50 protein-coding genes are annotated in these 56,725 nt (G+C 53.1%); 11 read left to right on the top strand and 39 right to left on the bottom strand.

The genetic code is table 11. The features are described 5' to 3' along the window. The coding region (locus B5E84_RS20865) for a hypothetical protein (RefSeq protein WP_204248593.1) at nt 1–264 on the top strand (264 nt) is incomplete at its 5' end. Nucleotides 265–570: 306 nt separating this feature from the next. Here the strand turns inward: B5E84_RS20865 and B5E84_RS14135 are convergent. The 6 genes from B5E84_RS14135 to B5E84_RS14160 all read right to left on the bottom strand — a co-directional run bounded on the left by B5E84_RS14135 (nt 571) and on the right by B5E84_RS14160 (nt 6,302). Then, a complete protein-coding gene (locus B5E84_RS14135; RefSeq protein WP_087223866.1) occupies nt 571–1,551 on the bottom strand; it encodes a leucine-rich repeat protein in 981 nt (326 codons plus the stop codon). Between the two features lie 640 nt (nt 1,552–2,191). Beyond that, entirely contained in the window at nt 2,192–3,004 is an 813-nt protein-coding gene (locus B5E84_RS14140; RefSeq protein WP_087223868.1) for a metallophosphoesterase family protein, read from the bottom strand. Nucleotides 3,005–3,028: 24 nt separating this feature from the next. Continuing rightward, entirely contained in the window at nt 3,029–3,826 is a 798-nt protein-coding gene (gene phnE, locus B5E84_RS14145) for a phosphonate ABC transporter, permease protein PhnE (RefSeq protein ID WP_242963388.1), read from the bottom strand. Then, nucleotides 3,823–4,602, bottom strand: coding sequence for a phosphonate ABC transporter, permease protein PhnE (gene phnE, locus B5E84_RS14150; RefSeq protein ID WP_087223870.1), 780 nt, complete (start codon nt 4,600–4,602; stop codon nt 3,823–3,825). The genes phnE (B5E84_RS14145) and phnE (B5E84_RS14150) overlap by 4 nt, the downstream gene beginning before the upstream one ends. After that, nucleotides 4,592–5,365, bottom strand: coding sequence for a phosphonate ABC transporter ATP-binding protein (gene phnC / locus B5E84_RS14155; protein WP_087223872.1), 774 nt, complete (start codon nt 5,363–5,365; stop codon nt 4,592–4,594). The genes phnE (B5E84_RS14150) and phnC overlap by 11 nt, the downstream gene beginning before the upstream one ends. A 13-nt stretch (nt 5,366–5,378) precedes the next feature. After that, a complete protein-coding gene (locus B5E84_RS14160; protein WP_087223875.1) occupies nt 5,379–6,302 on the bottom strand; it encodes a phosphate/phosphite/phosphonate ABC transporter substrate-binding protein in 924 nt (307 codons plus the stop codon). Between the two features lie 254 nt (nt 6,303–6,556). Between B5E84_RS14160 and B5E84_RS14170 the strand changes: the two genes are divergently transcribed. Beyond that, nucleotides 6,557–7,246, top strand: coding sequence for a cyclic nucleotide-binding domain-containing protein (locus B5E84_RS14170; protein WP_087223879.1), 690 nt, complete (start codon nt 6,557–6,559; stop codon nt 7,244–7,246). Here B5E84_RS14170 and B5E84_RS14175 read toward each other — a convergent pair. The 5 genes from B5E84_RS14175 to udp form a co-directional block, all read right to left on the bottom strand. Next, a complete protein-coding gene (locus tag B5E84_RS14175; protein WP_087223881.1) occupies nt 7,241–7,810 on the bottom strand; it encodes a nitroreductase family protein in 570 nt (189 codons plus the stop codon). The two genes, B5E84_RS14170 and B5E84_RS14175, sit on opposite strands and share 6 nt — an antisense overlap. 27 nt (nt 7,811–7,837) lie before the next feature. Further along, a complete protein-coding gene (locus B5E84_RS14180) occupies nt 7,838–8,266 on the bottom strand; it encodes a DUF3783 domain-containing protein (protein WP_087223883.1) in 429 nt (142 codons plus the stop codon). Nucleotides 8,267–8,492: 226 nt separating this feature from the next. Continuing rightward, on the bottom strand, nt 8,493–9,143 hold the full coding sequence (gene deoC, locus B5E84_RS14185; RefSeq protein ID WP_087223885.1) for a deoxyribose-phosphate aldolase: 651 nt from the start codon (nt 9,141–9,143) through the stop codon (nt 8,493–8,495). 13 nt (nt 9,144–9,156) lie between these two features. Then, the gene (locus B5E84_RS14190) at nt 9,157–10,347 is read right to left on the bottom strand and encodes a phosphopentomutase (RefSeq protein ID WP_087223887.1); all 1,191 of its coding nucleotides are present in this window, start codon (nt 10,345–10,347) and stop codon (nt 9,157–9,159) included. Between the two features lie 6 nt (nt 10,348–10,353). Then, a complete protein-coding gene (udp, locus tag B5E84_RS14195; protein WP_087223889.1) occupies nt 10,354–11,139 on the bottom strand; it encodes a uridine phosphorylase in 786 nt (261 codons plus the stop codon). Between the two features lie 215 nt (nt 11,140–11,354). On the opposite strand from udp, the gene B5E84_RS14200 reads away from it, so the two are divergent. Further along, nucleotides 11,355–12,098 (top strand): GntR family transcriptional regulator, encoded by a 744-nt coding sequence (locus B5E84_RS14200; protein WP_242963389.1) that lies wholly within the window; start codon nt 11,355–11,357, stop codon nt 12,096–12,098. A 159-nt stretch (nt 12,099–12,257) separates the two neighbouring features. Here the strand turns inward: B5E84_RS14200 and B5E84_RS14205 are convergent, their stop codons facing one another. Together B5E84_RS14205 and B5E84_RS14210 are read right to left on the bottom strand one after the other, a co-directional pair. Further along, nucleotides 12,258–13,454 carry a dicarboxylate/amino acid:cation symporter gene (locus tag B5E84_RS14205; RefSeq protein WP_087223891.1) on the bottom strand — a complete coding sequence of 399 codons (1,197 nt, stop codon included), beginning with the start codon at nt 13,452–13,454 and terminating at the stop codon, nt 12,258–12,260. Between the two features lie 4 nt (nt 13,455–13,458). Further along, nucleotides 13,459–14,736 (bottom strand): L-cysteine desulfidase family protein, encoded by a 1,278-nt coding sequence (locus tag B5E84_RS14210; protein ID WP_087223893.1) that lies wholly within the window; start codon nt 14,734–14,736, stop codon nt 13,459–13,461. Between the two features lie 217 nt (nt 14,737–14,953). Between B5E84_RS14210 and B5E84_RS14215 the strand changes: the two genes are divergently transcribed. Next, complete coding sequence (locus B5E84_RS14215) at nt 14,954–15,886, top strand: LysR family transcriptional regulator (RefSeq protein ID WP_087223895.1); 933 nt, start codon at nt 14,954–14,956, stop codon at nt 15,884–15,886. Nucleotides 15,887–16,001: 115 nt separating this feature from the next. After that, on the top strand, nt 16,002–17,990 hold the full coding sequence (locus tag B5E84_RS14220) for an FUSC family protein (protein WP_087223897.1): 1,989 nt from the start codon (nt 16,002–16,004) through the stop codon (nt 17,988–17,990). Between the two features lie 679 nt (nt 17,991–18,669). Here B5E84_RS14220 and B5E84_RS14225 read toward each other — a convergent pair. The 11 genes from B5E84_RS14225 to B5E84_RS14275 all read right to left on the bottom strand — a co-directional run bounded on the left by B5E84_RS14225 (nt 18,670) and on the right by B5E84_RS14275 (nt 31,700). Beyond that, nucleotides 18,670–18,909: a helix-turn-helix domain-containing protein gene (locus B5E84_RS14225; protein WP_087223899.1), complete on the bottom strand. Its 240-nt coding sequence runs from the start codon at nt 18,907–18,909 to the stop codon at nt 18,670–18,672. A gap of 87 nt (nt 18,910–18,996) precedes the next feature. Next, nucleotides 18,997–19,941 (bottom strand): glycosyltransferase family 2 protein, encoded by a 945-nt coding sequence (locus B5E84_RS14230; protein WP_087223957.1) that lies wholly within the window; start codon nt 19,939–19,941, stop codon nt 18,997–18,999. A gap of 11 nt (nt 19,942–19,952) precedes the next feature. Beyond that, a complete protein-coding gene (locus B5E84_RS14235) occupies nt 19,953–20,792 on the bottom strand; it encodes a LicD family protein (RefSeq protein WP_087223901.1) in 840 nt (279 codons plus the stop codon). Between the two features lie 37 nt (nt 20,793–20,829). Then, nucleotides 20,830–22,170: a lipopolysaccharide biosynthesis protein RfbH gene (rfbH, locus tag B5E84_RS14240; protein ID WP_204248595.1), complete on the bottom strand. Its 1,341-nt coding sequence runs from the start codon at nt 22,168–22,170 to the stop codon at nt 20,830–20,832. 193 nt (nt 22,171–22,363) lie between these two features. After that, complete coding sequence (gene rfbG, locus B5E84_RS14245; protein WP_087223903.1) at nt 22,364–23,422, bottom strand: CDP-glucose 4,6-dehydratase; 1,059 nt, start codon at nt 23,420–23,422, stop codon at nt 22,364–22,366. A 12-nt stretch (nt 23,423–23,434) separates the two neighbouring features. Then, nucleotides 23,435–24,211: a glucose-1-phosphate cytidylyltransferase gene (gene rfbF, locus B5E84_RS14250; RefSeq protein ID WP_087223905.1), complete on the bottom strand. Its 777-nt coding sequence runs from the start codon at nt 24,209–24,211 to the stop codon at nt 23,435–23,437. A gap of 37 nt (nt 24,212–24,248) precedes the next feature. Continuing rightward, a complete protein-coding gene (locus tag B5E84_RS14255; protein WP_087223907.1) occupies nt 24,249–25,622 on the bottom strand; it encodes a hypothetical protein in 1,374 nt (457 codons plus the stop codon). Then, on the bottom strand, nt 25,615–26,397 hold the full coding sequence (locus tag B5E84_RS14260; protein ID WP_087223909.1) for a glycosyltransferase family A protein: 783 nt from the start codon (nt 26,395–26,397) through the stop codon (nt 25,615–25,617). Before B5E84_RS14260 ends, B5E84_RS14255 begins: the two co-directional genes overlap by 8 nt. A gap of 87 nt (nt 26,398–26,484) precedes the next feature. After that, entirely contained in the window at nt 26,485–29,595 is a 3,111-nt protein-coding gene (locus B5E84_RS14265) for a glycosyltransferase (protein ID WP_087223911.1), read from the bottom strand. Next, nucleotides 29,588–30,370: a class I SAM-dependent methyltransferase gene (locus tag B5E84_RS14270; RefSeq protein WP_087223913.1), complete on the bottom strand. Its 783-nt coding sequence runs from the start codon at nt 30,368–30,370 to the stop codon at nt 29,588–29,590. The genes B5E84_RS14265 and B5E84_RS14270 overlap by 8 nt, the downstream gene beginning before the upstream one ends. Next, nucleotides 30,354–31,700 carry an ABC transporter ATP-binding protein gene (locus B5E84_RS14275; protein WP_087223915.1) on the bottom strand — a complete coding sequence of 449 codons (1,347 nt, stop codon included), beginning with the start codon at nt 31,698–31,700 and terminating at the stop codon, nt 30,354–30,356. Before B5E84_RS14275 ends, B5E84_RS14270 begins: the two co-directional genes overlap by 17 nt. 384 nt (nt 31,701–32,084) lie before the next feature. On the opposite strand from B5E84_RS14275, the gene B5E84_RS14280 reads away from it, so the two are divergent. The 4 genes from B5E84_RS14280 (at nt 32,085) to B5E84_RS14295 (ending at nt 37,532) form a co-directional block, all read left to right on the top strand. Next, the gene (locus B5E84_RS14280) at nt 32,085–32,549 is read left to right on the top strand and encodes a methylglyoxal synthase (RefSeq protein WP_087223917.1); all 465 of its coding nucleotides are present in this window, start codon (nt 32,085–32,087) and stop codon (nt 32,547–32,549) included. 250 nt (nt 32,550–32,799) lie between these two features. Then, nucleotides 32,800–34,770 (top strand): sigma-54 interaction domain-containing protein, encoded by a 1,971-nt coding sequence (locus tag B5E84_RS14285; protein ID WP_087223919.1) that lies wholly within the window; start codon nt 32,800–32,802, stop codon nt 34,768–34,770. Between the two features lie 192 nt (nt 34,771–34,962). Continuing rightward, on the top strand, nt 34,963–36,318 hold the full coding sequence (locus tag B5E84_RS14290) for an APC family permease (protein ID WP_087223921.1): 1,356 nt from the start codon (nt 34,963–34,965) through the stop codon (nt 36,316–36,318). 11 nt (nt 36,319–36,329) lie between these two features. Continuing rightward, on the top strand, nt 36,330–37,532 hold the full coding sequence (locus B5E84_RS14295; protein ID WP_087223923.1) for a MalY/PatB family protein: 1,203 nt from the start codon (nt 36,330–36,332) through the stop codon (nt 37,530–37,532). Nucleotides 37,533–38,045: 513 nt separating this feature from the next. Here the strand turns inward: B5E84_RS14295 and B5E84_RS14300 are convergent. The 13 genes from B5E84_RS14300 to B5E84_RS14360 form a co-directional block, all read right to left on the bottom strand. After that, a complete protein-coding gene (locus B5E84_RS14300) occupies nt 38,046–38,939 on the bottom strand; it encodes a hypothetical protein (protein WP_087223925.1) in 894 nt (297 codons plus the stop codon). Continuing rightward, nucleotides 38,920–39,426 (bottom strand): Panacea domain-containing protein, encoded by a 507-nt coding sequence (locus tag B5E84_RS14305; protein WP_087223927.1) that lies wholly within the window; start codon nt 39,424–39,426, stop codon nt 38,920–38,922. The genes B5E84_RS14300 and B5E84_RS14305 overlap by 20 nt, the downstream gene beginning before the upstream one ends. Before the next feature lie 333 nt (nt 39,427–39,759). Next, complete coding sequence (locus B5E84_RS14310) at nt 39,760–40,317, bottom strand: cyclase family protein (RefSeq protein WP_087223929.1); 558 nt, start codon at nt 40,315–40,317, stop codon at nt 39,760–39,762. Between the two features lie 25 nt (nt 40,318–40,342). Beyond that, complete coding sequence (locus B5E84_RS14315) at nt 40,343–40,945, bottom strand: M48 family metallopeptidase (RefSeq protein ID WP_087223931.1); 603 nt, start codon at nt 40,943–40,945, stop codon at nt 40,343–40,345. Nucleotides 40,946–40,960: 15 nt separating this feature from the next. Next, the gene (locus B5E84_RS14320) at nt 40,961–41,770 is read right to left on the bottom strand and encodes an ABC transporter permease (RefSeq protein WP_087223933.1); all 810 of its coding nucleotides are present in this window, start codon (nt 41,768–41,770) and stop codon (nt 40,961–40,963) included. Between the two features lie 23 nt (nt 41,771–41,793). Beyond that, nucleotides 41,794–42,348, bottom strand: a complete 555-nt coding sequence (gene rfbC, locus B5E84_RS14325; RefSeq protein WP_087223935.1) for a dTDP-4-dehydrorhamnose 3,5-epimerase — start codon at nt 42,346–42,348, stop codon at nt 41,794–41,796. Between the two features lie 87 nt (nt 42,349–42,435). After that, nucleotides 42,436–44,094 carry a DUF2142 domain-containing protein gene (locus B5E84_RS14330; RefSeq protein WP_242963390.1) on the bottom strand — a complete coding sequence of 553 codons (1,659 nt, stop codon included), beginning with the start codon at nt 44,092–44,094 and terminating at the stop codon, nt 42,436–42,438. Beyond that, the gene (locus tag B5E84_RS14335; RefSeq protein ID WP_087223936.1) at nt 44,075–44,446 is read right to left on the bottom strand and encodes a DUF2304 domain-containing protein; all 372 of its coding nucleotides are present in this window, start codon (nt 44,444–44,446) and stop codon (nt 44,075–44,077) included. Before B5E84_RS14335 ends, B5E84_RS14330 begins: the two co-directional genes overlap by 20 nt. Further along, entirely contained in the window at nt 44,443–45,375 is a 933-nt protein-coding gene (locus tag B5E84_RS14340; RefSeq protein WP_087223938.1) for a glycosyltransferase, read from the bottom strand. Before B5E84_RS14340 ends, B5E84_RS14335 begins: the two co-directional genes overlap by 4 nt. After that, complete coding sequence (locus B5E84_RS14345; protein ID WP_087223940.1) at nt 45,372–46,682, bottom strand: lipopolysaccharide biosynthesis protein; 1,311 nt, start codon at nt 46,680–46,682, stop codon at nt 45,372–45,374. Before B5E84_RS14345 ends, B5E84_RS14340 begins: the two co-directional genes overlap by 4 nt. Before the next feature lie 4 nt (nt 46,683–46,686). Then, nucleotides 46,687–47,376: a glycosyltransferase family 2 protein gene (locus tag B5E84_RS14350; protein ID WP_087223942.1), complete on the bottom strand. Its 690-nt coding sequence runs from the start codon at nt 47,374–47,376 to the stop codon at nt 46,687–46,689. Nucleotides 47,377–47,398: 22 nt separating this feature from the next. After that, a complete protein-coding gene (locus B5E84_RS14355) occupies nt 47,399–48,358 on the bottom strand; it encodes a glycosyltransferase (protein ID WP_087223944.1) in 960 nt (319 codons plus the stop codon). After that, entirely contained in the window at nt 48,351–49,367 is a 1,017-nt protein-coding gene (locus tag B5E84_RS14360; protein ID WP_087223946.1) for a glycosyltransferase family 8 protein, read from the bottom strand. Before B5E84_RS14360 ends, B5E84_RS14355 begins: the two co-directional genes overlap by 8 nt. 144 nt (nt 49,368–49,511) lie before the next feature. Here B5E84_RS14360 and B5E84_RS14365 point away from each other — a divergent pair, with 144 nt between their 5' ends. After that, a complete protein-coding gene (locus B5E84_RS14365) occupies nt 49,512–51,032 on the top strand; it encodes a L,D-transpeptidase family protein (RefSeq protein ID WP_087223948.1) in 1,521 nt (506 codons plus the stop codon). A 171-nt stretch (nt 51,033–51,203) separates the two neighbouring features. On the opposite strand, the gene B5E84_RS14370 is transcribed toward B5E84_RS14365, so the two are convergent. Together B5E84_RS14370 and B5E84_RS14375 are read right to left on the bottom strand one after the other, a co-directional pair. After that, nucleotides 51,204–53,381 (bottom strand): hypothetical protein, encoded by a 2,178-nt coding sequence (locus tag B5E84_RS14370; protein ID WP_242963391.1) that lies wholly within the window; start codon nt 53,379–53,381, stop codon nt 51,204–51,206. Next, entirely contained in the window at nt 53,378–55,609 is a 2,232-nt protein-coding gene (locus B5E84_RS14375) for an efflux RND transporter permease subunit (RefSeq protein WP_087223964.1), read from the bottom strand. The genes B5E84_RS14370 and B5E84_RS14375 overlap by 4 nt, the downstream gene beginning before the upstream one ends. Nucleotides 55,610–55,824: 215 nt before the next feature. On the opposite strand from B5E84_RS14375, the gene B5E84_RS14380 reads away from it, so the two are divergent. Continuing rightward, nucleotides 55,825–56,406, top strand: coding sequence for a TetR/AcrR family transcriptional regulator (locus B5E84_RS14380; protein ID WP_087223951.1), 582 nt, complete (start codon nt 55,825–55,827; stop codon nt 56,404–56,406). Nucleotides 56,407–56,725 lie beyond the last annotated feature (319 nt).

Raw genomic sequence — 56,725 nt, forward strand, 5'->3', positions numbered from 1 at the left:
GTGGGGGCCAGCGGGTGGGGTGAAGTTGGCCCGGCTGAGGGGTGGTTTGGTTGTGAGCCCGGCGGCCGGGCGGAAAACTCGGTAAAATGGCGGTGCTTCCGGCTGCGAACCGGCGGCCGGGCGGAAAACTTGGTAAAATGGCGATGGTTCCGGCTGCGAACCGGCGGCCGGGCGGAAAACTCAGTAAAATGGCGGTGGTTCCGGCTGCGAACCGGCAAAGAGCCGGCAGCCAGAGGGCAGCTTGTTGATCCGGCGGCGGACTAGGCATCCGGTGGAAGGTTCAGCAACCCAGCAGGCGGAGTGATGGCCTGGCAGCCATTCCGGCAGCTGGGTGATTTGAAGGGTAATTGGCGCGTTCTGGGGAACCGGAGCCTGTCAGCTCTGCGGTTTCGTGATTAAAGCACTCTGCAAAACGCGTGCCTTACCATTCTGTTCCTTTGGCACCCGAATGCTTAGCCGATAAAACATATCTGCATATGTTTTTTTCCATGTTTTGTTTCCATATTTTCTCTCAACAGCAGAATTTTCTGTTCTGGCAATTTATTTTCATTAACCGTTTCCAACCGTCTTTTACAGTTCAAATGTCCGCCGTTTTGGCCGAAACTTCCGGTGGCGGTAATCCATCAGCACGGACAGCCCTTCTGCCGCCTGGGCCTTTCCTGCTGCCTCGATGGCGGCCGCCAGGTCGTTTTCGTCAAAATCCACGGTATCCAGCAGCCATTTTAATCCCGCCGTATCCTGCTCTTTAAAAAACCAGGACGCCGCTCCCGTCTTATGGGCTGATAAATACTCCAGATACCGCTCCCTGGCCTCCGCCGTCAGGCTGACCGGCCCACGAAGACGGCCAACCGCCGCCTCTACTGCCAGTTCTTCCCGATCCAGAATCACCAGATTTTCAAACTGGGCGTCATAATCCTTAAACTGCAAATCTCTCCCATCAAAACAGTACCGGTAAAAATGACCGCTGCCGTACACCTTCACCGACACAATCCTGGCAGGCGTATTTTCAACCGCATCCTCATAAAACTCCGGAAATACCAACCGGGTACTGCCCTCCTTCGTCCGGTAGGTCACGTGCACCTCCTGGCGCAGCTCCGACAAAATATCCTTGAGCCCCGGCCGCGGGACGTCCGGTTCCATGGTAATATCCAGATGCGTAAGATGCTTACAGCCAGTAAACGCTCCAGCCCCAATATCGTTGAAGGTGCTGTGACAGACGAGGCGCTCCCACTGATGGCAGTTGTAAAACGCATATTTCCCCGCCTTTCTCACAGAACTGGGCAGAGCCAGGGTTTTTAGACGGTTTCCTTCGATGAGCGGTGGCTCCTTCCCACTCTCGTGGGCCACGGTCCACTCCCCCGCCGGCGCCGTCCGTTTCCCCTCGGAAAACACATACGGCCCCAGTTCCGTCACCGGCAGCCCTTCGATTGTTTCCGGAATCAACGCAGTGTCCCCATAACCCCGGCAGGCATTGACCCGGATCTCCCGGCCATTATTTATTCTCTCATACAGACACTCCGCAGTGTCCTGGCAATGTTCTCCTGTCGTCATAGAATCCCTCTTTCTTATACGATTTTTAGTTTATCATGGTTAGGCGGGGGTGTAAAGGAGACCGGTGGGATTTTTCGGGTGGAGAGATGGGTAGAAAAAAAGACTGCCGACGGAATTCATCTGCAATCTTTTTCTCCAAAAACCAACCTATTTTTTCAATCCACAGGCGTTTGCCTGACAAAATAATCCGCATTTTTCTCATTTTTTCTTTAATAGATTAGTATTTGGCATTGAAACAAATGAGAACATATGCTATATTTAAATTAGAAAAACAACTCTCTGCAAGAATAGTCTCATTTTATAAGAGGAGGTAATATAAATGAAATTGTTTGACTTTAAAGATATTATGGCGTTTGGATCATTTATGATTCAATTTCTAATGCTTATAAATTCAATTCATTAGCAAAATATAAATTATGGAAACCCATTTTCAATACACTGTAGAAGGTATGAAAAGGCATCGTTCCCGTACTCTTATTTTGCAATAGTCAATACGTATTCATCTTGCAAGAGATTGTTATCATATTACCTAATTTAGCATAGCAAAAACAAAACTTCAATAATTTCGCCACTATTTCAATTTAGCATTTCAATAAACGCAGACAGGCGGCCTCCATTCCCGCCGCCTGTCCCCGATTTCCTATTTCCAAAAAAATTCCCCCAACAACCGCCCAGTATCAAAGGTTTCGATCCGGCGTTCTAGCACCCGTCCCTGATCCAGCACAATCAAACTGTAACCGAACTTCTCCCGGAAACGAACTGCACCGTTGTCCAGGTTTTCCCCGTAAAAAGACATTCCATCCACAGTGAAACAAGGCTTATCCGCCAATAGCCCTTCAAAATTGTGGTGGGTGTGTCCACACAGGATGCAGGAAATCTGGGATTTCCGAATCAGCTCCAGAAATTCCCCGCTGCATTTCACAGGTAAAACCGGCCCCTGGTATGGAATCATGTGATGATGAGTCATCAGCACCGTCTGGCGTTCACCGGCAGCAGCCAACGTAGCGCGCAGCCACTCTATCTGTCCTGCCACAAAATCGCCGTTGGGATTTCCCTGAACAGAATTGTCCAGAGATATAAAACACGTATCTCCAAATGTTTGTGTCCAGTTATAAGGCTGTGTACCTTCTTCTCCCAACCATCCAGCGCGGAAACTCTGTTTACTGTCATGATTTCCTAGCGTAACAGCAACTGGCACCCCTGCGGCTTTTTCATAAATAAAGGTTCGAAGCGCGCGGTAATCCTCCTCATCTCCATCCTCACAGAGGTCACCGGAAATCGCAATGAGATCCGGCCGTTTTCCCTGGTTTCTACACTCCGCAAAAGCCCTCTCCAGGCAAATGCCCAGGGAGATCAGCGGATTTCTCATGGCATACAAAACGCCCCCGTATCCCTCGCCGCACTCCTTATAGGTGTTTCGGAAATGAATATCTGATATATGTAAAATTATGATCGCTCATCCACCTGCCTCTCCAGCTTATCGCAGCTTTTTCCGGATGACGCCCGCCAGGGTATCAATCGCAAACACGGCAATCACAACGCCGATGAGGATAATGCTGACCCGATCCCATTTTCTCGCCTGAATGGCAAAGATCAGCGGAGCTCCAATTCCTCCGGCTCCCACCAAGCCCAATGTAGACGCGCTGCGCACCGCGATCTCAAAATGGTTCAGGGACAGGGAGCTGTAAATGGGCATCAGCTGCGGAACTCTGGCAAAAAACATATTCTGCCAAAATCCAGCCCCCACTGCTGTCATCGCCTCCACCGGACCTTCATCCATGGCCTCCATTTCCTCCGTATAAAGCTTTCCCAGCATACCAATCTGGTGCACTCCAATAGCCAGCACTCCCGCAAATGGCCCCGGCCCCACCATTCGTACAAAAATGATAGCGTACACCAGCTCCGGAAATGCCCGCAGCACGTTAAGGATAAATTTCCCAATTTTTGCCACCCATGGGCAGGTACGCCACAGATTAGAAGAACTTATGAGCGTGAACGGAAGGGCCAGCACCGTAGCAATCGCCGTCCCCAAAAACGCAATTCCCACCGTAAGAAGCAAAAGGCTTACCAAATCTTCACCACTGCCGTCATAGAAAAATCCCCAATCCGGCCTTGTCAGCCCCTTAAATACTTCCCCGGCCATAGAGGCTGAAAAATACTCCAGCCCTGAATAATCAATCCCGGCTGCGGAAACCAGAATCACCGCTGCCGTCACAATCGCAGCAGCCCAGGTTTTCCATTTTCTATTATTCATTGCTCTCTCTGCGCCCATCATGACAGCCTCCTTCTGGCCGCCTCGCTGACTCCGTCAACGATGGCCACCACCACAAGTATCATCAAAATGATCACCGAAACCCGGCTGTACTGGAGCAGCGCCAGGGAGGAATTTAAGATCACGCCGATTCCCCCGGCTCCCACATATCCCAATACTGTGGACGCCCGCACGTTCACCTCCAAGGCATACAACGTATAGCCCGCTACCTGACTCATGATCTGAGGCGCCACCGACCAGAAGGCAATCTGCACCTTATTGGCACCTACCGACTCCGCTGCCTCAATGGGCCCTTCATCCACAGTCTCAATCGCCTCATAAATCAACTGGGACACCATTCCGAAGGTAAATACGGCGATGGTCAGCACACCCGTAAGCTCTCCGATTCCCATAATCGCCACCATAAGGGCAGCCAATAAAAGATTGGGGATCGTCCGCACAATATCCAGGAAAAACCGCACCACCGTCGTTAATACCTGATTTCCAGTCACCGTAGTCGTCGCCAGAAAGGCCACCGGCACCGCAAATGCCACTCCGATAGCTGTTCCCACCACCGACATCTGCAGGGTGGAAATCATCGGCCCGATGATATTGGGAATATAAGCAAAATCCGGCTGAAGAAAACGGGCCATAAAAATGGACATCTGCTCCGCATTACCAAATACTTCTGTAAAATCGGCCCCCGTCACTCCGGCGCTGGCCACCAGGCAGATCGCAATAATGACGGCAATAAACAGATGCTTATACCAGTTAAAATGAACGGTATCCTTAAGCCTCATCCTGCGCCCCTTCCTTCTCCTCCAGAATATTTCTACCGTAAATCTCCGTCAATTCCTTTCCACCCAGCTTCTCCGGAGTTCCGTCAAATACCACGCAGCCACTTTTAAATCCTATGATACGGCTGGAAAACTGCTTTGCCAGCTGTACAGAATGAATGTTTACAATGACCGTCTTTCCCATGGTCTGGTTGATCTGTTTCAGATCCTGCATGATTTTCTGGGTTGTGATCGGATCTAAGGACGCTACCGGCTCATCTGCCAGAATGATGTCCGCCTGCTGCACCAACGTCCTGGCAATGGACACCCGCTGCTGCTGTCCTCCGGAAAGCTCATCGCTCCTGGAATGGAGCTTATCCAACAGGCCTACCCGCTCCAGGGCGTCGTTTGCCAGCTCATAATCCTCTTTGGAAAAAATGCCCAGAATACTTTTCCAGGTAGAATAGTAGCCTAGACGTCCAGACAGCACATTTTTCTGCACTGTGCTCCGTTTCACCAGGTTGAAGTTCTGAGAAATCATCCCGATGCGCCGGCGAATCGCCCGCAGTTCTTTTTTACCGGCTTTTGTAACCGAACGGCCATTTACGCAGACCTCGCCCTCTGTAATGTCATTGAGCCGGTTGATAGAGCGCAAAAACGTACTCTTTCCAGCTCCGCTCAGCCCAATGATGGACACAAACTCTCCATTCCCGATAGTCAGGTTCACATCTTGAAGACCCCTGACTCCATTGCTGTAAATCTTGGAAACGTGCTCAAAGGTTATCATGGTCCTTCCCCTCTTATTCCGCAGCCTTAGCCGTGTAATCCTTTACTGTATCGTATACGGACTCGTCCACTTCCTCATATCCCAGATGGCTCCAAAGACTCATGGCATCAGAACCCGCCTCGTCGTTCTTCATATTTAAGAACACATCCTTCACCTGCGTCACCAGCTCCTCATCCATGTCCGGCTGCACGGCAATAGCGTCATTGGGAATATCTCCTTCCGTAAGGTACAGAACATTCAACGTCTCAAACAGATCTTCCTCCGGGAACACGCCCTGAAATACATTTCTCGCTCCTTCAAATACGAAACAGGCGTCCTGCTGTCCGTTGAGCACAGCCGTCATCTCGCTGGGAATATCGTTCACCGTGGTAAGAGTACAATCCTTTGTAGGATCAATTCCCAGATTCTTCATCTCCGCAACCGGGTAAATATAACCGCTGGCAGAATTGGGGCTTAAGGTGGCAATCCGCTTTCCCTTCAGATCCTCCAGTGTCTCCAGGCCGCTATCTGCCCTCACCAGCACCTCACCCTTAAAGGTTCCGCTAAGCTCTCCTTCCTTGGGAAGTCCTGTCTCCTGGTCATAAGCTCCAAGCTGAGAAGTCAGAATCGCTTTCGCGGCTCCCTGATCTCTGGCCTGCACATAAGCTGCTGGAGGCATAATACCAATATCCACCTGTCCGGAGGCCATCGCCTCCACAATAGTAGAATAGTCTGTGGCCAAAGTTACATTCACGGGACGGCCCAGTTTCTCTGTCAGATACTCCGCAAACGGTTTCGCCTTTGCCTCCATGGATCCATCATTATTAGTGGGAACAAACTGTACGTTCAGCTCCTGTACCTCATTCTCCGGCTCACTCTTTCCGCCGCACCCGGCCAACGCCAGCAGGCTCATTCCCAAAACAACTGTACCAACCAAAACCTTGTTTCTCAATCTCATTTTCTTATCTCCTTTGCAACCAGAGGTCTCTCTTTTCTGCTTGAGTATAACAAGGCAAACCGCTGCGATAAATGACATATGTCACATGAAATTCACTTTTTACCTTTATTTCTTCAAAATTTTACAAGAAATTATTTATAAGCAGGATTTTTATAAGCCTATTTTCTTATCAATTATCTATATAACTAATGGATTGATATTGCAGCTAGAAACGCTGTATTTTATAATAGGAAACAAGAAAGGAACCAGAACATATGAAACGTGAAACCACCCTATCCAAACTCTCCGCCTGCATTCGGGACAACCATCTGCAGCGGTATATGGAATCGGATTTGCTCTCCATCTCCGAATTGGTTTATTTTGATAAAAATGAATATCTGATCCAGGCAGGTTTTCCCTCAGACCACCTGTATTTTTTAGTAAGCGGAGAAGTCATCATTTCCTCCTACACTGCTACAGACAAAAGCACCTGCGTCAGCTACTGCCGAAAACCTACTATGATCGGTGAAGCAGCCTCGCTGTGGCAGATGATCCCCAGCCGCAGTGTCCGGGCGATCACCTCCTGCGTCTGCATAGCCATCAACCTGAATCTTCACCGCCAGAAACTACTCCACGACCGCCTGTTCCTTCAGAACGTCTGTCAGGTCCTGGCCTACAAATTGAATGATGAAAACGGCCTCTGCGGCAATCTCTCCGAGGCCCTGGAAATACGGCTTTCCCGCTTTATCCTCTCCAACTCCCCCGGAGACACCTTCGCCTTCCAGCTCACCAACTGCGCTGACATTCTCAATACCAGTTACCGCCATCTGCTGCGCATGATGAAGGGTTTCTGTATGATGGGCGCCCTGGAGAAAGGGAAAAACGGTTATCAAATACTTAACCGTAACCTGCTGCAGCAGATCTCCGAGGGCGCAGTGGCTGTCAACGGGATTTTGGAATCATAGAAGGATCTCCTCCAGCCCTCTCTTAGGCACATAGTGGATTCCATCCTTATCCCGATAATACTTTATATCTCCGTCTTCCTTTACCGGCACCAGCATCACCGTCTCCTTCGGGCGGCCCAATGCCAGCACATTTGCCAGAGCGTATTTCTCTGTATCTATTCCCAGCCCCGCCATCACCTTAGCCCGGTCCACACTGCCCAGAATACAGCCGCCATACCCGGCCTCCGCGGCGGAGAGCATAATCGTCTGGGCGCAGATGCCTACATCAATCGGCCGGTTCTTTCCCAGAGACAAATCGTCAAAGATTAAAACGTAGGCGCTCGGATACTCTCCCGGTTCCGGACCATCCCAATCCGGCAGCGCACCGGCCCATTTCAAACACGGAAAGATTAATTCCCGCTCCTCCTCTGACGTACAAATCTTGAATTTCAGCGACTGGCCATTCGCTGTAGACGGCGTATAACGGACATTATCCACCCAATCCCGGAGCATTTCCTCCGGAATATCGTCCTCCTCGTAAAATCTCCGGATTGACCGGCTTGCCTTCAGCAAATCCTTAAACATATGGTTTTCCTCCCGCTCTCCTGTGTCTCAACCTTCCTCTTTGGCTTTTTTCACCTGTTCCAGAATCTGGGCGCGTTCTTCCTTAATCTCCTCGTACAGCCGGTAAAATGGCCACTGGGCATTCGTTGGCGTCACTACCGCTTTCAATTCCACTTTCGCCAAACCCGCTTTCCGGATCGCAAGGAGCAGTTCGTCAATGCGGCGGCTGGTAAAATTCTTCATCACCAGGATTTCCTCCTGCGGAGCAGAAATTTCCTCTCCGGAAATCCTTTCTTCAGACGTATTCCTCGGCTCAAATCCTTCCATCCCCGCCAAATATCCAACTGTCTCCCCAAACTGCTCCGGGGAAATATTTTTGATGCGTACTCCCAGCCTCACAAATACGCTTTTCAGCTTTGCCGTCCGCTCAGTCGCGTTTGGCGTATAAAACAGCACCATTTCTGCAGAACGATTCATATTTCCTCCTTATATAGATTTTCGATTTCCATATCATTTTTGTTATGATATTTTTCAAATATCAATTTTGTTATGAAACTAGATTTATGATACCATGCCACTCCACTGCTGAAAAGCCCCGAAAATCCGAGTCCCGTTTTCGCCAAGCAAACCGTTGAGATACTTGGCCGGAGGCACTCATCCCCTGCCTCCGGTCATCCGCTTTGATGTCTTTCAGGCTATTTCTTTAAACATTCTCCAACAGCCGGATCAGACGGCTGGTTCCCAGCCGATCCGCTCCCAGTTCAATAAATCGCTCCGCGTCTTCTACAGAGGAGATTCCACCGGCAGCTTTGACCTTTACCTGAGGGCCAACCTTCTCTTTCATGAGTTTCACATCATCAAAGGTTGCTCCTGCCACAGAAAATCCCGTGGAAGTCTTAATGTAATCAGCGCCTGATTCCGTCACCACATGGCACAGTTCCACCTTTTCCTCCTCTGTGAGCAGACAGGTCTCAATAATCACCTTCAGCACCTTTCCCGCACAGGCCGCGCGTACCGCCTGGATTTCTTCCAGTACGCCGGTATAGTTCCGTTCCTTCACCATCCCGATGTTAATGACCATATCTATCTCATCAGCGCCATTTCCCACTGCGTCCTCCGTTTCAAATACCTTGGCCGCAGGCGTCATGTAGCCGTTCGGAAAACCGATGACCGTGCAGATCGAAAGGCGGTCACCAACATACTCCTTTGCCGGTTTCACAAAACAGGGAGGAATGCAGACGGACGCGACACCGTGCGCCATGCCTTCCTCGCAAAGCGTCCGGATCTGTTCCCAAGTGGCCTCCTGCTTTAACAGGGTATGATCCAGCCGTTTTAAAATCTCTCTTTTATCCATAAATGCCTCCCAATCAGTCCAGCCTGTCCAAAATAGAGTATCCGATGGTTCCCTCCGGCATTTTCACGTCAAAATTATCCGCAATCGTAGCACCGATCACCGCAAAGGTGTCTGCTCCTTCGATCTCTCCGCCCTGTGCCATGGACGGGCTGTAGGCGATAAACGGCACCAGCTCTCTGGTATGATCCGTTCCGGTATAGGTGGGATCGTTTCCATGGTCCGCTGTGAGGATAAGCAGATCGTCCTCCTTTAAAAGAGGCAGCAGCTCCCCTAATTTCTCATCAAACCGCTCAATCTCCTCCCCATATCCGACGGGATTGCGGCGATGCCCCCACAAGGCATCAAAATCCACCAGGTTGGTGAAACATAGTCCCTCAAAATCCCGTTTCGCAATCTCTATGGTCTGCTCCATGCCATGGACAGAGCTTTTAGACTTATTAGACTCTGTAAGGCCCTCTCCATCAAAAATATCGTAAATTTTTCCCACAGAGATCACCTGATACCCTGCCTCTTTCAGAGCATCAAGAGTCGTTTTTCCGTAAGGTTTCAGCGCGTAGTCATGGCGATTCGCTGTCCGCTTAAACTCTCCCTTTTTCTTTCCCACATAGGGCCTGGCAATGACGCGTCCCACCTTCCACTCGTCCTTCATGGTCAGATCTCTGGCAATTTCACAGTATTTATACAAGGTCTCCAGTCCCATTGTCTCCTCATTTCCACAGATCTGAAGAACCGAATCCGCAGAGGTATATACGATCAGGTGGCCTTCGTTTATCTCCTCCTCTGCCAGCTCATCTAAAATCTCCGTGCCGCTGGCGCTCTTATTTCCAATAATCTTTCGTCCGGTGCGTTTCTCCAGCTCGTCGATCAGCTCTTTTGGAAATCCTGTATCGGTGAATGTCTGAAACGGCTGTGTAATATAAAGGCCCATCATCTCCCAATGGCCTGTCATAGTGTCTTTCCCCAGGCTTTTTTCCTGGAGTTTCGCGTATTTTGCCATGGGTTTCTCCACCGGTTCTACCTGCTTTAAAGGATGAAGATTGGCAATTCCCAGTTTCTGAAGGTTCGGAATGTGAAACTCCTCCATTTTTTCAGAAATATGCCCCAGAGTATCCACCCCCACATCACCGTACTGGGGGGAGTCCGGTGCCTGTCCGGCTCCCAGGGAATCCAATACTACCGTAAAAATACGTCTGTATTTTTTCATAAAATCTTATTCTCCTTTCTCCTTATCCTGTCTGATCAGCCTGCGGATCGCCTCAATCGCCACAAGGATCGGCGCCTCCGTATCGTGACAGATGGGATTTTCCATACCCGCTGCCTCCCGCTCCTGATTTCCAACCACCAGGAAATTAGAACCGCAGCGAACGCCCAGGTAGCTGGCCACAATAAACAGGGCCGCCGACTCCATTTCCGATGCTTTGCATCCCAGGCGCAGCCATGCCTGCCATTTATTCAAAAGCTCATAGCTCACCGGCTTTGTCTCCGGGGAATGCTGTCCATAAAAAGAATCCTTACATTCCACTACTCCCACATGGTAGGTATGGCCCAGGCTCTTTGCCGCGTCCACCATGGCATTTACCACATCCAGATTGGCCACAGCCGGGAATTCAATGGGCGCGTACTCCTTCGTCGTCCCTTCCATACGGATCGCTCCCGTGGCGATCACAATATCTCCTCCTTTTACGTCCAAAGCCATACCGCCGCAGGTGCCGACCCGCAGGAACGTATCCGCGCCGCAGTTTACCAGCTCCTCCATCGCAATCGAAGCAGACGGGCCTCCAATACCTGTAGAAGTAACACTCACTTTTTCCCCATCCAGATAACCTGTGTAGGTAACAAATTCCCGATTGTCCGCCATCAGTTTCGCGTTTTCAAAATGTGCCGCAATCTTCTCGCACCGTTTCGGGTCGCCGGGAAGAATCACATAGCGTCCCACATCGCCTTTTCTCAGATTAATATGGTACTGCAACCCAACCTCACCGGAATAATTCTGCATAAAACCTCTCCTTTCTGTCACTGTCTCTGTACATCCCGTTAATACTTGTATAATATCACGTGTCTTGTCTAATTTCAAGCCCCAATTTTCCCTATTTTCTTTGTTTTTTGTTGTATTAAAAACTTGTCTAAAATACTTGACAAACCATTCCATGTGCGTTACTATACCAGTATGAACTTGTCTAATTTTCAGGAATGGGAGGAGCATTACAGTCCATGCCAGAAATGATCATTGATGTCCATAAAAAATCTAAAAATCTGAAACATATCCGAGTCTACGACCGGCTCTACCGTCTGATCCAGGAGGGCGCTTACCCGCCTGGAAGCCAGCTTCCTTCTGAACCTGATCTGGCCACTGAGATGGGAGTAAGCCGCATGACTTTACGCCGCGCCCTCTCTCTGCTCGTAGACGACGGCCTGGTGAGGAACGTCCGCGGAAAGGGAAATTTTATCCGTCCGCAGGAGAACTTGTCTGATTCCGGAAAACACGGACTGGAAACCCTGTCTCATCCTGTCTATGCCTGCTGTGCGGAACGCCCGGACAGCGTGGAACTGGAATTTCGCCTGGAACCTCCGTCCGAGCCTGTATCCAGCAGCCTGGAGCAGCATTGTGCCGCCGTTGTCATCGCAGACCGCTGGTACAAGTTTCATGGACAGCCGGTTGCTTATTCCCTGTCCATTCTGCCCATTGAGGTTATTTCCCGGGTCGGGACCGACTTAAATCATCCGGAGGAGCTGGAACACTTTCTGGAGACAGCAATTTACAGCCAGGCAGCCAGCAGTTCCCTTCATTTAACAGTATCCAACGCCGGCAATTTCAGCGCCCAAAAATACGTCCTTTCCAAGACAAATTCCTTTCTTCTGATTCAGGAGACGCTTTACGCCGCCGACGGGAGTATTCTGGCTGTAAACAAGCATTTTATCCCTCTGGAGCTGTTTCAGGCGAGAATTTATACCTGATCCCACAGCACTCTCCTTTTCTTTTCCTGCGGCTTAGTTTATGCCATCCATTGTGTGTTCCAGACAGATGCGCATACGCAAAGGCCGGGCGTCTCTGTTTTCAACGCCCGGCCCCAGCCGTTTCGTATTTTATTTGTAACTGATTTTCAGACGGAACTTTTACGACAGCCCGCTTTCAATCTTCTGTTCCTTAATTCCATGTTTCTTCGCATACCCGGTCAAAATCATGGTCAGCGCTCCGTCTCCGGTCACGTTGCAGGCCGTTCCAAAGCTGTCCTGCAGCGCAAAGATCGTCAGCATCAGAGCAGTTCCGGCATCATCAAACGCGAGCACGCCGGTGATCAGTCCCAGAGATGCCATGACCGTTCCGCCAGGCACGCCCGGAGCGCCGATCGCAAATACGCCAAGCAGGGCGCAGAACAGAATCATGGTTCCAAGACCCGGCAGAGAGCCGTACAGGATCTTTGAAACTGTCATCACGAAGAATACCTCCGTAAGTACGGAACCGCACAGATGAATATTGGCAAACAGCGGGATGCCAAAATCCACCATATCCGCACGCAGCGGCGGTTCAGATTTCTTCGCACAGCGAAGGGCTACCGCCAGAGTCGCCGCAGAGGACATCGTCCCGACGGCGGTGATGTACGCAGGGCCATAATTTTTGATTACATCCATAGGATTGCTCCCGGAATACGCTCCGCCGATCAGATATAAAAGCGTCAGCCAGATGTAATGACCCACCATGACAATCAGCACTACCTGGATAAACACCGGCAGCTGCTTTGTAATCGTCCCTTCATAGGACAGGGCGCAGAACGTAAAGGCGATAAAAATAGGAAGAATCGGAATCACGACTCTGGTCACAATCGCCAGCACAATATTCTGGAACTCCTCCAGAACATCCGTAATCACCTTCGCCTTTGTCCAGGTCGCGGCCAGGCCTACCAGCAAAGAGAATACCAGCGCGCTCATTACCGACATAATCTCCGGAATATCCAGCTGGAACACAACCCCAGGCAATTCCTTTAACCCTTCCACTTCTGACACGATGGACAGATGGGGAATGATTGTATAGCCTGCTGCCATGGAAAAGAGTGCTGCTCCCACGGATGACACGTATGCCGCCAGGATCGCTACGCCCAGCATTCTGGACGCATTGTTCCCCAACCTTGTAATTGATGGCGCGATAAATCCAATGATAATAAGCGGTACGCAGAACAGGATCAGCTCGTTCAGAATGTATTTTATGGTCACGACCACATTCATTACCGACTCATTTGCAACCTGCCCTACCAGAATGCCGATTATCACTCCCAAAAGAAGTTTAAACGGCAAACTACCGACTATTTTTTTCATATTTTCACCCTCCAATCATAACCTTAATGATTGTCTCATTGGTCTCCTTCATTCCTTCTTTGGCGACACGGCCCACATTGGCGATGGTCTGATCCACGCCGTCTGCCACAATGCCGTCTCCGCCGCAGAACTGCTGCCCGCGGATATACATCTGATAACCCAGGATTCCAGCGCCTACAGCCGTCGCGATCTTTCCAGCACAGGACGGCTTTGCCCCGTCACACACCATACCAGACACAATGGCAAGCGCGTTGCTCACCGTATGGCTCACCACGTCGAAATCGCCTCCGTTCAAATACGCGATTCCAGCTCCAGCCCCCGCTCCTGCGCTTACAGCGCCGCAGAACGCAGACAGACGGCCAATCGGTGTTTTCTGATGGATCGCCGTCAGATTGGACAGGGCTAACGCACGGTACTTCTTTTCCTCGTCCACCTTGAGCTCCTTGGCATATACCAAAACCGGCACAGATGCCGTAATTCCCTGATTTCCGCTTCCGGAATTGATCACTACCGGCAGCTCACAGCCATCCATTCTGGCATCGGAACCTGCCGCAGCCATAGCCCTTGCTCTGGTTGCCACATCTTCTCCCACCGCGGAAACGAGAACTTTGCCCACATTGGCTCCATACTGGTTCTTCATTCCTTCCTCAGCGATGGCCCAGTTGTAGCTTTCCTGGATTCCCAGAATCGGTTTTACATCCGCTACGTCCACAGTGTTGGCGAAATCCCAAATATCCGCCATATTAAGGAGAGTACGATCTGTTAATCCCCCCTCAGTCTCTCCGTCCACCTTTACTTCTTTTTTAACATTCCCATCCTTTTCGATGAGAACCACATTGGTATGATAATTGGCAATACGAACCTTTGAATAAGACTCTCCTTTATACATGGTCACGATAATATCAAAGGTCAGGCCATTGTCAATGTGTTCTACCTGAATATCCGTCTTTTCCAGGAACTCCTTGATCTGTCCGATCTGCTCCGGAGTTACCTGGGAAATGACCTCCAGCTCCTTATCTGCGTCTCCTGCCACGATTCCGGCAGCAGCAGCGGCCTCAATCCCTTTCATATGGCCGGTATTCGGCACAATCACGGACTTCACGTTCTTAATAATGCTGCCGCTGGCTCCCACTACCACACGATCCGGCAAAACGCCCAGCTCACGCTCTGCCACAGCTGCCGCGTAGGCCAGCGCAATCGGCTCCGTACATCCCATGGCAGGAATCAGCTCCTCTTTGAGAATATTTATATATGCCTGGTACTTTACATCTGTTTTTTTCATATGAATCTTCCCCTCTTTCCGCCGTCCATTCGGACCGGCATTCACTTTCTTATTCGTTTTCACATCCTGCAAACGGCATTATACAGCTAATTACCGCTACAATTTTCGTTGACCTATGCCGTTTTCTATTATATGATACTTCTTAATAGATGTAAAATTTAATGTTTTAAAGAAATAGTTTAAATTTTTTAAATCATATGCAGAGGGGGAACAATACGTGGAGTTTCGGGAAATCACCACCTTTCTTCAGGCGGCACAGCTGAAAAGTTTCTCAAAAGCCGCCCAAAAATTGGGCTATTCCCAGGGCGCCGTCACCATACAGATCAAAAACCTGGAAACCGAGCTGGGAGTACGTCTGTTTGATCGTATCGGCAAGCAAATCAGTCTGACCCACCACGGAAACCTATTTTACCAGTACGCCATTCATCTCACCAAAGAACTGGCACAAATACGGGACGTCATGGCCGACGCGAAGGAACCAAAAGGGACTCTTGCTTTGGGAACCATAGAATCTCTGTGTTCCTCTCTGTTTCCTCCCATCCTCTCAGAGTATCACCGGCTGTTTCCTGAGGTAAGCGTCAGCATCGTCATTGATTCACCTATGGTGCTTTTGGATATGCTGAATGAGAACGCCCTTGATATTGTATATTTCCTGGACAAACGCCTTTATGATAGAAAATGGGTGAAAGTGCTGGAAGAACCGGAGGAAATCGTATTTACCGCCTCCGCCTCCCACCCATTTTCCGGAAAAAAAGAGCTTTCCCTTGACGAGGTCATTGCCCAGCCCTTTCTGCTCACGGAAAGAGATGCCAGCTACCGCAATATTCTGGACCGCTACCTGGCTGCCTACGGCAAAAAAATCCGGCCATTTCTGGAGATTGGAAACACAGACTTTATCGTTCAGATGCTACGGGAGAACACCGGCCTCTCTCTTTTGCCGCTTTTCTCCATAGAAGAAGATATTCAGTCCGGACGGCTCGCCGCCTTGGATGTGGCCGATTTTCATATGCAGGTCTGGCGCCAGATCGTTTACCACAAAGACAAGTGGGTCACCCGGGAAATGCAGGAGTTTTTGCGCCTGGCAGGGGCGCGAAGTTCCAATCACGAAAAAACGTTTCACTCTCTGGATTTCTCTCCTGAACAAATTTGAGTGCCCCCTGATTGTCAAAACCTTTTCTCCCCTTTATAATAGAAGTAATATCCGTTTTTCGGATTGATTTTGCCGGCCGAAGGGGAGAACAGCCTGGCCTAAGGGGGAGTTTATTATGAATTCGTTAGTTCAGACCGCTTGGAAACGCTTTCAAAACGCGTTTCCCGTGATTCTTTTTTTCTTTGTACTGTTCTTAATCATTGTCGAAGGCTTTGGCCTTCAGTACGCGATCGTGGTTTCTGTATTCACCACCATTTTCCAGACACAGCATACAAAAAGCCACACCCTTTCCTACTATGTGAAACTGTTGCTCAACAGTTATATCCTGTGCGGATTGGCTTTTTTATCTTCTTTAAACCTGCCGCTGTGTATTCTTTTAAATTTCACCGTTCCGTTTCTGCTCGTGTTTCTGCACAGCTCTCAGTTCAATCAAAAAGGTTATTTTTCCTACGCGATGATTTTTGTCTTTCTGGAATTGATGCCTCCCACGCTTTCCACTCTGCCCATGGAACTGGCCGCTATCACGGTGGCTGTGTTTGTGCTGGGCCTGAGTCTGCAGCTTTACGCCCGTTTATTCTTAAAAACCTCTGAACCCTGGGCAAAAATTCGTTTGGGCATAGGGGAATTGGCAGACCTTTTAGACCTGATCGCCTCCGGAAATCTTTCTGACGACACCAGCGCCAGACTACGGCGGCTGGAACAGGATTTTCACCGTCTCTCTTATGGCGGACACGGTTTTTTTGCTCTCAAAACAGAGACCTCCCGCCTCTATGATATGCTGGCCATTTTATTTCAGCGGGCGTCTTACCTGGTCACCGACACTTCCTGGAAAAATTCCGTGGACGAAGCCCATATTGACGCCCTGCACCGATTAGCCGCGTATCTGCGAACCGTGCGGGATCAGATGTCCTCCGAGAATAACAGGGCCCTCATTTCTGAGGCGCGGGCATTTTTAAATGGGATGAACCTGGAAAACGGGCGGCTGCGCATCTTCTTTCGCAGTTTTCTTCATATGCTGATTCTCATTTTAAAAAGCGAAACAGAACCCGAAACGGCAGCGCCTCCATGGCAAAAACTCAGTCTGGACGACACCATCGCCGGACTGCGCAGGCGCTGCACCCTGGAATCCTTTGAAATGCGGTTCGCGTTGCGCCTCTCTGTGGTCATGACCGTGAGCTATACCATAAGCTACCTGGTGGATATTACCCATTCTTACTGGTTCCCTATGAACGCGTTTCTCCTGCTCATGCCCGCTTTTGAGGAGAGCAATTACCGGATGAAAACCCGACCTGTTGGAACCGCCATCGGATGCCTGTTCGTCTATCTGGTTCTGCCCAATCTTCATACTACGGCAGGGCAGTTTGTATTCGCACTGGCAGCTCTGTCCATTATGTACTGCGCGACCCCGGGCACCTGGAACCATCCGATTTTTTCCACCTGTTACGCGCTGACGCTGGCATCCATGTCCATTCCTCAGACGACGGCCATCTCCATGCGTCTCCTTTGTCTGGCGGCGGCAGTTGTCCTGGTGTATGTGGTCAATCATTTTGTATTTCCTACCAGCCGGGATACCATGTTTCGCTTTAATATGAGAACCTTGTTCCGCCTTCACAATTCCTATTGGGAAATTATCCGGCAGACCCTTTACGGGCGGGTGGATTTATCCTCTGCCAGAGAAATTCTCACCTACTTCCACATGATTTATGGAGAGGCGGCTGCTTACATAAACAGTCTTCCCGATTCAGAGGAAAAATCTGCCGGTCAGAAAACCCTTATTGTACTCTGGCAAATCTTCTCCGAATTGGAACAGATGGAATTTTTGATCCAAACCGGATACGTGGACAGCCGGGCCTTTGACTCCCTGCTTGATCTGGCAGCCGCCTGCCAAAAACGGTTTACCAAAGGGAGCCATACCCCATTGCCTGAATTACGGGAAACTTCCTTACCGTCAGCAGACGGGGAACCGGTATCCGCGGCAGATCTCACCGCTGGCCGCTCTCCCCTTGTCATTGCGCCATCTGGAAATCTGGATCTGGACTATGTGATCCGCCGGTATCTGAAAAACGCCGAAAGTGTAACCGCGGCATTTGGAACATTCGCCTAGCTGTATTCACTTGATTGAAATGGCCCGAATACCGTTCCATTTCTTACAAAATTATTAAATTCGAACATTTGTTCTTATTTTGCTTGCATTTATCTTCCGACTGTGTTATGCTGAAGTCACCTTCCATTCCACAGTCGGGCAGACAGCAAGCTAATCTCTCAATGTTTTTCATTGCTGAATCTGAGACAGATCATAATGTTATCTCCCAGCATCCTACCAGTATTTCCTCTGATATGATTTTCTCTGTTTTCGCCTTGTTTCTGATTTTAAGTACGCAAAATTAAGTGTTTGTATATATTAGAAAAATATATCCAGAACACTTTATCCCCGCCTTTATGAAACCTTTTACTTATTCCCGGCTCACCCTAAAAGCTCATTTTTCTCCTGTGAATACCAAGAAGATTTTTGGGAGTTTTCGCATATTATATCCCGTTGCGGAGAGTTATACCTATTCCCAGGATTCCGGTTTCCGAATTGGCTTTTAAAAAACCTGATCAGAGAAATTGTGTTCATCCTTTATTGCAACACATTTCCGTGATTCCAGAATCCCCTGTACTATTTGTATCCTGATTCGCTCCGCAGTCACTTTTTACATGGCTTTTCATAAATTTCATATTATGTAAACTGCGTGACAAGCCGCGTCCTCCGCCGTTTTCCCTCGCCAGAGGACGCCCATGACTTAATCCTCCTGATCCAGGTTCTCAAACACCTCGGAATCGTAAAACTCGCGAATACTCACTCCCAGTCCTTCCGTGATCTTCTTTATATTTGTAATTCCCGGATTTTTACTTCTTCCGTTGATAATGCTTTTCACCGTGGAAGGCGGCATACCAGCATTGTAAATGAGCATATACTCCGTCATATTCCGCTCCTCACAAAGCTCCCGTATTCGTTCTATGATGGCTTCACATACCGTCATTGACCTCACTCCTTTATCCTTTAGTTTAGTAGATAAAGACGTCTAATTAGGTCGATTTGTCGCCTATTTCAAAGAAAAACCGGACCCTCATGTGGCCCGGCTCTGGTTAATATTTTCAGTTTTCTCAACAATATAAATCGGTCTGTCTTTCAGCTCCGAAAACAGAATCGCGATATACTCGCCGATAATTCCTACAATTAAAAATAACACGGCAAACATAAAACAGATCAGTACCACAATGGTAGCATACCCATCCGGCGCACCCACCCGGACCCAGGTCCAGATGGTATAGATCATTACGGCGAATCCCAAAGCTCCCGTAACAGCGCCGGCGTAAATCCCCAATTTCAGCGGCAGATTGGAGAAACACAAAATCGTGTTCACCGCAAAAGAGAACAGCTTTCGGATGCTGTACTTGCTCTGACCGGCCACCCGCACTCCTGCCTCATATTCCAGGTTCGTCCGCCGAAAGCCCACATTCTGCACGTAGCCCCGAAGAAAGCGAACCTTCTCCCGGTAGCTGTCCTTCAAAACCAGAACGACTCTCCGGCTCACGGCGAAGAAATCCGATGCGTTGGCCTCAAATTCCACATCCGAAAGAGCATTGATCACCTTGTAAAAAGCCGCGGAGGTAATCCCTTTCAGCAAACCAGCAGACCGATTTTTTGTGCGAACCATATTCACCACATCGCAACCTGCCTCCGCCGCCTCCAAAATCTTCGGAATGCACTCCGGCGGATGCTGTAAATCCGCATCCATACAGATCACCATATCCCCGCGGCTGTAGTCCAGTCCGGCAATCATCGCCGCCTCATGGCCGAAATTGCGGGAGAAAGATACAAGCCTTACCCGTTCATCCTGAGCCGCCAGTTTCTCCAGTACCTGCAAACTGCCGTCCACACTCCCATCATTGACAAAAAGCAGCTCATGTTCCCAGGACAGGCCATTTAACACCCGCTTGGCCTCTTTATAAAATTCCGGCAGCGCCTGCTCCTCGTTGTAAACGGACACCACCACTGTCACTGTCTTCATTCTGTCCACCATCACTCAAAAATTCTGATCTCCATACTGGAATGAGAGGGCACCCGCTGCTCCTTCGGCGGAAGTTTCATATAATCCCCGTACAGCATGGTCAGCACCGCGTCTGGATCAGAAGGGGCCATAAGGCTCCGTCCTTCAAATTCCACCTGGCTGGTGGTGTCCGCCCAGGCACGTTCCACCGTCACATAAAGAAAATCCGGCTGATAGTTGCTGGCATAATAACGGCTGTGTTTTCCATTGTTAAACAGCAGGGCAAGCCTGTGCTGCCACGAAAAGAGCCATTTCATCGGGATCCGTTTCCCTACCGCGGACAGAAGGCCGATCGCCAGCCGTTCCTTCTTTCCATGATGAGACAGATCCAGGCGGTAACGGTGCCCCATAGCCAAGCCGTATATCACCGTGTGAAGGACACGCACCAAGGCTGCTGCCCCGTTCCCTTCCGGCAGTTCGTCCAGCACAAACAGATCCACCCACAGGTGATTCAGCTTTCCATCGTAAAACTCCATCTCCGCCCCGTCCTCATGCTTTTTGCTGGGCAGATAGAGGATCCTGGGGGTGAAATCATAAAACCCTCTGCCGCCGTGAAACTTTCGGTAATCCATCAGCTCCATGGTCTCCGGCAGTTCCCTTGCGGCCACCTTTAAAAAGGCCTCATATTGGCTCCTGGTAAAGATGATGTCCACATCATCATCCCAGGGGATAAATCCCTTGTGGCGCACCGCCCCCAACAGCGTACCCGCATCCAGCATATAACGGATTCTGTATTTCCGGCAGATTCGATCCACCTCATCCAGCACCTTTAAATTGGCCTCGTGGACTTTCTCCAGCCCGTATCCTTCCATGTTCTATTCCTCCCGCCAGCGGCTGCCGTCCTTTTGCCTACGCTCCTACGGCCTCCCGGATCACCGCAGCCATATAGTCGATCATCTCATCCGTCATTCCCGGATATACGCCTACCCAGAAGGTGTCCCGCATGATCCGGTCAGTGTTTTCCAGACTGCCCGCTACCCGGTAGCCAGTTCCTGTTTCGCGCATCTCGTCAAAACAGGGATGTTTGATCAGATTTCCCGCAAAAAGCATTCTGGTCTGAACACTTTTGGCCTCCACGTGCTGCACCACCTGATTCCGGTCCACACCCTCTTTGCAGGTGATTAAGAACCCAAACCAGCTGGGATCTGAATTCGGACACGGCTCCGGCAAGATCAGCTTATCCTCCGTTCCCGCAAGCCCTTCTTTCAGCCGGGCGAAATTCTTCTTTCTCCGCTCCACAAAGGAGGGGAATTTCTCCAGCTGGGCACAGCCCACAGCAGCCTGCATATCCGTAGCCTTTAAATTGTATCCAAAATGGGAGTACACGTATTTGTGATCATACCCCAGCGGAAGCTCTCCGTACTGCCGGTCAAACCGATGACCGCAGAGATTGTCGCGGCCGGAGGGGCACACACAGTCCCGGCCCCAGTCTCTTAGCGAACGGACAATCTTATTCAACAGCGGATCATTTGTATAAACCGCGCCCCCTTCGCCCATGGTCATATGATGAGGGGGATAAAAACTGGAAGTTCCGATGTCACCGATCGTCCCTGTAAAACGCACCTCGCCGTCAATGGCGTAGCGGCTTCCCAGAGCGTCACAGTTGTCCTCCACCAGCCAGAGGCCATGAGCCTCACAAAACGCCTTCACTGCTTTTAAGTCAAAGGGATTGCCCAGAGTATGGGCCACCATTACCGCCTTCGTCTTTTCTGAAAGAGCCTGCTCCAGGGCATTTACGTCGATGTTGTACTGCGGAATGGTCACATCCACAAATACCGGTACAGCCCCGTATTGGAGCATCGGCGTCACCGTGGTAGGGAATCCGGCAGCTACTGTAATAACCTCATCCCCCTTATACACTCTCCGATCTCCCAAAAGAGGGGAGGTAAGGGCCATAAACGCCAACAGATTGGCGGAAGATCCGGAGTTTACCAGAGAGCAGTATTTCACTCCCAGATATTCTCCCAGCTTTTTCTCAAACGCGTCCGTGTACCGTCCGGAGGTCAGCCAGAACTCCAGGGCACTGTCCACCAGGTTTACCATCTCATGCTCATCGTAAACCCTGGACGCGTAGGAGATCCGGTCTCCTGGCTCAAACGGTTTCTTTTTATTGTGATACTTTTCACAGTAGGCCGCCGTCATCTCCAGAATCCGCTCTCTGGCCTGCTGCTCTGACATATACTCAAACATTTTCTATGCTGCTCCTTTCCCACGGCTCACTGGCAATACCATCGCCAGCCGCCCCATTATCCATCCGGAACCGGATATTTTACCGCCCGGCATGAACGCATTTTTCTCTCTAACTAATTGTGTGCCGCAATCTGATTGTGTGCTACAGTGCGCACCGCTCCAGTAACGTCCGTTTTACGCGGAACAGTACATTCTATGAACGAAAAAACTCCCGGATCTGCTGGTCCGTCGCCTCCATAGCGCTCTCCCCGGCCGCCACCGCCTTGGCCCAGTCCACCGTCATGGCCACCGCCTCGCCCACATGGAGTCTGGGCCGCCAGCCAAATACCGATTTAATTCTGGAACAATCCAGTTTCAGGAAATTGGCTTCATGGGGGCCTCCGTCATGGACATTCACCCACGCCATATTTCCCCAGGAGGCGCAGAATAAATCCGCCAGCTCCCCGGTGGTCACGCAGTCGCAGTCGTCCGGCCCTACATTATAATATCCCTCGTATTTCCGGTCCTCATACTGTTTCGCCGCAATCTCCAGATATACCGCCAGCGGTTCCAGCACGTGCTGGTAAGGCCTGGTGGAATAGGGATTTCTTACCACAATATCCCTCCCGGCCTCTGCCGCCCGAATGCAGTCAGGAATGATCCTGTCATTGGCATAGTCGCCGCCGCCGATCACATTTCCTGCCCGGCAGGTAGAGACGGCGCAGCGTCCGCCCTGGAAAAAGGATTTTTTATAGCTGTGGGTCACCAGCTCTGAGCAGGATTTACTGTTGGAATAGGGATCGTAGCCGTCCAAAGGATCCGTTTCCCGGTAACCGTACTCCCACTCCTTGTTGTCGTAAACCTTGTCTGTGGTCACATTTAAAAAGGATTTCACCGAGCCCGTCAGGCGGACGCACTCCAGCATATTCACTGTCCCCATCACATTCGTCTCATAAGTATATACCGGATCCTTGTAGGAATCCCGCACAATGGGCTGAGCCGCCAGATGGAATACCACCTCCGGCCTTGTCTCCTCAAATACTGCTTTTAAATGTGCCAGATCCCGAATGTCCCCGATCACGGAATTCATGGTCTGTCCCAGTCTCGTCTGCTCAAAAATGCTGGGATCCGTAGGCGGCTCCAGAGCGTAGCCTGTCACCTGGGCTCCCGCCAGAGCCAGGATGCGGCAGAGCCACGTGCCTTTAAAGCCCGTGTGCCCTGTCACCAACACCCGTTTTCCCTTGTAAAATGTTTCCAAATCCTGTAAATTCACCGGTCGCTCCTCCTATTTCTCCCAGATCTTCCAAGGGGCCCGGCCGCTCTGCCAAAGCTCCTCCAGCTTGTTCATCTCCCGCTGAGTGTCCATGCACTGCCAGAACCCATCGTGATAAAAGGACTTCAACTGACCCTCCGCAGCCAGACGCTGCATGGGCCCCTGCTCAAAGACGGTGTCATCCCCCTCCAGATAATCAAAAATTTCCGGATTCAGCACCATAAATCCGCCGTTGATCAGGCTGCCATCGTTGTCGTCCTTTTCCCGGAAGGAGGTGACAGTATCATTTTCATCAATGTCCAGCACGCCTTTTACCTGGCCGATATTCACGGTGGTGATGGTGGCAATCTTTCCGTGGCCTTCATGGAATTCCCTCAGCGCCTTTAAATCCACGTTGCACACGCCGTCCCCGTAAGTCATCATGAATGGCTCGCCTTTCACATATTCCTGGATCCGCTTAATGCGGCCGCCGGTCATCGTATAAAGGCCGGTATCCACCAGGGTTACCTTCCAGGGCTCCGAGTAGTTGTTGTGAACGTCCATGGTGTTGTTTGCCAGATCAAAGGTCACGTCGCTGTTGTGGAGATAGTAGTCCGCGAACCACTCTTTGATCACGTGTTGTTTATAACCGCAGCAGATCACAAACTCATGAAATCCGAACGCGGAATAATACTTCATAATATGCCACAAAATCGGCTTTTCCCCGATCTCCACCATAGGTTTCGGCTTTAAATGGCTTTCCTCGCTGATTCTCGTTCCCAGGCCTCCGGCCAGTATCACTACCTTCATTACGTTTGTCCTCCTGTCCTCAGGCTGCCCACCGGGCTCACTGCCTGTACATATTCCAATGGTTTTCCTCCAGTATTGCCATAGCCTGACGGATCTTATCCGCGTTTCCGTACTGGAACTGGTAAACCAGCTCCTCGTCGGAAAAGTCCTCCAGATGTCCGGCCATCTCCTTCACCGTCTCTCCCCAGGCCTGTCTGCCGGGAGCCGTGTGGATTTCCTTATAATCTGTAAATCCATTTCCGGCTACCATCATCAGGCACCAGCAGATAATAAGGGCCTTAAGGGCCGTCGGCTTGATTTCCCTCCACAGAAGGGCACAGGTGAGCACAATCCCCAGGATTCCCACCTGAAACTGCAGCGCGTAGCGAGCACTCATGCCGTAGTCATCCCGCAGAAAAATCCAGCGGGACAGCAGTATGAGTACGTGGTTCATTCCCCCGGCCATCACCAGAATCAACGGCAAAATCGTCCTCTCATAGAGCCGAAAGCGGAAATTCAGCCACAAAGCCGCCAGGTATCCTCCCATAACCGCAAACCCCATGGCATATACCACGGCATAGGGGAAATATCCCATATTCACGCCGTACTCCAGCGTTTCTTTTTCCATCACCATCCCGCCAAAGGATTTGATGAAGAACTTCACAAACAGCCCCGGCTGCTCCAAAAGCACCGGCAGCATCGGCCCCGTGTAGGCTCCGGTGTGCTCATACACAGCCAGAGAACTGCTGACCATATAGATAAGAAGGGGCAGGAGCACACACAGACCATAAAAGAAATACGCTCTGTCCCATTTTTTCGTTTTTCGATACGCTTTCACCGCCAGGAATCCGTAAGCCAGAAACAGTACGCCGGAATAAACAGCGCAGTACGGCCCGGCAATGCACAGGGTAATCACAAACGGCAATACCTTTAAGCGCAGCCCGTCTCCCCGCTTTCCCTGTCCCGCCTCCATCCGGTCCAACACCAGATAGTGATAGTAAAAGCAGGCAAAAGCCAGAAAATGTACCCAGCCCGTGCCGTTGGTGAGCATTTCCCACTTATTCAGGCTGTAAAACAGGAACATGAGGAGCAGGAACCATGCCGCTCCCACTCGCCGTTCATAACAGTATTTCCCAATCACCAGCCCCGCCAGGCCCAGGCCCAGAGCTCCCAGCACCAGATCAAAGGTGACCGAGAAATCCAGGACAGTCACGTTAAACGCCCGCACCGGGTAGTTTATGGGGATTCTGGTCAAAAGATCCGGCACAAAGAATTTTTCCGGATTCCAGACGTCCGGCAAATAGGATAAAATCTGCCGGATGTAGTCGGAATAGGCCGCGTCGCAGGTGGCGGCCATAATATACCAAAGGATGAAGGCCAGGCCCAGAACTGGAACCGCGCCGTACATCCATCGAAATTTTCTGTCAGTCATATGCCTTGTACGCTTTCCTGTATAGTCGTTCTAAGAGCTGCACCGCAGGCTCCGGCCAGAATTTCCGAAACATGGCCAGCTCCTCCTCCGTCCGCCGGTTGTCACCAATCCACTGTTTTGTGGTAGCTCCGTCGTGTACCCGGTAGTAAATAAGCGGCCGTTCCTCGCAGACAAACCGCCCCTTTTCTCCCGCCAGCCTCCAGAGGGTATCCCAGTCCAGCACATACCGGAATTCCGAACGAAACAGGGACTCTCCCAGCAGTTTCTTATTGTACGTGCAGGACGGACAGCAGATGGAGTTTCCAAAAATAAGCGCCACCCGTTTCAGCCACTCCCTGTCATTCCAGTCGGGGTTTATGAGAGGCAGGCGAAGGGCTGCTTTCACCCATTCCACCAGGCCCCGCTTTTCCATCAGTTTCGTCCCCTTCACCGTGGCGTAATCTGTGGTAAACACGGTCATATCGGGATATTTCTCTGCCCGCTCCAGAAGGATTTTCTCATAATCCCGGTGATACATATCATCCTGATGAGCCAGGGTCACCAGATCTCCCTCCGCCGTATTGTAGGCGAAGTTCCAGTCCTCCTGAATATCGCTCTCCCCGTCCCGCACAAAGACCGGGATTTCATAGCGGGCCGCCGTTTTGCGGATGTAATCGCTGGGGGTAGAGGTGCAGAGGATAATGTCTGTATCTTCCCCCTGCCGCCTTAAAGAGCGGATGCAGTTCTCCAGATAGGGGGAATCGCCGTAGGCGCAGATGGCAAATGTATGTGTCATGGTAAATCTCCGTTCTGCCGCCGGAGACGAAACCTGGCCCGCGGCAGCTGCTGCCCCGGACTGTCCGTTCCCGGCGGACCTCCTTGGTTATCTCGTAAAATCATCCCTGACGCAGTTCCACACCGCGTCCAGGCTGAAGTGTTCCTTCATATAAACTTGAGTCTCCCCGGAAATGAACCGGCAGCGGTCGGGATCTCCGTAAAGCTCCAGCACCGCCTGGGCAAACTCTGCCACCTCGTCCCGGACGGTCAGGACTTCGCCGGAATCCTTGATCCCCTCGGCTCCGATGGAGGTCGTCACCACCACAGCCCCGTTGTACATGGCTTCCAGCACTTTTCCTTTGATTCCGGCGCCGTAGCGGAGCGGAACCACTACAACGCGGCACTTCCGGTAAAGCTCCTCCAGCTCCTCGTCGCTCACAAAGCCTTTCACTACCACGCCATTTCCAGGCTGCTCCAGGGCTTTGATCTCCTCCGTCACCTTAGAGCCGACAATGTAGAAATTGATCTCCCGCTCCTTTCGGATCAGAGGGAAGATTTCCTTCACAAACCAGAGCACGGCGTCCGCGTTCGGCGGATGGCCAAACCCGCCTACAAACAGCAGGCCCTCTTTCTGCTCAAAGTTCTCGTCCAGATCCTCCTTAAACGTCTCATAGACGTAGAGCGGAATGTCCTTCACCTGGATCTTCGGGCTGATGTCATGGATCAGATCCCGCTCCACATAGGAGGGATAATAGGCCATATCCGTCTTTTTCATCAGGGACAGCTCCACAGAACGCCAGTAATCAGCGGATTTCTTAATCTCCTCGTCCCCGGTCAGCTCATACTCTCTGGTCTCTCTGAGGAAATGAAGGTCGTGGCCGAAGTACAGCACCTTAATATCTGTGTGCTCCTTAATAAAATCAATGTATTTCACCGCAATATGGGGCCGGTTTAAGTACACGAAGGCAATGTCCTTTCCGTGTTTTTCCAGCCAGTCCCAGATACCGGTGCGGTAGCTCTCCCCGTAAAGCACCTCAATGCCCATCTGTTCCAGGGCTGTGGTGTACGGCTCCTCATGGGCGTAGTTGTCCCCCAGGAATTTCACCACAAAGCCTTTTTCCACGAACATCTTCATATACTGATAGGTGCACTTGGAGCCGGCGTCTTTGTCAAAGGTGGGGACGTAGTGATCCACCACCAGGATGATCTGTTTTCCGCGGCTGCGCTCCCTGGCCCGGAAGGGATCGGGGTTGCCGGTGTTCTCGTACTGGTTCCGGAACTCCTCGGCCCACTTCTCCCGCATTTTTTTGCTGTTCTCCACCTGGTAGCGTTTCAGTCCTGTGCCGTTTACATCTGTGCCGTTGGACACTCCCTCAAAGTGGATGACTTTGGAAAGGGGCTGGTATACGACCCGGTACCCCGCCTTTCTCACCTCAAAGGCCAGGTCCGCGTCTTCACAGTACGCCGGAGCATACCGCTTGTCAAAGCCACCGATCTGTTTCCACAGGGAAACGGGCAGCATAATGGACGCGCCGGAAATATAGTCCACGTCCTTCACATAGTTGTATTCCGGCTTGTCCGGATCATCCATGCGGCCGTAGTTCCAGCCGGAGCCGTCGCTCCAGATGATTCCTCCTGCCTCCTGCAGCCGTCCGTCCGGATACACCAGTTTGGAGCCAACCATACCGATGGACGGGTCGGATTCGATCAGGCGCACCAGGGAAGAAAGCCAGCCTTCCGTTACCTGGGTATCGTTGTTTAAAAACAGGATGTATTTCCCGCGGGCTGCCTCCGCCGCCTGATTGCAGTTGCCGAGGAACCCCTGATTTACGCTGTTTCTGCGGATTACCACATTTTCCGCGTACCGGGAAAGCTCCTTCGTGGCGTCCGTGGAAACGTCGTCCGCGATGATTACCTCGTAGGGCACATCCTTCGTATGCTCCTCAATGGACCGCAGACAGGCGTAGGTGTAGTGAATCTGGTTGTATACCGGAATCACGATGGACACCAGCGGGTGATCCTCCTTCGGCAGATGGACCATGCCGTGGGTGAAATACTCCTCGCCGATCTCAAAATCTCCGTGAATGCGGTTTCTGCCGTCCTCGGAGGTGTACAGTTTCATATAGGTTACAGGATGGCACACGGTCCTCCTGCAATAGCTCAAAATTTTCCGTTTCCTGGTTCCTTTGGGGAACCGTTTGTTAAACATGGCTCCCAGTTTCCGCCGGATGCGGTAGGGGATGGAAATGTGGGCGTTCAGCACGCCGATGGTCTGGGCCATCACCCCGTTTTCCCGGCGCAGGTCCGCGATAATCACATCCAGGTTGTTGACGTGATTTTCCGTAAGACGGTGAATTTCCTTTAATTTTTTCAGCTCCGTGGTGGCGTTGTGCAGCTCAAACTCCACATCGTTTAAATGGCAGAGCCGTTTTCTGGCCTCCAAAAGCTCTACGTGTTCCTCCTCCAGCTGTTCCACCGGGCGGTAATCCTTGCGGTAGTTTAAAAGATACAGCTCCTGGTTTCCGCCGTGGACGTACTGCTGGAAGGCCGTCTCCATATCGCCGTAAGCCTCCAGCAGTTCCTCATTCACTCCGAACTCCTTTAAAAATTCCGCAACATCCCCATAGTTCATAAGACTGTGATATTTCCGGTAAAAATAGAACAGGATGCGGTATTTCACAAAGCCCAGAGGCACGGGAAAATCATAAACCCACTCGTAATCCAGGAAATACCAGCCGTCCTCCGTCACCAGAATATTCTCCAAAAGGGCGTCTATGTTGGACACGGCCATGGCCTGATCGTCAAACTTCGGCACCGGCCCGAATACCTCCGTCAGCCGGTCCGTGATCTGAAACGGAGCCAGATATTCCGGCCGCACCTCGCAGACCTTTTCCACAACGGCGCGGATCGCCTCCACCGGGGCCTGTCCCGTGCGGATCTCCTCTCCCAGCTCCTCCGCCAGGGTTTTTCCTGTGAGATAGGCAAACCGGGCTGTCCTCCCATCGTCGGAAAGCCGAGGTTCCACCACCTTTAAATGGACGTGCTGCCGTTTCAGTGCCTCATATTTGTCCCCGAAAGAGCGGATATGAGCCGTCCCCTCATCAGACAGGGCCGACTTTTCCACCCAGGTCTCCCCGTTTTCCACGAGGATTTCTGTCTTTATCTGAAATTCCTCTTTTCTCGTGCGATTGTATTTAATATATGCGATGTCAGCCATGTCTCCTCCAAACCATTAAGTAAGAATTGGCAAATTCCGGGAACTTGCCTTCCTGGCAGATGGAATCCCAGGACGCTCCCACGTCCGTCCGCAGAAACTCAGGATAATCGTAGGAAATGACCATTCCCGTCAGATCTCCCTTCGCCGGCAGCCGCCGGTCTGAATAGATCTCCGACGCCGCCCGGTAGTCCGGCAGAGGATAATAGCATTCTGCCCCTGGGAGCAGGGCGCACAGCCGTTCTTTTCCCATGGCTCCCGTCTCCTTCGGCGCTCCGGCCCAGTGCTTTAAGCCCAGAGGATTGTCCGCCGCCAAAAGAAGGACTCCCCCCGGTTTCACGAAAGCTTTGGCAGCCTCAATGGATTCTTCCGGAGTTTCTCCCAGGCCGTCGGCCATTACCACACAGTCGAACGGATCAGCGGCATTTCCTCTGCCGTCTCCCGCCTGTTCCATATATTGGCCCGAATTGCAGTTTACATAATCAATGTTTCCCAGGGCGCCGCGGCGAATCCGGTTCACCTTCAGATCGGCCTCGTCCCCGTCGATCACAGTCACCTGCTTTCCCCGGCGGGCAAGCAGGCCCGTCAGGGCGCCGCACCCGGAGCCGATCTGTAAAATCCTGCCGTTTGGATCAAAGGGGAACCATTCCAGCAGATTTTCCCTTATATCTGACAGGGCGTAGAAGTACTCCAGCTCCCTGTGGTCCTCCAGAATCTTTTTTTCATCGCCGCCGTACTCCTCTAAAAGCTCCAGCAGCCGCTCAGCCGTCTGTCCCATTCGATTCTCCGCCTTTCGTCAGTTTTGCCTCCACCGTGGACTCCATATCGTACACGCCCACCGTATTTTTATTTGAAATTACGGTGATGCTGGCCACGTCGTAGAGGCGATGGTACACCACGTGCTCCTCCCCTTCAAAGCCGGTGCAGCTCATAGACAGGAGGTATTCTCCCCCCTGAAGGGTCATTTTCTGAGTGAACGCCACCTCGTATACGTCGCCCCGTTTTACCGGCTTGATGTCCGTCCCCTCATACATGGTGTTCGTGCCTGTGAGGCTGGTTCCTTTTTTATCCTTGATGGTGTAGGTAAAAATGGGGGCCTTCAGTTCCCCGTGAAACCGGATTTTCTCCCGGATGGTGAACATTTCCCCTTTTAAAATCAGGTTGCTTAAATTTCCCCGCTGATCCTCCAGGCCAAAATCAAAGATTTCCGCTCGTCCGTCCCCGTATTCCGTGCGGTTGGCATTTACGGCGATCTTGTCCCGCATCAGTCCGCCCTCGTGAACGGTCTCCTGCTCAAATTCCTTATCCTCCAGGGCCTTGTCGCCGGAGAAATCGTTCATCTCCTCCAGCTCCTCCTTCAGGGAGTCCATCTGGCCGGCCAGGATCTTCTTATACAGGTCCACCATGCGGCCCGGAGCTCCTTCCGCTACAAACTCACCCTTATTTAACAGCACTACCTTGTCGCAGTATTTGATGATGCTGCCCATATCGTGGGTCACCATAAGGATGGTGGTGCCGCTCTTGCGGATCTCCTCCATACGGCGGTAGCACTTGGCCTGGAAAAATACGTCTCCCACGGACAGCGCCTCGTCCACAATCAGGATCTCCGGCTCCACATTGATCGCCAGAGCGAATGCCAGGCGGACAAACATACCGCTGGAATAGGTCTTCACCGGCTGATACACGAAATCGCCGATGTCAGCGAAATCCAGGATGTCCTGGAGCTTTTCGTCCATCTCCTTCCTGGAAAATCCCATCATGGTGCCGTTCATGTAGATATTTTCAATTCCCGTGTAATCCATATTGAACCCGGCCCCCAGCTCCAGCAGGGCAGAAATCACCCCGTCCACCTCGGCCGTCCCCTCTGTGGGGGTGAGTACGCCGGTAATGATCTTCAGGATCGTGGATTTTCCGGAGCCATTGGTGCCGATGATGCCCACGGTTTCCCCCTTCTTTACCTGAAAGGAAATGTTCCGAAGGGCATAGAAATCCCGGTGATAATTTTTGTGCATGGGACTTAAGGATTCCTTCAGCCGGTCAATGGGTTTGTCGTAAAGCTTATATATTTTCGTCACATCCTGGACGTTAATCGCGTATTCGCCTGACATGGTTTCCTCCAAAAAGCATAGTTTGGGAGTTATTATACCACAACCTGTCAGGATTTTACACCGTTTTCCCTGCGGTTTTTCTTACATTGTTCTTAGTATTTTCCGATAAAACCGTTTCCCTCTAAACCCAGCCCCCGCCGCGCTTACTCTGACGCGCCTCTGCTATTTTTCCGGCTCTCCTGTCTTTTCCGCCGGATTTTTCAGAACGGACACAGAAACTTAACACAGATTTGCTTGACAACCCGGTTCGCCCTGTGACAGAATCAAGCTGTAAGGTTCGATTTTTCCCCGCAGGCAGGAGCGCAGGAAAGTCAGGCAGACGCCCGGTCCGAAACTCTGCGGGATTTTAAGATTCCATCCATCATTATACTAGGAGGTAACCATATGGACTTTCTGACAATGACCATCGGAAAACAGAAAAACATCGCGCTGATCGCTCACGACAGCAAGAAACATGAAATGATTGCATGGTGCGACGAGCACAAGGAAATCTTAAAAGGCCATTTCCTGTGCGGCACGGGAACTACAGCCAGAATGATCACCGAGGCCACAGGACTTCCGGTCAAGGGCTACAACAGCGGCCCCTTAGGCGGTGACCAGCAGATCGGCGCGAAAATCGTGGAAGGACGGGTGGATTTCGTGATTTTCTTCTCCGATCCCCTCACTGCCCAGCCCCACGATCCGGACGTAAAGGCGCTGCTGCGCATCGCCCAGGTCTACGACATTCCCATCGCAAACAACAAGGCTACCGCTGATTTCCTCATCACTTCCTCGTTTATGAATGAGGAGTATGAGCATAAAATTATCAATTTCCATCAGAATATTGCGGAGAGGGCGCGGACGCTGTAACGCGGTTCCCGGTTTGCAAGGGCACGTGTCAAATACAGGAGCCTTTTGGAGGGCGGCTGCTCTGACAGCCATTTTCCCGGCAGGAAAGACATTTCCGTCAAAATTCCGTTACAAAGTGTGTGCCGGAACGCAGCCGCGCCCCAGGCCCTCCCATTCTCCACTCCGATTCCATTTGCATTTCTTTCTCCATGTGTTAAAATAAGGCATACTCCAAAATCAGACAACTTCAATTACGGGAAAGAGGGACCATATGCCGAAAAAACAGATCTTATTGTGGAGCTTTACGCCGGACGACTGGGATTCCTACACCAGAATTCTGTCCCGGTTCTTTCACGGCTTTGACATCGAGCTCATCACGGGCGCATTTAACCGCAGCCCCCGCGTTTCCTACGAAACTATCGACCTGGTTCTGGTGACCACTTCTGAATGGAGCCAGTATCTGAAAACCTTATGCGCTCCGGAAACGCCCATTATCTGGATCAAGCACACCATTGATAAGAAAACCTACAGCCGCATCCTGGAGGAAGGCGGGAAAACGGGAGTCAGCATTGTGGCGGACACTCCTTTTTACGCTGCCCAGCGGGTACGAATGCTGGAAAATCTGGGTATCCCCGGCAGTATTTTAAATGCCTGGCACCCCTCCCTTCCCGTTTCTCAGCTGAAACCGCTGATCGTTTCTTTTGAAAACGGCGGATTGCAGAATATTTCCGGACACGAGGTAATCCAATTTCACGGGCGGGGGCTTATCAGTGCCGAAACGCTGCTGCAGATCGCTGTAGTTTTGGGACTGCCTGGCCTGGCTGAAACTGATTTTTTCCGTTCCTATTCCCGCGACATCGTCTTTACCACCCGCCAGATCAGCGATATGATCGGCATCGGCAGCTATTACGCGGCCGCCTTTGGAAAAGCCGTCACCGGCCTGCTCTATTTCGTCCCGGACGGACTGATCTGCTACTGCGACTACACCGCCGAAAAGCTGCTGGGACTGTCTTTGTCTCAGCTGATCGGCAGGCATCTTTCAGACATTTTCCCGTTTTTAGACGGCTACCAGAACCGGTACGGTGAATTCGGGGAACAGGTGGTCAAGTATCAGGGCCGGGAATTCGTGTTCGACCTTTGGACCACCAGTACCCACGGGATTTACGCCGGATATATCCTCATCTCAGACTACCGCTCAGAGGTGGAAAAGGAGCTGCGCCTGCGCACGCGCCGCCTGTCGGAAAAGCAGCACGCCAAATACACCTTTTCCAATATCAAAGGCAGCAGTCCCTCCATTCAGCAGGCCCTGTCTCTCGCCGCCACCTTCGCCAAGTCCCGGTCCAATGTTCTGATTCAGGGGCCGTCCGGCACCGGCAAAGAGCTGTTTGCCAACGCGATCCACAATGCCTCCGACCGCAGAAACGGCCCCTTCATCCCCGTAAACTGCGGCGCCTTTGTGGAATCCCTGCTGGAAAGTGAGCTGTTCGGCTACGAGGGCGGCTCCTTCACCGGCGCCCGGCGGGAGGGAAAAGCCGGACTGTTTGAGGCGGCTCACAAGGGAACCCTGTTTTTGGATGAAATCGGAGAAATGCCTCTGGGACTACAGGTGAAACTGCTGCGGGTCCTCCAGGAGCGGGAGGTCGTGCGGGTGGGCGGCAGCAAAGTGATTCCCATTGACATCCGCATCATCTCCGCCACCAACCGGGATCTGAAGAAACTGGTACAGGAGGGACGGTTCCGCGCGGATCTGTACTACCGCCTTAACGTCCTTCCCCTCGCCTTAAGCGGGCTGAACGACCGGCGGGAGGACATTCTCCCCCTGTTTCACCAGATTGCCAGAGAATACGGCTGCTCCTTCCGTCTGACTCCGGCCGCGGAAACCCTTCTCATTACGCACAATTATGAGGGAAACGTCCGCGAGCTCTCCAACTGCGTAGAATATTTAGGGAGTCTGGGGAAGACGGAAATCGCTCCGGCAGACCTACCCTGCTACTTTCAGGAAGAAACGGCACTTTTCCCGGAAAAACACGAAACCTCAGAGGATAAAACCATCCTTCTGGACTGCGTCCGCTCCTTCTGGGAAACAGGAATCTGTCCCGGCAGGCGCAGTCTGCAGGGGCGGCTGTTCCAGCAAGGTTATCACTACTCCGAGGGAAAAATACGGGCTCTGCTGAAGGAATTAGAGGCGGAGAATGCCATTTCCATCGGCCGGGGCCGCCAGGGCATTCAGAAACCTCGATAACCTCACGGACCCCGTTTACCCCATTAAGTCCCATTACATCCCATTAAACAGAAACCTCCCCCATTAAAACCCCTTATTTTTGACAAAAATTCCCGATTTTCCTGCCTTTTTTCAGTTGGCATCCTTTTTGCTCATTAATTTGTCAGAAAACCGGTTTTTGCTCTATCATTCAAAAATTCTGGAGGTGACTGTATGAGTAATGAAAGGCAGGAAAGTAAACTGATCCGCAACCTGGGATTTTGGGATCTTATGGCGATTTCCGTGGGCCAGATCATCGGAGCGGGAATCATGTCCTCTACCGGGGTAGCCATCGGAATGACAGGAACCGGGGTGGTGCTGGCATTTTTGATGTCCCCCATTTTTACGATTATCAGCATATTCCCCGTGGCAATCCTGGGGGCATCCGTGCCCACCACCGGAGGGCCTTACCGCTACTGCAGCCGCATTCTTGGAAAATCTCCCGGAATGCTGTACCTGCTGCTACACATCACCATGAACGTGGGGCTGGCGCAATACGCCCTGAGCTTTGCCTCCTATTTTGTGAGCATTGTCACCGGGCTGAACCAGCATATGGTGGCCATCGCCATCCTGACCTTCTTTTTTATCACGAATTTAGTGGGTACAAAATCTGCCGCCATCCTGAATAAAATTATGTCCGTGGCTCTCATCGGCGGCCTGCTGCTCTTTATCGCCTTTGGACTTCCCAAGGCGGATCTGGCGTACATTTTTACCCCGTCCCATTTATTCGCCAACGGCGGTTTCGCGTTCATCAGCACCCTGGCCCTTTTAAGCTCTGCTACAGGCGGTGCTCAGGTGTTAGCCGAGCTGGGAGGAGAGACAAAGGACGCCGGCCGGACCATCCCGAGAGTCATGGTGATCTCCACCTTCGGTGTGGGCATTTTCTACGTGCTCATCGCCATTGTGGCCGCCGGAATCCTTCCCATGGAACAGGTGGCCAACCAGCCCCTCACTCTGGTGGCCCAGGAGACCATGCCAGGAATCGCGTTCTACCTGTTTGTCATCGGAGCCGCCCTCGGCGCCACCGCTACCACTCTGAACGCCACCCTTTCCTGGGTGACAAAGCCTCTGCTGGTGGCTTGCGACGACGGCCTGCTGCCCCGCTCCTTCGGAACGGTCAGCAAACACGGAGTGCCGGTAAAGCTCCTTACCTTGTTCTATCTGGTAGGTTTGATTCCGCTGGTAATGGGCTTTGACATTGCCTTTATCACCAAATTTACCACCGCCAATTCTCTGCTCTCCAAGCTGTTTGTCTGTGTCGCCCTGTTTGTACTGGCATCCAAATCCGGCGACACCCTGAAACGCTCCAGCTTAAAAATAACCCCTGGGCAGGCAAAGGCAATCTCCGTAACCGGCATGATCATCCTCTGCGTGCTGTCCTCGTCCCTGCTGCTGAACCTGTCTCTGGCTGTGGTCGGGTTTATCGCCGCACTGATCGTGATCGTGCTGATTTACACCAATACATATGCCAAACACGTGAAAATTGAAGATGACCTGTTAGTGGACTATACGACTGAAAAAGAGAATTAGGAGGAAATGACATGAAATATGATTTTGAAACGGTACGGAAACGCTATGGAATGGGCTCCGGAAAGTGGGATGAGCTGCAGGCTGCAAAACCGGACGCGGGAGAGGACACCATCCCCTTTTCCGTGGCCGATATGGAATTTGTACAGGCGCCGGAAATCGTGGACGGGCTGAAAGCCTTTCTGGACAAAAGCGTTCTGGGGTATGCCAACGCTACTCCCGCCTTCAAAGAAAGCGTATGCCGCTGGATGCGGAACCGCCATGGCTGGGATGCCCAGCCGGAGTGGATTCTTCCCTCCCACGGAGTGGTGGACGCCTTCTACGCCGCTATCCGCTGCTTTTCCAAAGAGGGGGACGGGGTAATGCTTTTGACCCCTGTATATTACCCCATGTACATGGCCATTTCCTCCAATAACCGAAAACTGGTGGACTGTCCCCTGGTGAGAAACGGCAGCACCTATGACATCGACTTTGACGATTTTGAGAAAAAGGCCAGCGACCCAAACACCAAGCTTTTCCTGCTCTGCAGCCCTCACAATCCCTGCGGCCGGGTGTGGACAAAGGAAGAACTGCGGAAAATGGCTGACATCTGCTGCCGCTACAATGTCCTGGTCATTGACGACGAGATCCATCACGACCTGATCATGCCCGGATACGAGCACTTTGTCTATGCCGCCCTGTCCAGGGAGGCGGAGCAGAACTGTCTCGTCCTGACCGCCCCCTCCAAGACCTTCAACCTGGCGGGACTACAGACCTCCAACATTTTCGTACCCAACGAAAAGCTCCGGGAACAGTTTCTGACCTTTATGAAACGCAGCAGCGCGAATCCCAAGTGCAACATCTTAGGCTATGAGGCCTGCCGGATCGCTTACGATCACTGCGGCTCCTGGCTGGATCAGTGCATTTCTGTGATCCATGAGAACAAGGAGCGGATCACCTCCTATTTCGCCAGGCATTTCCCGCAGATCCAGGTCTGCGAGCTGCAGGCCACCTATCTGCTGTGGATGGACTGGAACGGGCTGGGACTGCCCTACAAGGAGCTGGAGCGGATCAACCGCCAGGAGGCAGAGCTCTTTTTTGATGAGGGCTACATCTTCGGCGCCCAGGGAGAAGGATTTGAGCGCTGGAACCTGGCCTGCCCCACCCAATACATCGACGCTGCCCTGGAGCGGATGAATCGGGCTTACAGCAAATACATAAACGATTCCGCTCTGTAGCTCTCACTTTCGCTAAAATACAGCTGCGCAAACAACCGCTTTCCTCCCCGTGAAACGCTCCTTCTCCACCAGCTTTCACGCCACGAAAAACGCTGTTTCCCACGGCACAAAATAGCAGCCGTCGTACGGCGTGCCAATGCTAAAACACAGCCGCGCAGACAACCACAGCCTCCCGCGCGGTTCCACCCATCAGTGAAACCGCGCGCCTTCCATTCATAACACCGCGGTTACCCAAAACTCCCGCAAAAAAAGTGTGCGCAACAGCGCACACTCGCGCCGGAGCGCGGCTGCGTCAGCAGCCATATTCCTCTGCGCGAAGTGCGCCTCCCGCCGGAGGCTTTTGTGTCATAGGGAACGCAGTTTCCTGTGACACAAAAAAAGCCAAAAGCGCCGGAAACCAAGGAGAAACAAAAGACGTCCTCCTGTTTCCGGCGCTCATTGGCCATTCGCCGTTTCTTCTTTTCTCCTGCGCCTATCTTCGCCGCCGCTCTGCGAGGCCGCTGGTCTCCGCCGTCACCCATATAAAATGCGATGAACGGCCGCCGCCAGCTGATGCAGCCCCAAAAACCAGGCCGCCACATCTAAAAGGACGATGACGCCAATCCCAAACATCAGCCTCCGAAGATACTGGGGATACCGCTCCGTCTCCCCAGATATTTGATTAATCTCCCGGATAAACCGCAGCAGCAAATAAATCAGGTTGATCAACACCGCCGCGATCCCGCAGGAAACCAGGACAATTTTGTAAATACTGGCATTTCCAATATTTTGCAGCACAGAGGAGGAAAATGCCAGCCCTCCCACAAACGCCAGAACCACGGACGCGAAAATACCCAGAATCGTAATCGAGTGGCTCTCCGCCATCTGAATCTTCTTCACTGCCCTCTCAGCCGTCTCGCTTGTGCTTTTCAGGGATTCTGAAAGTGTCTGAATCTCCGCTTTCGTCTTATTATGGCTTTCGATCTCCTTTTGCAGCTCTGCTTTCCGGTCTTCAAGCTCTTTCGCCAGTTTCCCATAGCTGTCCCGCAGCTCCTCAATCCCTTCCACCGGCGTATTCAGCGACTCCAGACACTTCTGCTGGGCGATCTCCTCCACCAGATGCCTCGTATAGCGGATCCGTATGGTCTCTAACTGAATGTGATCCATCAGTTTCTCCACGCTTTTCGCCATATCCGGGCGTTTGCCCTCCAGCCGGGCCTTTACCTTTTTCAGGACAGGCAGAATCCGGTCCATATACTCCACGCCGCCATCCAGGGACACAATATACTTTGTCAGCTCTGAATACGAATGCCTGGGATTTTCCTCATAGAACTCCCCCAATTCCTCGCACCAGCCCTCCAGGGATTTCTCATCGTCTGAAGAAATATCCTGCAGCTCATCTAACAGCTCACCGATCGAAATGCCCATACACTCTCTCCCTGTGATTCATAAAATACTGCTCTATGGCCTGAGGCGTAATTTCCGTATTGTACGTACCTAAATTCTTCCACGGCGCCTCCTCATGGGTTCTGTCCACCAAATACCAGGGATCATAATCCTTCAGCCCGTCCACCACCCGGTCTATCAGCTCTCTGTCGCCGTCACGGATGGCGCCTCCATCTACTGGCCGTTCTTCCAGCACGAATCTCCCGTTTTTAAACACGATTTTCTTTTCCGTGCGCTGCTCCGGGATCTCCTCTCCGCCATAAATACTGAATTTATTATAAACGCTCTGAACAACCGGTCCGTGTCTCCAGCACAGGATCTTTTCATCAAAGCAGACCTCTCCCCGCTCACACAGGAATGCCGCCTGTATATAGTACAAAATCTTCTGGAGTTTCAGATTTGAAATATGACCATTCTGTCCCTTCACGTAATTGATCACGTGGACAGCGATCTCCATAGCCGTATACATATTCTTCCTCCTGCCTATCCTCTATATATTATAGAATCATCGCTTTAACGGTAAAACTATTATAATGCGCCTCTAAAAATCTGTAAATGAATTTGGAATAAATCATGGATCCCATATAAGATTTGATACTAGAAGAAACGGACATGACCGCTAACGCAGTCATCAAGAATCATGAAAGCCAGATGGCTCCACGCCTACGGCGTTCCCGCCGTCTGCCCCCGCCGAAGGGAAACAGGGAGATGTCTATATACAGATATTATCATATTTCAGATAATATAGCAAGCTTTTTCTATATCACATCTCCGGTTCCCTTCTCCCGCGTTTTCCCAACTCCTACACTTCCGCCACCACCCTACAAGGCAGTCCCGTCACCCCGCTGTAATTCATGGGATACGTATGGGCCACAAACCGTCTCCCGTGCTCCAGTAGCGCCGTCAGCCCGTACAGATTTTCCACCACAAACACTCCCCGGTCCGCGCAGAACTGGTCCTTCGGGGTGTGCTCCTTTCCCCTGCGGATTCCGCCGAAATCCACGGCGATCATAGAGATGTTCCGAGCCGTCAGCTCCTCGATCAGCCGGTCCGACAGCTGAGGATGGGAGGTGAAATACTCTCTGCTGCCGTACTCCACCCGCTCGCTGTAGCCGCTGCAGAACGCCACAAACATCCCCGGCTCCACCAGCTTAAGCTCCACGTCCTCCGGCTCAATGTCCCGGCCTTCCACAGCCCGCACGTCAAACAAAAGCCCCGGCCGTTCCACGTATTCCAAGGGGAATTCCTTGTCCATCACGTCAAAATGCGTCCCCACATGGCCCACTAAGGCCTTCGTCTCGTTCCCCTGGGCATCCGCCACCATTTTCGGGGTAACCTTTAAAGTCAAATCCAAAAACATATGAAACCTCCTCCTTTTTCAGCCGCTAAACTTCCTTCCCATGCTCCTTCAGCCACCGCCGCCTGCTCTCATAGTCCGGCAGCACCCGGCCCACCTCCGCCCAGAACAGGGGCGAATGGTTCATCTGTTTCCGGTGGGCCAGCTCGTGCACCACCACGTAATCCAGCACCTCCGGCGGCATAAGCACCAGTTTCCAGTTGAAATTCAAATTTCCCCGGCCGCTGCAGCTCCCCCACCTGGTTTTCTGATCCCGGATGGAAATCCGCCCGTAGGTCACTCCCATTTTCGCCGCAAAATAAGACACCCGCTGGCCGATCACCGCCCGCGCCAGCTCCCGGTATCTGGCCTCCAGCGCCGGGTTCTGCTCATAATCTCTTGTGCCGCGGGCCAGCTTTTGTTTCTCCTGTCTGGCCTTCTGGAGCAGATACTTTTCCGCGATCCAGCCCGCCCGCTCCTTCACAAATTTCTCCACGACGGCATCCGCCGTCCGGTTCGGCACTCTGGCCTTTACCCGGCCGTCTGCCGTCACCTCCAGGCCCATGGTCCGCCTGGACGAATAGATCACTTCCACAGATATGGAAAGAGCGCCTTCCTCCAAAGGCACTCTCAACAGCATTTCCTTTATCATACGCTCTCCAACCGCCTACAGCACATCTGAAAAATGAGGCCGCAACCGTTTAAACACCTTCATGCCCGCAAAGAACAGCACCAGGGTCACGCCCCAGAAATACAGGGTCATGGTGGGCCGCTCAAAAAACCAGTTGCCCGTCAGAATGCTGTCCCGGTATCCCGCCACAATGTAATAGAAGGGATTGAATTTTAGCAGGGTCAGCACCAGAGGCACATCCGCGAACATACTCTCCTGGTACATAATGGGAACCATCCACATTCCAAACTGAAGGCAGATTCCCACAATCTGGGCCATATCCTTAAAAAATACGTTCACCGCGCAGGTAAAATACCCGATCCCCAGCGCCAGCATGGACGCCGCGAAAGTGTAGTAGATCACCTGGATCCAGGTAACCATGGGCGCCCGCCCGTAGCACAGGGCCATGACGATCATAATCACCACGAAAAAGCAGTGAACCATCAGGCTGGACATCAGCTTGATCACCGGCAGCACCTCCACCTGGAACACCACCTTTTTCACCAGGTAGCTGTATTCCTGAAGGCAGTTGGTCACGGTGTTTAAGGCCTCACTGAAGAAAAACCAGGGCACGATGCCGGGCACCAGCCAGAGCACATAGGGAACTCCCGGCACCGGCGGCACGCTCTTAAAGCCCAGCTGGAAGATGCAGAAGTAAATGAGCACCGTCACCACCGGCTGCACAAACATCCACACCACGCCGAAATAGGAACCCACAAACCGTTTCCTGAAATCGGCCTTCGCCAGATCCAGAATCAGCCGTTTCCTCCCGGCAATCTCCTTTATCAGGGAAATCAAATCTCTCATCCCATATTTCCTTTCCCGCCAGGTCAGAATTTAAAGGTTTCCTTAAATCCGCCCCATTTTTGATCCTTCTCGGAGATGATTAACTCCACACCCTCCTGAAGCGGCCACTGGATGCCGATGTCCGGATCGTTCCAGGCCATGCCGCCCTCGTCGCCGGGGTGGTAGAAATCCGTGCACTTGTAGGCAAACTCCGCCTCGTCGGACAGCACCAGGAACCCATGGGCAAAGCCCTCCGGGATGTAAAACTGCTTTTTGTTCTCCGCGGACAGCACCACGCCGAACCACTTTCCGTAGGTTTCCGAATCCGCCCGCAGGTCTACGGCCACGTCAAAGACTTCGCCGCGGACAGCCCGCACCAGCTTTCCCTGGGGGAACTGCTTCTGATAGTGAAGGCCGCGGAGTACGCCCCGCACGGACATGGACTGGTTGTCCTGCACGAACACCATATCCAGGCCGGCCTCCTTAAAATCATTCTGATTGTAGGTCTCCATAAAGTAGCCTCTCTCATCCTTAAACACCGTCGGCTCAATCACGCAAAGTCCCTTAATATCGCAGGTCGTCACCTTAATTTTTCCCATCGCAATACGCTCCTTATGTTCAAAAATTCTTACCATTCTCTGAAACACCGGCCCGTCCGCCGGGCCGTATCAATCCATACTATACCACTATATCCGGATGCTGACAATAGAAAACAGCCGCAGCAGCGCATATCCGTTTGCGCAGGCCATGAAGTACAAAAGGCCTCTGTCCCTGTTTTTCGTGAGAGCGATCCAGTTGTTTTTTAAGATCAGCAGAAACACCGGCAGGAAGGGAAGAAAATACCTTCCCTGCACCCCCATGATGTGCCCGGAGCTGGCAGGCGTCCAGGCGATGAGCATAGACAGCATGGTGGCCCCGGCGCAGCCAAGGCAAACAACCGCCGTCCACAGTTTCTGTTTTCCGGAAAAATAAATAGTCTCCCCGCCCGGCTTTTTCATAGCCAGCAAAAGCAGCACAATGGTCATGGCCCAGACGAGCACATAGGGCACGTCCAGCACCGGATCCAGGTTTCCCAGCCAGTTTCCCATCATGGTCAGATGGTAGTATTCCCCTTTGATAAGCACCGTATTATAAAACAGCCGCAGGGTCTTCACCGGGTTGTGAATCAGCCAGCCTAAGGTGTATCCGGCCTCGTCCGCCCAGCCCACGTAGCTCTCCGTCTCCGCCGCGTACATGGCGATGGTGCGGCTGTTCACCAGAATCATGGCCGCCCCGTACACGGCCGCCACGAAAAGGGCGGACAGCGCCCACTTCCTCCAGCCGCCGAACTTCCGCACCGGGATCAGAAGGCACAGTCCCATGAGGACGCCGTACACCATCTTACAGGGCCCAAGGATGCCCATGATCACCGCCAGCAAAGCCACGTCCCGTTTTCTCACATCCGCCGCGCCAAAGGCCAGGCTCAAGGTCACCGCCGTCAGCAGGAAGGACATGGCAAGCACCATGGTGTCATAGGAAAAGGACGCCGCCAGATGGAGGGTCATGGGCAGAAGGCCCACGCCAAACAGCACTTCTTTTCCAAAGGGCAGCCGTTTCATGGCATACCAGGCCGCCCCAGTGTAGCACAGAAGGTTTCCCAGGCGGCCCAGGTACAAAAGCCCCAGCCCCCCAAGTCCCGTCAGCCGCCCCAGGACAATCCCCAGGGCCTGGGGCAGATAGGCGATGGGCGTGGTTTCCACCGGCGGTTTCACCGTGGTCTCCATCTCCTGATCCCCCGTCCCCAGAAGGCCGGTGCCGTGGATCTTCCGGTAAGTACACTCCGTAAGCGTCTGTCCCAACACCTCTGTGTCCACCGTCTCCTCCAGTCCGTCCAGGCTCTCGCCGGGCACAAGGTCCGTATCCAGGATAAAAGCGTCCTGTTTCCGGATGTAAACCCGGCCCCTTTCGTCCGTTCCAGGCTGTCCCATAAGGGTGTTGGAAAGGCGGTAGGCGCTTATAAAATGGCTCACCTCGTCGGGGGCGGAAAGGGGCGGCAGCACCGTCAGGTACAAAGCCCCAAGCCCCAGGACGCAGACGGCAAACACCGTCTCCAGCGCCAGCTTTTTCTCAAAAAACAGATAACCTGCGCCCCCCAGAAACGCCAGCATTACCACCGCCAGCACTCCATACCAGCTTAGGAGAAACCGATCCCCCGACTGGATGGCCCCAGCCCTCACGTCCAGAAAATGCCAGGCAGCAAACAGAAGGAGGATAAGCAGCCCGGCCGTCCACAGCGGGAAATGTCTCCCCGGCGCGGACATTTCCGCCAGTTTTCCCTCTCCGGGCTTATTCTTCCCCTTTTTCATCCGTCCGCTCCTCCTTCTCCTCCCGCTCCTTCTGATCCAGGGCGATCCGCTGCACCATCTCCTTCTGTTTCGTCTCCAGCTGGGAGATGCGCATGGTCAGGGAAAACACCTTCACCATCAGCAGGAAAATGATAAACAGGAAGATAAAATTCGACGTGGTATACGTTCCCGCCAGCCGGGACAGCAGATCCGCCGTCCTGGGGAACACGCTGAACACGATCAGAATGCCCGACACAAACACCCAGAACACCGAATCCTCGATCTGGGCCTTGGACTGGCGGATTTTCCGTATAATCATGGCCGTGGTCAGCAAGGACGCCGCGATCAGCACGATTCTCAGCATCAACGTCATTTCCCATTCCTCCAGTAATTCTTATTCATGGTCAGCCGCAGCACCATCCCTTTGGGAAGACGCCGGTAGGCCTTTCCCAGCCGGTAGCCCGCGTACTTAAAACCGCTTTTGACCACCAGCCCCGGTATCTGCAAAATCCGCCCCGTCTTTAACAGATGGGCCGCCGTCTGTTTCACCAGCCGGATCCCTTCGCCCTCCGACGGAACCCCCGCGAACACCTCCGGATGGTCCGCCTGGGATACGCCCAGGTCAAAATTCCGCCGCAGCTGCTGCATACAGGTGTAATTGTGGGAATGCACCACCCTGGCGTCCGCCTCGTAGCAGATCCCGTACCCCGCCGCCAGCGCCCCCGCCGCGAAAATCATGTCCTCATTGAAAATAGTCCTGGAAATAAATCCGCCCTGTTTCAAAAACAACTCCCGCCGGTAGGCACAGCACACATTGGAGGAAAAATAGGCCTTGATTCCCAACGTGGCGATGTCCGCCTTCGTCTTTACCCGGCTCTCCTCCGGATAATTGAACGTCCTGGTGAAACGCTCCGCCGCGCCGCAGTCCCGGTCCGCCAGCTGTCTGGCGTAGACGGAAATCACCGTCTCCCCGCCGGCACCGGCCCGCTCAAAGCCCTTCAGCAGGTTTTCAATCAAATGCTCGTCCGCCGGCACCGCGTCGTCCGTCATGCACACACACACCTCCGCGTCCGACAGGGACATGAGCAGGTTTCTGGTGCCGCCGTGGTCAAATTCTTCCTTTGTAATGTGATGGACCTCCAGGCCCTTCACGCCCCCGTACCCGGCCTCATTCCAGTAGGCCCGCTCCGTGTTCACCACGATGATCTTCCTCACCGGATGACTCTGTTTTTCCAGCATCGCCAAAAGCCTGGCAAATTTTTTCCCCGGCCGGTAAGCCGGTATCAGCACATCAACCGTCATGTCTCACTCTCCTTCGCCTTCCGAAACAGCGCCCCCTGCAGCCCGCAAAAGCCCAGCGTCAGCGCCGCCATGAGAACCACATAGCACACCGCCGCCCCCATGATCTCAAACCGCACCACCAGAATGGGGGAGAGAAACCAGGCCGCTATGGCCGCGCACAGATACACCAGAAAAATCATCCCCTGGCGCCTCATAATCACCAGCAGATAGTAATAAAGGTTGGCCAGGGCGTAAAGCCCGCCTCCCAGGATAATCACCACAAAGGCGATCCAATGCTCCGTCAGACGCCCCTCGTATCCCGTTCCAAGCAAAAGCTCCATAATTCCCAGCACAGGACGTCCCAGGATCAATGCTCCTGCCACCGCCAGCACCGTAAGGCCGCCGATCACCAGCCCGATCCGCCTCCGCACCCTGGAAAACCCGTCCCAGTCCCCGCCGTCCCAGCAGGCCGTCAGTTTCGTGAGAAAGGGGCGGATCACAAAATTGGCCGCCAGGTAGATCACGGAGGTGGGCATAAATAAAATGTTGAAATACCCGCTCATGGCGTCTGTAAGCTGTCCGTCTATGGCGTACTTTGCCGCCGAAAAGATATAAAAATCAAGAAACACCGACACGAACAGCAGGGCCGTATTCTTTAAAAGCCGCAGGCAGGCATCCGCGTCCCCCTGAAATTCCACACCCGGCAGCGCTCCGGCCCTCATAACGCTCACGTTAAACAGCAGCACGCCCGCAATCTGGGCCGCCACCGCCGCCGCTGAGGCCGTAAGCAGGTTTCCGGAAATCCCCAGAATACCCAAAAACACCGCCACGGACAGAATGGTCCGGAAGGTGTTGGACTTTCCCGTCAGGTACAGGCTGCCCTGGCGCTGAAACTCCGACTCGTAGGCGTCCGCGAAACCGTCAATGATCTTGTAGCCCGCCAGCAGAAAGATCACCAGGGCCTTGTGGGTACTGTACTCCCCGGTGAGCATGAGAAAGGACAGATGGCAGGCCGCCAGGAGCAGGGCCGCCCCGCAGGTGGCCGTCCGCAGCCACAGATAGTCGCCGAAGGAGTATTCCTGCCGTCCGTCGGTGATGTGAAAGGGGCGGATGCCGAAATATGCCACAATAAACATCTGCTGCCCATAGGTAGAGAATCCAAAGCCGAAAATGCCGCCCTCGTCCTCCCCGGCCATGCGCATGACAATAAAGGACAGCACCATGGACGCCAGGGCGTAGACGGCGCTGCCCAGGATGTTCCAGGCCACATTCTGCCGTTCCCTGTGACTTCCTTTATATATCAGGAAACGATCCACAAATTTTTCCATGCCCTCACCGCCTTGTCCGGAAATTCTGGATCACCAGGATGGAGGTGAGCATCCGCAGCATATACTTTGCCGCCACCATGGGCTTTAAATAGCTTTCCCCGCCCTGGCGCTCGTCGATTACCACCGGCACCTCCGCCACTCTGGCGCCCTGCTTAATGAGGAAGGAAACCGTATCCGGTTCCGGGCCATAGTTTAAGTGATATGCAAATTTCTGCATCATCTCCCGGTCAAACATTCTCATGCCGGAAGTGGGATCCGCCACCCGGACGCCGGTGGTCAGCCAGACCGCCAGCCCGATCAGGCGGCTGCCCAGCATCCGCGGGGAAAAGTCCTTCTTCCCCTCCACAAACCGGGAGCCGATCACAATGCTGTAGCCCTCGTCCAGCTTCGCCTTCATCCCGGCCACAAACTCCGGCCGGTGCTGGCCGTCCCCGTCAAACTGCACGGCACAGGAATAGCCCTTTTCGTAGGCGTACTTCATCCCCGTCTGGAAACAGCCTGCCAGCCCCAGATTCACCGGAAGGCAGATGTGGTTGTACCCGTTTTTCCTCAAAATTTCCTCCGTGCTGTCCGTGGATCCATCGTTTATCACCACATAGTCCAGTTCCGGATAATTCCGAATCAGGTTTTCCACCACCGCCTGGATATTTTTTTCCTCGTTAAACGCAGGTATCACTAAAATTACTTGGTTCATGTTTCTTCCTCTGTCTTTCGCCCTACCATTTCATCCGAAACACCCTGGTAAGCACCCACACCTCCGTGTAGACCGCCCCCAGAAATATTCTGGCCGCCGCCATGGCAAGCGGCCCGGCCTTCAGATAACGCCGGTAATAGTAGAGCTTGCTCTCATGGAGAATCTTCTGTTTTGCCGCGATCCCCGCCACGTTTCGGTCAATGGTGACGGAGTGGGCGTGGACGTACTGGGTGTCCGTCACCAGCACACATTTTAGCCCCCGCTCCCGCAGTTTCTGTCCCAGGATCTTCTCCTCACAGTACAAAAATACGGCCTCGTCAAACACCTGGTCCGCCTCTTTGCCCGGAAATTCCTTCATGTCCATCACAAAAAAGGAGCCGGGCACTGCTCCCACGATCCGGCTTTTTTCCGTGCCTCCCGCAGGCAGGCGTCCCGGAGGGGTGATGAGCCACGGTTTCAACAGCCGTCTCGTCAACGGCCCCATGTCCAGCAGATCCCGCCCCAGGGGCAGCAGATCCCAGTAGGAAAACAGCCTCCGGCCGTCCGGGGCCGCCACCATGGCCGAGCCCACAGCGCCTCCTGGCGTCTGCTTAAGCGCCGTTTTTACCTTGCGGATGCAGCGGTCTGTCACATGGATGTCCGGGTTCGCGATGATAATATAGTCCGGGTCCCAGAGGCGGACGGCATGGCTGATGCCGGCCTGGTTTCCGTAGCCGTAGCCGCCGTTTCGTTCTGTACGCAGGAGACGAACATCCGGGACGGTGCCGGGAAACGAAGGCCCGCCGGAAGTTTCTCCAGTCCGGACGCCGTCGGCCGCTTCAGGGCCGTATGCCCGCCGCAAACGCTCCCAGGAGCTGTCGGTGGAACGGTTGTCCACCACCAGGATGTGGGCGATCTCCCGGCTGCCCTTTAATTCCTCCACAAGATCCAGGACGGTGTCCGCGTCATTATAGTTTAAAATAATACATACGGTATTATCCATTTCCCGTTTCCCTCTTTTTCTTCCGGCCGTCGATGACCTTCATCCCCAGCCTGCGGCTGATCCACAGCCGGAGGGGCGGGCAGATTCTGGTCATTTGATTAAAGCACCACCAGAGCTGCATATACAGCACCTTTCCCTTCTGGAGCGGCTCGCCCCGCCAGGGCGTTTTCTTTAAATAGTGCTCGTACAGGCGGCGGTAGTGGTTGTGGTTTCCGGCGATCCAGGGGCGCTCGTCCCCCAGGTAGTGGATCACCACCGGCCGCCGTTTCGCCTCCTTAAACTGCTCCGGCCCCACCGCCTCGTAGGCGCGGCAGAGGTTTCGCAGAGTAGGATAGCGAAAATAGCGGTAATTGGTAAAAAAGTTGTATTTCGGCGGCAGGGAGCGGATCCGGCCCCGGAGCGTGCCGTTGATGGTGTCCTGGTCGCAGGCAAACAGGCTCCCGGCGTGGGCGCCGTAGAAATCCAGCATCTGCCGCAGCACATTTTCCCGCCGCCAGCCGTCCAGGTCCATCAAAATGACGCCGGAGTTAAAATAGGCGTCGTCCTTTCCCATGCCGATGGTCTCCTTCATCTCCCGGTACACCGTGGGCTCCATCACCATGCCCGCCAGGGCGCCTTTTAAGTCCGTGCCGTAAAGCCCGCGGATGTCTCCCCGCACGATGGTGTCGCAGTCCAGGTAGAGAGCCCGTTTGACCTCCTCCGGCAGCACCTCCGGCGCGAACAGCCGCCCCATGGCGCTGATGTCAAAGCCCCTGGTGTCCACGTCGTAGGGGAACCGCTCTTTTAAATTTCCAAGCTCCACCACGAAAAGCTCCCGGCCGTGGGACTTCGCCATGGCTTTCAGCTTTTTCTGGTATTCCCGGCACATTCCCACGCTCAGCACGTAGACCGCCATGGAGGGGATCCGCCGCCCGTTTTCCAGCAGGGACAACAGGGAGGCCGCCAGGTGGCGGGCATAGCCGTCGTTGGAAGCGTATATGATATTGACTGTTTCCTTTTTCCAATCCATTATGGCACCTGTTTCTTACATTCTAAGGTCATTTTATTTACGATTTTACAGTAACCAGCCAAAAAAGTAAATCATATATGGCATTTTTCCCACAAATATGATAAATTAAGAACGTATGAAAAAATACATAGGAGGTTTGCAAATATGCGAAAGACCTTGCGGCACATCGCGCTCATTGCCCTGACAGCCGTGTTCCTGACAGGACAGACCGCGACGGCGTTTGCCGACAATAATTACGGTCCCGGAATGCTGATTGACAATCCGCAGCCCGATACCACGAACACAGATACAAACGATACGGCTGCTCAGGCAGGCGATACACAGACAGAAACTCAGACAGGGGATGGCACACAGGCTGGCGATACCCAGCAGACTGGCGACGCTCAGCCGACCGGCGACGGTACTCAGGCGGGCGACACTCAGCAGGCCGGCGACGGTACTCAGGCGGGCGACGCTCAGCAGGCCGGCGACGGCAACATCCAGACCACTCCCACCAGGGAGATCACGGAGAGCACTCCCGTCCTTCAGTTCCAGTTTTTACGGCCGGACATGACCTGGACGGATCCGGTGCGCACGGATGTGACCATGCTGCCGGGTGATGCCGGTTTCATCTCCATGTCCGTCTACGCCATCAACCTTCCCGGCGACGTGCTCTACCGCACCTACGCCGCCCCCCGCGGCTGGAGCAACTGGGCCATGAACGGCGGACACACCGACTGGACCACCGACCCGGTAGAGGCCGTACAGATCCGTTTAAACGGCGTATTCGGCAATACCTTTGACGTGTACTACACCGCCACCTTAAACGACGGCACCCAGTGTGACTGGTCGAAGAACGGCGGCACCAACGGCACCATGGCCGTGGGCAAGTACATCACCGGTTTCCGCTACTCCCTGTGGGGCGCCAATGATCCCACCGCCAGCTACGTGATGGACAATCCTCTCGTTTCCGCCGCTCCCGACGGAATCACCATCGTGGACGGAATGCCCCAGTTCAGCAACGGCACCGGCGACCTCTTTACCGGATGGGTGTGGAACAACAGAGACCGCTACTACGTAGTGGACAATACGCCGGTTACCGGCTGGCAGTACATCGACGGCTACAAATACTTCTTTGAAACCGACGGAAAGCTGGTGCAGGACCTAGAGCCTTACCTTCAGTCCAAAGGCCCGTTCCAGATCCGTATCAATAAGCAGATGAACTGCACCACCATCTACATTCAGGACGGGGAAAACGGCTACATCATCCCTTACAAGACGTTCCTCTGCTCCACAGGAGACGACACGCCTCTGGGCACCTTCACCACCCCGGTGAAGTACCGCTGGAGACTGATGAACACCGATGAGTACTGCCAGTACTGCACCCGCCTTGGCGAGGGACTGTCCATTCTGCTTCACTCCGTGATTTACGAGACGGCAGATCCCTACACCTTAAAGCCCAGCACCTACAACTGGCTGGGAGCCACCAAGTCCCACGGCTGCATCCGTTTCACCACCAGGGATGCCAAGTGGATTTTTGACAACTGCGCCCTCGGCACCGCCATCACGGTGTACGAGTCCGCGATCCCCGGCCCCTTTGACCGCCCGGCGATCCAGCAGATGATCTCGGACACTCAGACGTACGATCCTACGGATGTGAATGTGCCGGAGAACGGATTGCAGTAATCATTGACTGACGAAAAAGAAAACAGGCAAAAACAGGGCTGGAACCGATGAATCAACGCACCGGTTCCAGCCCTTTTCTTAATAACTTCTTCTAAATCTTTTCTAAACCCTTTTAAACGCCTATCCACGCAAAAATCCCTGCGCCGCAGCGCGCCGTTTTCCACATCCCGCCTACCGGTTTTTGAAAATATCCACAATCGCCTGCACCATTTTCACCAATACATTCCACATCCGCTGGAACGGCCCTTCTTCCGGGGCTGATCCGCTCTCCTCGTCGGAAATATCCGTGGGAAGGTGATCCTCGCTGATCTCCTCCGTGCGGACGATGATCTGCAGGCTGTTGGGTTCTCCGTTCTGATCGGATGTGAATGAGAGCATCTCCGCCTCCGGATCCATGTTCAGAAAACGGTTCTCGTCCTCAAACTTATCCAGCTGCTCATCCAGGGTTTCCTTCATGTCCGCGCCTGCCGCCCGCACATCCGCCGTGTCGTCTAGCATCGCCAGGCTTTTGTCCAAAAGCTCCATGGCACCCTGCAAGCTCTCCCTGGCACCCGCGTCGATGGAGTCTCCCGCCGCTTTCAGAGTGCTGTCCACCACCGCCAGAAAGCCGTGAGTGCTGTCAATGGTCCTGCTGAGCCCCGTCATCAGATCCTCTGTGGCCCGGAGGGACTCCATCATCGCCGGCACATAGCCGTCCACTGTGGAAATGAGGCCTCTCATATCCTCTAACAGATATACCAGCTGCTCATCCGCTCCCCGCAGAGAAGACAGCATATTGGCCGTATCCCGGACCGTATCCTCCGTCACTGCCAGCGCCCCATTGATTTCGTCAATCACTGCCGACGCTGTGCCTTCCACCGCCTGGGCGCTCCCCAGAATGCCGCTCAGCTGGTCTAACATCCCCCGCACCTCATCCAGATACGGGTTATCCCCGAGCAGTTCCAGATCTTCCTCCAGGATCACATATCCATCGCTGGTCTCCTCCGGAATCCAGTATGATTCCTCTGTCTCCGAGGGTGTTGCCAGGCCGCCGCCTTTTCCCGGCCGTCCTTCCGACGCGTAGGAAAGGCTTTCCCGTAGCGCCGCCCAGTTTTCCTCGGCCTGGCCCTGATAGCCTTCCATCTGGCCCAGCAGGGCGCGGATCCGGTCCACAAGGGCCTTCGCCTCGTCCGCGTCTGACCGGATCTGACCCAGAATGGCCGCCTTTTCCTCCTGGCTGATGGACGGGACGGCATCCGCGATCCGTTTTAAATTGTCCCGGAGGCCGCCCATGCGGGCGTAGAGATCGTCCAGTTCTCCCTCCAGCTCATACATGGTATTGGACATCTGGTCCGTGTCTTTATTGATGTCCGTCACCGCCTGGCGGGCCGTCTGAAGATAGGGGACGAGAGCCGCCGTCCACACCGTCAGCTGATCTAAGTCGTTTAACGCCGCGGTGGCGCTCTCCTCCATGGCGTTTCGGTTCTGGCTGGCGATGACTCTGGCCCGGTCCAATGCGGTCAGTCCGTCCTTTACCTGCCCCACATCGCCTCTCATAGACTCCAGCGTTCCCAAAAGCTGGTCGATGCTGTCGTACATCCTGTCTCCGTCCTCCCGCCAGGTGTCCTTGGCCTCCTTCAGCTCTTTCACATTTTCCAGGGCGTCCAGCCGTCCCGGCACCATCATCATCAAAACGCCGATGCTCTCATAGTCCTCCGTGCCGACGCGGACGGTAAAATCCCCTTCCTCTCCCGGCAGAGCGGCAAACACGGCCACCGTCTCCGTTCCGATACTCTGAAGCTGGGCTCCCGGGGCGTCCACGCTGTAGCAGGACTCCATATCCACCGGGAAAATGACGGACAGCACCATATTGTTCTGATAGTATTCCGCCGCCCGCTCATTCGGCTGGGCCTTCACGTTGATCTCTATAAGGCCGGAGGCCCCCGCCAGCTCCTCCGCCCTGCTGGGCACTCCGTTGAGCTTGTAGGAAAGGTCAAAGGTCCACGGCAGTTCCACCTGATCGGGCGCCATCACTCCTTCATAATAGAAACGCTGGTTGTTCTCCCCAAATTCCCAGGTGACGGCGTTTCCGTCTGTGACGGGCTGGCGCTCGTCTGTCATATTTACCACCTTTTCGTAGGTTCCGTAGTCTGTGTAGGCGCTCACGCCGTTGGTGGTGCAGCCTTTGACCACGCTCACATTTGTTTTCGCCCCGTAGTAGTCCAGGTTGACGTACATAGTCTCATCCACGGATACAGACGGCTCCGCTGCCCCGCAGGCTCCCGCCGCGCTCAAAACAAAGGTCACCGCTGCCATACAGCCGGCTGCCGCTCTTATGTACCGTTTCCGGTTTCTTTTTATACCCATCATTTTTCTACCTCCCCGTTGTCCGCTGCCGTCTTCTTTCTCCCTGCTTTCCGCAGCAGACCGGCCGCCTGCTGCCTGCGCCGCTCAGCGCGGCGTTTCAGATACTGCCGGAACAGCTCCAGCTCGTTGTCCATAAGCACCCGGTCTCCCAGCACCAGCAGGGCCGGCATAAAGGTGGAAACCAGAATCATACTTAAAATCGCTCCCCTGCCGATCAGATGCCCCAGGTCGCCGATGGCGGCGATGGAGGAAACGTGATACAGAATATATCCCACAATGGTCAGAATGGAACCGGAAGTCAGGATCGCCGGTATGCTCCGTTTCAGCGTCTCCACGGCCGCCTCGTTCTTTTCCAGGCCCAGCTGCTTGCGGCAGGCGATGTAGTTGTTTGTGGTAAGGATGGCGTAGTCCACGGTTGCCCCCAGCTGGACGCAGCTCACAATGATGTAGCCCATGAAAATCATGGTCTCTCCCCGGATGTAGGGCACCGCCATGTTGATAAAGATCGCCACCTCAATGGGGATCATGGCAATCACCGGGATCAGCAGAGACTTAAAGCTGAACATCACCACCACAAACACGCCGATCAGAGACAGAGTATTTACCCGGTCATAATCTACGGTGATGGTCGCCTCTATATCCTGGGTGGACGGCGTGGCCCCCACCAGGTAGGAATTTAAGGGATAATACCGTTTCATAATAGCCTGAATCTCGTCGGAATACTCATAGGCCAGGGCGCTCTCCCCCTTGGAACGGACGTAAATGAGAATCCGGGACCAGCCGCTGCCGTCGTGGAGCAGCCCCGTCACGCTCTCCGGCAGAAAGCTCTCCGGCACTCCCTGGGGCAGCGTCTGAGAAAGGGACAGCACCGATTTTGTATAGGGAAGATCGCTCAATTCCTCCGCAAACTGCCGCTCCTTCACATTGTCCCCTGACGGGATCAGGGCCATCATCATATTGCTCCTGCCAAATACGGCGTTGATCTCCTGTTCATCCGCGTAGACATCCGTGCCTTCCCCGGAGCCTACGGCGTCATTTCCATATAAGAAGGAGTTCATCCCCTGGGCAGTGTACGCCGGAATGGCAATGACGGCCACCAGGATCAGCACCGCGTACCGAACGCGGAAAATCCCCCGGCTCAGGCGGTGAAAGTCCGGCAGAAACGGCCGGTGGGCCGTTTTTTCCATCCACCCTGCCATCCGCAGAATCATGGCCGGCATAAACAGCACTACTGTAATCAGGCTGATGACGATTCCCTTGGCCAGCACAATGCCCATATCAAAGCCGATGCTGAACTTCATGAACGCCAGCACCAGAAAGCCCACAATCGTGGTCAGGCTGCTGGCGAAAATGGAGTTTAACGCCTCCTCGATGGCGTTTCTAAGGGCCTCCGTCTGATCCAGCCCCGCCTTTTTTTGTCTGGTAAAGGCGTGAATCAGGAAAATGGAGTAATCCATGGAAACCGCCAGCTGCAGCACCGCCGACACGCTGTCCGTGAGGAAGGAAATCTGGCCCAGAAAGATATTGGTGCCTTTATTGATCACCACCGCCACGCCCATGATGGTGAGGTAGAGCACCGGCTCCAGCCAGGAATTGGTGGTGATGCACAGGATCACAAAAATCATGAAGACGCCGATGGAGAGAATCAGCCGCATCTCCTCCGCCACGTTTTCCGCCACCGATTTGTCCTGCACCGCCATTCCCACATAATAGCCTTTGTCACCGGTGATCTCTCTCATCTCGTCAATGGCCTTCGACGTCCTTTTGCTGGTGTCCCCCTCGTCAAAGGTCACGTCAAACACGGCGCAGCCGTCTTTGTAATACTCGTCAATGGAGGTATAGTCGATGAAACCTTCTCCGGAAAACACGTTTGTGCCCGTGTCCAGCCACAGGATCTGATCCACTCCGTCCACCGCCTCCAAACGGTCCTTATAAGCCTTGGCCTCAAAGAGGGTCACATCCTTCACCATCACCCTGGCTGTGCCGGGATAGCCGAAGGTTTCCTCCATCAGATTCAGCCCCTGTCTGGACTGCACCGTATCCGGCAGATATTCGGTCAGGTCATAATTAATCTCCACAAAGGGGGCCATCAGGGCGGAAATCACCACCGCCAGGAGAAAGAGTTTCTCAATGGCCCTGTTTTTCTCGATGATAAAGCTGGGCAGGTCAAATTTTTTTCCGGCAGGTTTCCCGCCCTGTTTTTGCTTTCTATGGGGAAAACGGAATTTCATCACTCCAAACACGATCCTCTCCGACGTCCTAATAATGAACATTGTCCACACTAATTGACATCTGTCTATTTTTAAACTATAATGAATTATAATGATTTCATGACAGAATTTCAATAATCATTTTCATTAACATGCGTCTGTTTATAAACAGATATTTTTATATATGTTAATTAAACTGTGAGGTTTATAAAAATTTTACAGAAAGGGATATAACTATGAAAGAAACAACCGTTGACCGGCGCATCCGAAAGACCAGGCAGCAGCTCCGCCAAAGCCTGACTGCCCTTTTAAAAGTGAAACCGATTCAGGACATTACCGTGAAAGAGCTGGCCGATATGGCGGACATCAACCGGGGCACCTTTTACCTTCACTACCGGGATGTATTCGACCTGTTAAATCAGATTGAGGACGAGCTTTTGACCGAGCTTGAGTCCCTGCTGGAGCAGTACCAGCCGGGAGACATTCTCTCCAACACGGTCCAGATTTTTGACAATTTATATGAGCTGGTTCAGAAAAACAGCGAGCTGGTGGGGATTCTCATCGGCGAGCACGGGGAGTTAAATTTCGTCAACCGCTTAAATCACATTCTCCGGGAAAAATGCCTTCGGGACTGGATGGAGCATTTCCGTACGGACCGGGACGACACCTTTGAGGCTTACTACGTGTTCATCACCTCCGGCTGTATGGGCCTGGTGCAGTACTGGCTGAACAACGGCATGAAGGAAACGCCTCTGGAGCTGGCCAAGCTGACGGAGCAGATGATTTTAAACGGGGCGAAACTGCTGGGGGCAGAGTAAAAGGTGGGCGCAGCAGACGCACTCCCGCGTGGAATGCACCTGCGCCAGCAGCCATTTTCCTGCGCGCGGAACGCGCCTGGCGCCGGGGGGTGGAAAGCCCCCGGCGCCGCAGTTTCCGATGACAGAAAAATACCGCCCCGGCCAGACAGGCGGCAGTTATGCCCGTTGGCCGGAAGGCGGTATTTTCCTTTGATTTATTCTTATCCTGAATTATTCACGACTTTGCCACGAATGTGGCTGAAAGCCACATAGTTACTGTATTTTAACTGAATATTGCTTTTCACCTATCAAGTGAATGAAAAAAGAGCATCCATTTGTG

Source organism: Lachnoclostridium sp. An14 (assembly GCF_002160755.1).
Classification (GTDB): Bacteria; Bacillota; Clostridia; order Lachnospirales; family Lachnospiraceae; genus Lachnoclostridium_A.

Bases quoted from the DNA above. Each gene is read 5' to 3' on its own strand.
- B5E84_RS14135 (WP_087223866.1), bottom strand. From the start codon at position 1,551: ATGACGACAGGAGAACATTGCCAGGACACTGCGGAGTGTCTGTATGAG.
- phnE (WP_242963388.1), bottom strand. From the start codon at position 3,826: ATGATGGGCGCAGAGAGAGCAATGAATAATAGAAAATGGAAAACCTGG.
- phnE (WP_087223870.1), bottom strand. From the start codon at position 4,602: ATGAGGCTTAAGGATACCGTTCATTTTAACTGGTATAAGCATCTGTTT.
- phnC (WP_087223872.1), bottom strand. From the start codon at position 5,365: ATGATAACCTTTGAGCACGTTTCCAAGATTTACAGCAATGGAGTCAGG.
- B5E84_RS14160 (WP_087223875.1), bottom strand. From the start codon at position 6,302: ATGAGATTGAGAAACAAGGTTTTGGTTGGTACAGTTGTTTTGGGAATG.
- B5E84_RS14170 (WP_087223879.1), top strand. From the start codon at position 6,557: ATGAAACGTGAAACCACCCTATCCAAACTCTCCGCCTGCATTCGGGAC.
- B5E84_RS14175 (WP_087223881.1), bottom strand. From the start codon at position 7,810: ATGTTTAAGGATTTGCTGAAGGCAAGCCGGTCAATCCGGAGATTTTAC.
- B5E84_RS14180 (WP_087223883.1), bottom strand. From the start codon at position 8,266: ATGAATCGTTCTGCAGAAATGGTGCTGTTTTATACGCCAAACGCGACT.
- deoC (WP_087223885.1), bottom strand. From the start codon at position 9,143: ATGGATAAAAGAGAGATTTTAAAACGGCTGGATCATACCCTGTTAAAG.
- B5E84_RS14190 (WP_087223887.1), bottom strand. From the start codon at position 10,347: ATGAAAAAATACAGACGTATTTTTACGGTAGTATTGGATTCCCTGGGA.
- udp (WP_087223889.1), bottom strand. From the start codon at position 11,139: ATGCAGAATTATTCCGGTGAGGTTGGGTTGCAGTACCATATTAATCTG.
- B5E84_RS14200 (WP_242963389.1), top strand. From the start codon at position 11,355: ATGCCAGAAATGATCATTGATGTCCATAAAAAATCTAAAAATCTGAAA.
- B5E84_RS14205 (WP_087223891.1), bottom strand. From the start codon at position 13,454: ATGAAAAAAATAGTCGGTAGTTTGCCGTTTAAACTTCTTTTGGGAGTG.
- B5E84_RS14210 (WP_087223893.1), bottom strand. From the start codon at position 14,736: ATGAAAAAAACAGATGTAAAGTACCAGGCATATATAAATATTCTCAAA.
- B5E84_RS14220 (WP_087223897.1), top strand. From the start codon at position 16,002: ATGAATTCGTTAGTTCAGACCGCTTGGAAACGCTTTCAAAACGCGTTT.
- B5E84_RS14225 (WP_087223899.1), bottom strand. From the start codon at position 18,909: ATGACGGTATGTGAAGCCATCATAGAACGAATACGGGAGCTTTGTGAG.
- B5E84_RS14230 (WP_087223957.1), bottom strand. From the start codon at position 19,941: ATGAAGACAGTGACAGTGGTGGTGTCCGTTTACAACGAGGAGCAGGCG.
- B5E84_RS14235 (WP_087223901.1), bottom strand. From the start codon at position 20,792: ATGGAAGGATACGGGCTGGAGAAAGTCCACGAGGCCAATTTAAAGGTG.
- rfbH (WP_204248595.1), bottom strand. From the start codon at position 22,170: ATGTTTGAGTATATGTCAGAGCAGCAGGCCAGAGAGCGGATTCTGGAG.
- rfbF (WP_087223905.1), bottom strand. From the start codon at position 24,211: ATGAAGGTAGTGATACTGGCCGGAGGCCTGGGAACGAGAATCAGCGAG.
- B5E84_RS14255 (WP_087223907.1), bottom strand. From the start codon at position 25,622: ATGACTGACAGAAAATTTCGATGGATGTACGGCGCGGTTCCAGTTCTG.
- B5E84_RS14260 (WP_087223909.1), bottom strand. From the start codon at position 26,397: ATGACACATACATTTGCCATCTGCGCCTACGGCGATTCCCCCTATCTG.
- B5E84_RS14265 (WP_087223911.1), bottom strand. From the start codon at position 29,595: ATGGCTGACATCGCATATATTAAATACAATCGCACGAGAAAAGAGGAA.
- B5E84_RS14270 (WP_087223913.1), bottom strand. From the start codon at position 30,370: ATGGGACAGACGGCTGAGCGGCTGCTGGAGCTTTTAGAGGAGTACGGC.
- B5E84_RS14275 (WP_087223915.1), bottom strand. From the start codon at position 31,700: ATGTCAGGCGAATACGCGATTAACGTCCAGGATGTGACGAAAATATAT.
- B5E84_RS14280 (WP_087223917.1), top strand. From the start codon at position 32,085: ATGGACTTTCTGACAATGACCATCGGAAAACAGAAAAACATCGCGCTG.
- B5E84_RS14285 (WP_087223919.1), top strand. From the start codon at position 32,800: ATGCCGAAAAAACAGATCTTATTGTGGAGCTTTACGCCGGACGACTGG.
- B5E84_RS14290 (WP_087223921.1), top strand. From the start codon at position 34,963: ATGAGTAATGAAAGGCAGGAAAGTAAACTGATCCGCAACCTGGGATTT.
- B5E84_RS14295 (WP_087223923.1), top strand. From the start codon at position 36,330: ATGAAATATGATTTTGAAACGGTACGGAAACGCTATGGAATGGGCTCC.
- B5E84_RS14300 (WP_087223925.1), bottom strand. From the start codon at position 38,939: ATGGGCATTTCGATCGGTGAGCTGTTAGATGAGCTGCAGGATATTTCT.
- B5E84_RS14305 (WP_087223927.1), bottom strand. From the start codon at position 39,426: ATGTATACGGCTATGGAGATCGCTGTCCACGTGATCAATTACGTGAAG.
- B5E84_RS14310 (WP_087223929.1), bottom strand. From the start codon at position 40,317: ATGTTTTTGGATTTGACTTTAAAGGTTACCCCGAAAATGGTGGCGGAT.
- B5E84_RS14315 (WP_087223931.1), bottom strand. From the start codon at position 40,945: ATGATAAAGGAAATGCTGTTGAGAGTGCCTTTGGAGGAAGGCGCTCTT.
- B5E84_RS14320 (WP_087223933.1), bottom strand. From the start codon at position 41,770: ATGAGAGATTTGATTTCCCTGATAAAGGAGATTGCCGGGAGGAAACGG.
- rfbC (WP_087223935.1), bottom strand. From the start codon at position 42,348: ATGGGAAAAATTAAGGTGACGACCTGCGATATTAAGGGACTTTGCGTG.
- B5E84_RS14330 (WP_242963390.1), bottom strand. From the start codon at position 44,094: ATGAAAAAGGGGAAGAATAAGCCCGGAGAGGGAAAACTGGCGGAAATG.
- B5E84_RS14335 (WP_087223936.1), bottom strand. From the start codon at position 44,446: ATGACGTTGATGCTGAGAATCGTGCTGATCGCGGCGTCCTTGCTGACC.
- B5E84_RS14340 (WP_087223938.1), bottom strand. From the start codon at position 45,375: ATGACGGTTGATGTGCTGATACCGGCTTACCGGCCGGGGAAAAAATTT.
- B5E84_RS14345 (WP_087223940.1), bottom strand. From the start codon at position 46,682: ATGGAAAAATTTGTGGATCGTTTCCTGATATATAAAGGAAGTCACAGG.
- B5E84_RS14350 (WP_087223942.1), bottom strand. From the start codon at position 47,376: ATGAACCAAGTAATTTTAGTGATACCTGCGTTTAACGAGGAAAAAAAT.
- B5E84_RS14355 (WP_087223944.1), bottom strand. From the start codon at position 48,358: ATGGATAATACCGTATGTATTATTTTAAACTATAATGACGCGGACACC.
- B5E84_RS14360 (WP_087223946.1), bottom strand. From the start codon at position 49,367: ATGGATTGGAAAAAGGAAACAGTCAATATCATATACGCTTCCAACGAC.
- B5E84_RS14365 (WP_087223948.1), top strand. From the start codon at position 49,512: ATGCGAAAGACCTTGCGGCACATCGCGCTCATTGCCCTGACAGCCGTG.
- B5E84_RS14370 (WP_242963391.1), bottom strand. From the start codon at position 53,381: ATGATGGGTATAAAAAGAAACCGGAAACGGTACATAAGAGCGGCAGCC.
- B5E84_RS14375 (WP_087223964.1), bottom strand. From the start codon at position 55,609: ATGAAATTCCGTTTTCCCCATAGAAAGCAAAAACAGGGCGGGAAACCT.
- B5E84_RS14380 (WP_087223951.1), top strand. From the start codon at position 55,825: ATGAAAGAAACAACCGTTGACCGGCGCATCCGAAAGACCAGGCAGCAG.